The organism is Natrinema sp. CBA1119 (assembly GCF_002572525.1).
In the GTDB taxonomy this organism is placed as follows: domain Archaea; phylum Halobacteriota; class Halobacteria; order Halobacteriales; family Natrialbaceae; genus Natrinema.
Genome location: NZ_PDBS01000001.1, coordinates 3,953,041 through 4,008,460, shown reverse-complemented (window position 1 = coordinate 4,008,460; position 55,420 = coordinate 3,953,041). Strand labels below are relative to the sequence as shown.

53 protein-coding genes and 3 pseudogenes (2 of these 56 running past the window's edge) are annotated in these 55,420 nt (G+C 64.1%); 22 read left to right on the top strand and 34 right to left on the bottom strand.

The annotated features are described in order from the left end of the window. The 7 genes and pseudogenes from CP556_RS19700 to CP556_RS19670 all read right to left on the bottom strand — a co-directional run. Positions 1–1,234: the 5' portion of a BCCT family transporter gene (locus CP556_RS19700; RefSeq protein ID WP_098727162.1), read on the bottom strand. Its footprint begins 356 nt before the window's first position; the window shows 1,234 of its 1,590 coding nt (coding positions 1–1,234); the start codon lies at positions 1,232–1,234; its stop codon lies beyond the left edge, outside the window. After that, entirely contained in the window at positions 1,231–1,518 is a 288-nt protein-coding gene (locus CP556_RS19695) for a hypothetical protein (protein WP_141551717.1), read from the bottom strand. Before CP556_RS19695 ends, CP556_RS19700 begins: the two co-directional genes overlap by 4 nt. A gap of 7 nt (positions 1,519–1,525) precedes the next feature. After that, positions 1,526–3,133 carry a class I adenylate-forming enzyme family protein gene (locus tag CP556_RS19690; protein ID WP_098727160.1) on the bottom strand — a complete coding sequence of 536 codons (1,608 nt, stop codon included), beginning with the start codon at positions 3,131–3,133 and terminating at the stop codon, positions 1,526–1,528. Continuing rightward, the gene (locus tag CP556_RS19685; RefSeq protein WP_098727159.1) at positions 3,130–4,242 is read right to left on the bottom strand and encodes a mandelate racemase/muconate lactonizing enzyme family protein; all 1,113 of its coding nucleotides are present in this window, start codon (positions 4,240–4,242) and stop codon (positions 3,130–3,132) included. Before CP556_RS19685 ends, CP556_RS19690 begins: the two co-directional genes overlap by 4 nt. 10 nt (positions 4,243–4,252) lie before the next feature. Further along, positions 4,253–5,182 (bottom strand): annotated as a pseudogene (locus CP556_RS19680) (1,4-dihydroxy-2-naphthoate polyprenyltransferase); the annotation flags it as partial. A gap of 73 nt (positions 5,183–5,255) precedes the next feature. Then, a complete protein-coding gene (locus CP556_RS19675) occupies positions 5,256–6,479 on the bottom strand; it encodes a DUF7350 domain-containing protein (protein ID WP_098727158.1) in 1,224 nt (407 codons plus the stop codon). Positions 6,480–6,525: 46 nt separating this feature from the next. Continuing rightward, on the bottom strand, positions 6,526–7,419 hold the full coding sequence (locus CP556_RS19670) for a 1,4-dihydroxy-2-naphthoyl-CoA synthase (RefSeq protein WP_098727157.1): 894 nt from the start codon (positions 7,417–7,419) through the stop codon (positions 6,526–6,528). Between the two features lie 302 nt (positions 7,420–7,721). Here CP556_RS19670 and CP556_RS19665 point away from each other — a divergent pair. Together CP556_RS19665 and CP556_RS19660 are read left to right on the top strand one after the other, a co-directional pair. Continuing rightward, positions 7,722–8,971, top strand: a pseudogene (locus CP556_RS19665) (RNA-guided endonuclease InsQ/TnpB family protein). 38 nt (positions 8,972–9,009) lie between these two features. Continuing rightward, positions 9,010–9,993, top strand: coding sequence for a J domain-containing protein (locus tag CP556_RS19660; RefSeq protein WP_098727156.1), 984 nt, complete (start codon positions 9,010–9,012; stop codon positions 9,991–9,993). Between the two features lie 330 nt (positions 9,994–10,323). Here the strand turns inward: CP556_RS19660 and menD are convergent, their stop codons facing one another. The 3 genes from menD to CP556_RS19645 all read right to left on the bottom strand — a co-directional run bounded on the left by menD (position 10,324) and on the right by CP556_RS19645 (position 14,237). Next, positions 10,324–12,192 (bottom strand): 2-succinyl-5-enolpyruvyl-6-hydroxy-3-cyclohexene-1-carboxylic-acid synthase, encoded by a 1,869-nt coding sequence (gene menD, locus CP556_RS19655; protein WP_098727155.1) that lies wholly within the window; start codon positions 12,190–12,192, stop codon positions 10,324–10,326. 11 nt (positions 12,193–12,203) lie between these two features. Beyond that, positions 12,204–13,547, bottom strand: coding sequence for an isochorismate synthase (locus CP556_RS19650; protein WP_098727154.1), 1,344 nt, complete (start codon positions 13,545–13,547; stop codon positions 12,204–12,206). 93 nt (positions 13,548–13,640) lie between these two features. Further along, the gene (locus CP556_RS19645; protein ID WP_098727153.1) at positions 13,641–14,237 is read right to left on the bottom strand and encodes a sulfite oxidase-like oxidoreductase; all 597 of its coding nucleotides are present in this window, start codon (positions 14,235–14,237) and stop codon (positions 13,641–13,643) included. 410 nt (positions 14,238–14,647) lie between these two features. On the opposite strand from CP556_RS19645, the gene CP556_RS19640 reads away from it, so the two are divergent. Together CP556_RS19640 and CP556_RS19635 are read left to right on the top strand one after the other, a co-directional pair. Further along, positions 14,648–14,947 (top strand): hypothetical protein, encoded by a 300-nt coding sequence (locus tag CP556_RS19640; protein WP_098727152.1) that lies wholly within the window; start codon positions 14,648–14,650, stop codon positions 14,945–14,947. A 158-nt stretch (positions 14,948–15,105) separates the two neighbouring features. Then, positions 15,106–15,327, top strand: a complete 222-nt coding sequence (locus CP556_RS19635) for a ribbon-helix-helix domain-containing protein (protein WP_098727151.1) — start codon at positions 15,106–15,108, stop codon at positions 15,325–15,327. Positions 15,328–15,334: 7 nt separating this feature from the next. On the opposite strand, the gene CP556_RS19630 is transcribed toward CP556_RS19635, so the two are convergent. Further along, the gene (locus CP556_RS19630) at positions 15,335–15,517 is read right to left on the bottom strand and encodes a DUF7550 family protein (RefSeq protein WP_098727150.1); all 183 of its coding nucleotides are present in this window, start codon (positions 15,515–15,517) and stop codon (positions 15,335–15,337) included. Between the two features lie 202 nt (positions 15,518–15,719). Between CP556_RS19630 and hisF the strand changes: the two genes are divergently transcribed. After that, the gene (gene hisF / locus CP556_RS19625) at positions 15,720–16,535 is read left to right on the top strand and encodes an imidazole glycerol phosphate synthase subunit HisF (protein ID WP_098727149.1); all 816 of its coding nucleotides are present in this window, start codon (positions 15,720–15,722) and stop codon (positions 16,533–16,535) included. Positions 16,536–16,675: 140 nt separating this feature from the next. Further along, positions 16,676–17,545 carry a hypothetical protein gene (locus tag CP556_RS19620; protein WP_098727148.1) on the top strand — a complete coding sequence of 290 codons (870 nt, stop codon included), beginning with the start codon at positions 16,676–16,678 and terminating at the stop codon, positions 17,543–17,545. A 128-nt stretch (positions 17,546–17,673) separates the two neighbouring features. On the opposite strand, the gene CP556_RS19615 is transcribed toward CP556_RS19620, so the two are convergent. Continuing rightward, positions 17,674–17,958 carry a DNA-directed RNA polymerase subunit L gene (locus tag CP556_RS19615; RefSeq protein ID WP_098727147.1) on the bottom strand — a complete coding sequence of 95 codons (285 nt, stop codon included), beginning with the start codon at positions 17,956–17,958 and terminating at the stop codon, positions 17,674–17,676. 165 nt (positions 17,959–18,123) lie between these two features. Between CP556_RS19615 and CP556_RS19610 the strand changes: the two genes are divergently transcribed. After that, positions 18,124–19,962, top strand: a complete 1,839-nt coding sequence (locus CP556_RS19610; protein ID WP_098727146.1) for a rhomboid family intramembrane serine protease — start codon at positions 18,124–18,126, stop codon at positions 19,960–19,962. A gap of 273 nt (positions 19,963–20,235) precedes the next feature. Here CP556_RS19610 and CP556_RS19605 read toward each other — a convergent pair whose 3' ends face one another. Both CP556_RS19605 and CP556_RS19600 read right to left on the bottom strand, forming a co-directional pair. Then, on the bottom strand, positions 20,236–20,901 hold the full coding sequence (locus CP556_RS19605; RefSeq protein WP_098727145.1) for an METTL5 family protein: 666 nt from the start codon (positions 20,899–20,901) through the stop codon (positions 20,236–20,238). Positions 20,902–20,911: 10 nt separating this feature from the next. Continuing rightward, the gene (locus CP556_RS19600; RefSeq protein WP_098727144.1) at positions 20,912–21,307 is read right to left on the bottom strand and encodes a DUF7961 family protein; all 396 of its coding nucleotides are present in this window, start codon (positions 21,305–21,307) and stop codon (positions 20,912–20,914) included. A 186-nt stretch (positions 21,308–21,493) separates the two neighbouring features. Here CP556_RS19600 and CP556_RS19595 point away from each other — a divergent pair, with 186 nt between their 5' ends. Then, positions 21,494–21,676 carry a hypothetical protein gene (locus CP556_RS19595; RefSeq protein WP_098727143.1) on the top strand — a complete coding sequence of 61 codons (183 nt, stop codon included), beginning with the start codon at positions 21,494–21,496 and terminating at the stop codon, positions 21,674–21,676. Between the two features lie 75 nt (positions 21,677–21,751). On the opposite strand, the gene CP556_RS19590 is transcribed toward CP556_RS19595, so the two are convergent. Both CP556_RS19590 and CP556_RS19585 read right to left on the bottom strand, forming a co-directional pair. Further along, positions 21,752–22,783 carry a disk-shape morphogenesis protein volactin gene (locus tag CP556_RS19590; RefSeq protein ID WP_098727142.1) on the bottom strand — a complete coding sequence of 344 codons (1,032 nt, stop codon included), beginning with the start codon at positions 22,781–22,783 and terminating at the stop codon, positions 21,752–21,754. A gap of 96 nt (positions 22,784–22,879) precedes the next feature. After that, a pseudogene (locus CP556_RS19585) lies at positions 22,880–23,802 on the bottom strand (cell division protein CdpA domain-containing protein). Between the two features lie 294 nt (positions 23,803–24,096). Between CP556_RS19585 and CP556_RS19580 the strand changes: the two are divergent. The 6 genes from CP556_RS19580 (at position 24,097) to CP556_RS19555 (ending at position 30,812) form a co-directional block, all read left to right on the top strand. Next, a complete protein-coding gene (locus tag CP556_RS19580; RefSeq protein WP_098727141.1) occupies positions 24,097–24,687 on the top strand; it encodes a HalX domain-containing protein in 591 nt (196 codons plus the stop codon). A 158-nt stretch (positions 24,688–24,845) separates the two neighbouring features. After that, positions 24,846–25,895: a diphthamide biosynthesis enzyme Dph2 gene (dph2, locus tag CP556_RS19575; protein WP_098727140.1), complete on the top strand. Its 1,050-nt coding sequence runs from the start codon at positions 24,846–24,848 to the stop codon at positions 25,893–25,895. 252 nt (positions 25,896–26,147) lie between these two features. Beyond that, positions 26,148–26,915, top strand: a complete 768-nt coding sequence (locus tag CP556_RS19570; RefSeq protein WP_098727139.1) for a DUF7344 domain-containing protein — start codon at positions 26,148–26,150, stop codon at positions 26,913–26,915. Between the two features lie 115 nt (positions 26,916–27,030). After that, positions 27,031–27,864 carry an MBL fold metallo-hydrolase gene (locus CP556_RS19565; protein WP_098727138.1) on the top strand — a complete coding sequence of 278 codons (834 nt, stop codon included), beginning with the start codon at positions 27,031–27,033 and terminating at the stop codon, positions 27,862–27,864. A 70-nt stretch (positions 27,865–27,934) separates the two neighbouring features. Beyond that, positions 27,935–29,806, top strand: a complete 1,872-nt coding sequence (locus tag CP556_RS19560) for a midas domain-containing protein (protein WP_098727137.1) — start codon at positions 27,935–27,937, stop codon at positions 29,804–29,806. A gap of 79 nt (positions 29,807–29,885) precedes the next feature. After that, positions 29,886–30,812, top strand: coding sequence for a phosphoribosyltransferase HisG-related protein (locus CP556_RS19555; RefSeq protein ID WP_098727136.1), 927 nt, complete (start codon positions 29,886–29,888; stop codon positions 30,810–30,812). Between the two features lie 33 nt (positions 30,813–30,845). Here CP556_RS19555 and CP556_RS19550 read toward each other — a convergent pair whose 3' ends face one another. The 4 genes from CP556_RS19550 to CP556_RS19535 form a co-directional block, all read right to left on the bottom strand. Further along, positions 30,846–32,159 (bottom strand): hydroxyacid-oxoacid transhydrogenase, encoded by a 1,314-nt coding sequence (locus CP556_RS19550; RefSeq protein WP_098727135.1) that lies wholly within the window; start codon positions 32,157–32,159, stop codon positions 30,846–30,848. Continuing rightward, positions 32,156–32,962 carry an N-acyl homoserine lactonase family protein gene (locus CP556_RS19545; protein WP_098727134.1) on the bottom strand — a complete coding sequence of 269 codons (807 nt, stop codon included), beginning with the start codon at positions 32,960–32,962 and terminating at the stop codon, positions 32,156–32,158. Before CP556_RS19545 ends, CP556_RS19550 begins: the two co-directional genes overlap by 4 nt. A 384-nt stretch (positions 32,963–33,346) precedes the next feature. Beyond that, on the bottom strand, positions 33,347–34,393 hold the full coding sequence (locus tag CP556_RS19540) for a tyrosine-type recombinase/integrase (RefSeq protein ID WP_098727133.1): 1,047 nt from the start codon (positions 34,391–34,393) through the stop codon (positions 33,347–33,349). Beyond that, entirely contained in the window at positions 34,383–34,778 is a 396-nt protein-coding gene (locus tag CP556_RS19535) for a DUF5805 domain-containing protein (protein ID WP_098727132.1), read from the bottom strand. Before CP556_RS19535 ends, CP556_RS19540 begins: the two co-directional genes overlap by 11 nt. 1,481 nt (positions 34,779–36,259) lie before the next feature. Between CP556_RS19535 and CP556_RS19530 the strand changes: the two genes are divergently transcribed. Continuing rightward, positions 36,260–37,126, top strand: coding sequence for an SDR family NAD(P)-dependent oxidoreductase (locus CP556_RS19530; protein WP_098727489.1), 867 nt, complete (start codon positions 36,260–36,262; stop codon positions 37,124–37,126). A 281-nt stretch (positions 37,127–37,407) separates the two neighbouring features. Here the strand turns inward: CP556_RS19530 and CP556_RS19525 are convergent, their stop codons facing one another. Beyond that, positions 37,408–39,012, bottom strand: a complete 1,605-nt coding sequence (locus CP556_RS19525) for a PH domain-containing protein (RefSeq protein ID WP_098727131.1) — start codon at positions 39,010–39,012, stop codon at positions 37,408–37,410. After that, entirely contained in the window at positions 39,009–39,497 is a 489-nt protein-coding gene (locus tag CP556_RS19520) for a PH domain-containing protein (RefSeq protein ID WP_098727130.1), read from the bottom strand. Before CP556_RS19520 ends, CP556_RS19525 begins: the two co-directional genes overlap by 4 nt. Positions 39,498–39,635: 138 nt before the next feature. Here CP556_RS19520 and CP556_RS19515 point away from each other — a divergent pair, with 138 nt between their 5' ends. Then, positions 39,636–40,292, top strand: coding sequence for an enoyl-CoA hydratase/isomerase family protein (locus CP556_RS19515; protein ID WP_098727129.1), 657 nt, complete (start codon positions 39,636–39,638; stop codon positions 40,290–40,292). Positions 40,293–40,414: 122 nt separating this feature from the next. Here the strand turns inward: CP556_RS19515 and CP556_RS19510 are convergent, their stop codons facing one another. Continuing rightward, positions 40,415–40,648: an HVO_2901 family zinc finger protein gene (locus tag CP556_RS19510; RefSeq protein WP_098727128.1), complete on the bottom strand. Its 234-nt coding sequence runs from the start codon at positions 40,646–40,648 to the stop codon at positions 40,415–40,417. Between the two features lie 298 nt (positions 40,649–40,946). On the opposite strand from CP556_RS19510, the gene CP556_RS19505 reads away from it, so the two are divergent. Both CP556_RS19505 and CP556_RS19500 read left to right on the top strand, forming a co-directional pair. Next, the gene (locus CP556_RS19505; protein ID WP_098727127.1) at positions 40,947–42,023 is read left to right on the top strand and encodes a CNNM domain-containing protein; all 1,077 of its coding nucleotides are present in this window, start codon (positions 40,947–40,949) and stop codon (positions 42,021–42,023) included. Positions 42,024–42,098: 75 nt separating this feature from the next. Continuing rightward, a complete protein-coding gene (locus tag CP556_RS19500) occupies positions 42,099–42,530 on the top strand; it encodes a universal stress protein (RefSeq protein ID WP_098727126.1) in 432 nt (143 codons plus the stop codon). Positions 42,531–42,588: 58 nt separating this feature from the next. Here the strand turns inward: CP556_RS19500 and CP556_RS19495 are convergent, their stop codons facing one another. The 6 genes from CP556_RS19495 to CP556_RS19470 all read right to left on the bottom strand — a co-directional run bounded on the left by CP556_RS19495 (position 42,589) and on the right by CP556_RS19470 (position 47,594). After that, the gene (locus CP556_RS19495; RefSeq protein ID WP_098727125.1) at positions 42,589–44,004 is read right to left on the bottom strand and encodes a class II fumarate hydratase; all 1,416 of its coding nucleotides are present in this window, start codon (positions 44,002–44,004) and stop codon (positions 42,589–42,591) included. A 20-nt stretch (positions 44,005–44,024) separates the two neighbouring features. After that, a complete protein-coding gene (locus tag CP556_RS19490; RefSeq protein ID WP_098727124.1) occupies positions 44,025–45,632 on the bottom strand; it encodes a PH domain-containing protein in 1,608 nt (535 codons plus the stop codon). Position 45,633: 1 nt separating this feature from the next. Continuing rightward, positions 45,634–46,095: a PH domain-containing protein gene (locus CP556_RS19485; RefSeq protein ID WP_098727123.1), complete on the bottom strand. Its 462-nt coding sequence runs from the start codon at positions 46,093–46,095 to the stop codon at positions 45,634–45,636. An 86-nt stretch (positions 46,096–46,181) separates the two neighbouring features. Beyond that, positions 46,182–46,685, bottom strand: a complete 504-nt coding sequence (locus CP556_RS19480) for a universal stress protein (protein ID WP_098727122.1) — start codon at positions 46,683–46,685, stop codon at positions 46,182–46,184. Between the two features lie 227 nt (positions 46,686–46,912). Beyond that, a complete protein-coding gene (locus tag CP556_RS19475; RefSeq protein ID WP_098727121.1) occupies positions 46,913–47,170 on the bottom strand; it encodes a BolA family protein in 258 nt (85 codons plus the stop codon). 97 nt (positions 47,171–47,267) lie between these two features. Beyond that, positions 47,268–47,594 (bottom strand): NifU family protein, encoded by a 327-nt coding sequence (locus tag CP556_RS19470; RefSeq protein ID WP_098727120.1) that lies wholly within the window; start codon positions 47,592–47,594, stop codon positions 47,268–47,270. Between the two features lie 166 nt (positions 47,595–47,760). Between CP556_RS19470 and CP556_RS19465 the strand changes: the two genes are divergently transcribed. Then, positions 47,761–48,282, top strand: coding sequence for a DUF7523 family protein (locus CP556_RS19465; protein WP_098727119.1), 522 nt, complete (start codon positions 47,761–47,763; stop codon positions 48,280–48,282). 26 nt (positions 48,283–48,308) lie between these two features. Here the strand turns inward: CP556_RS19465 and CP556_RS19460 are convergent, their stop codons facing one another. After that, complete coding sequence (locus tag CP556_RS19460) at positions 48,309–48,707, bottom strand: winged helix-turn-helix domain-containing protein (RefSeq protein ID WP_098727118.1); 399 nt, start codon at positions 48,705–48,707, stop codon at positions 48,309–48,311. 243 nt (positions 48,708–48,950) lie between these two features. On the opposite strand from CP556_RS19460, the gene cysS reads away from it, so the two are divergent. From cysS to CP556_RS19445, 3 genes are all read left to right on the top strand, one after another. Next, positions 48,951–50,468, top strand: coding sequence for a cysteine--tRNA ligase (gene cysS / locus CP556_RS19455; RefSeq protein ID WP_098727117.1), 1,518 nt, complete (start codon positions 48,951–48,953; stop codon positions 50,466–50,468). 74 nt (positions 50,469–50,542) lie between these two features. Beyond that, a complete protein-coding gene (locus tag CP556_RS19450) occupies positions 50,543–51,727 on the top strand; it encodes a PAS domain-containing sensor histidine kinase (RefSeq protein ID WP_098727116.1) in 1,185 nt (394 codons plus the stop codon). A gap of 163 nt (positions 51,728–51,890) precedes the next feature. Beyond that, positions 51,891–52,589, top strand: a complete 699-nt coding sequence (locus CP556_RS19445; RefSeq protein ID WP_098727115.1) for a DUF6517 family protein — start codon at positions 51,891–51,893, stop codon at positions 52,587–52,589. 103 nt (positions 52,590–52,692) lie between these two features. Here the strand turns inward: CP556_RS19445 and CP556_RS19440 are convergent, their stop codons facing one another. The 4 genes from CP556_RS19440 to CP556_RS19425 form a co-directional block, all read right to left on the bottom strand. After that, positions 52,693–53,805 (bottom strand): presenilin family intramembrane aspartyl protease PSH, encoded by a 1,113-nt coding sequence (locus tag CP556_RS19440; protein WP_098727114.1) that lies wholly within the window; start codon positions 53,803–53,805, stop codon positions 52,693–52,695. Between the two features lie 402 nt (positions 53,806–54,207). After that, positions 54,208–54,465 carry an H/ACA ribonucleoprotein complex subunit GAR1 gene (locus CP556_RS19435; RefSeq protein ID WP_098727113.1) on the bottom strand — a complete coding sequence of 86 codons (258 nt, stop codon included), beginning with the start codon at positions 54,463–54,465 and terminating at the stop codon, positions 54,208–54,210. Position 54,466: 1 nt separating this feature from the next. After that, positions 54,467–54,748, bottom strand: a complete 282-nt coding sequence (gene srp19 / locus CP556_RS19430; protein WP_098727112.1) for a signal recognition particle subunit SRP19 — start codon at positions 54,746–54,748, stop codon at positions 54,467–54,469. 113 nt (positions 54,749–54,861) lie between these two features. Beyond that, positions 54,862–55,420, bottom strand: the 3' portion of a protein-coding gene (locus tag CP556_RS19425; protein WP_098727111.1) for a PGF-CTERM-anchored ABC transporter substrate-binding protein. Its footprint extends 545 nt past the window's final position; the window shows 559 of its 1,104 coding nt (coding positions 546–1,104); the start codon falls outside the window, past its right edge; its stop codon occupies positions 54,862–54,864.

Sequence of the window (55,420 nt, the reverse complement as noted above, 5' to 3'; positions counted from 1 at the left end):
GCACCGTGCCGAACGGCGTGATCTCGAGCGCTCTCGCGATGGCTGCGGGATTGCCCGCCGAGGCCATCGCTTCGGCGACCGGTTCCTGATAGCCCGGCGCGAGCACCCAGCCACCGATGAGGCCGTGCTGGATCCACGTGAAGACCGTCGGGACGACGACGAGCACGGCGAACATCTCCCGGATGGTCCGCCCCTTCGAGACGCGGGCGACGAAACTGCCGACGAAGATGCTCCAGGCGGCCCACCAGGCCCACCAGAAGCCGGTCCAGTTGGCCGCCCAGTTGCCCTCGGCTCCCGGCGCGGTGTACAGCGTCAGCCGGAACATATCGCTGAGCCAGACGCCCGTCGCGTCCAGGCTCAGTTCGAGCATGTAGAGCGTCGGTCCGACCACCACGAGCACGGCCATCGCGACGCCGATGAGCACCACCGTCGCTCGAGCCGCGTTGCGGATCCCTTTTCGGAGGCCGAGCCAGACGTCAGCGAGGAAGACGGCGCCGATCAGCGCGAACACCGCGTAGGTCAGGACCGTCGCGTCGAGTCCGAACACGCGGCTGAGGATCGCCGACATCGTCTGTGCGCTGAAGCCGAGCGTCGTCGAGATGCCGCCGATCGTGGCGATGAGCGCCGCCAGATCGACCAGCCAGTAGAGCCCGGGGATGCGATCTTTGTCGACGACACCGGTGAGCATCGAACTGATCTTGTACTCGCCGACGCCGTCCGTGTAGACCACGATCCCGAAGGCGATCGCGACGGGGAGATACCACATCGCCAGCCCCGGGAACACCTCGTGAATGAACATGAAGGCCAGCGCCATCGACTCGACCGACGCGCCCTGGACGGGGGCGGGATCCGGCGGCGGATGCTGGACGATCGACACCGGTTCCGCGACGCCCCAGATGAGAACCGAGGCACCGAACCCGACGGTGAACACCATCGATAGCCACGAAAAGAGGCCGAACTCCGGTTCGGCGTCGGGGCCGCCGATACGGAGCCGACCGTATCGCGAGACTGTGAAGGCGAAGACAGCAATGAGTAGAACGAACCCGAGGAGGATGAACCACCAGCCGAAGTAGGTGAGTATCCATCCCTTCGCACCGGTGAGAACGCTGCTCAGCAGCGACGGCCGGAGAAAGCCGAACCCGCCGAGCGAGAGCATCACGCCCATCGTCACGAAAAAGAGGGCCCGCTCCGCCCGCGACGCGTCCTCGAGGCCGAGAAGTTTCCCCGTGTTCATCGGTCGACCCCCCTGAGAGCGCCGTCAACACTGAGAGTGCTGTCAACACCACAGTTGTTCGACCGCGTGATCTTCGGCCGCGTGATGTCGCTACTCACAATTTTGTGAGCTACCATCAGATGTGTCCCGAATCCCGCGGCTAAATACTGATATACCCTTTGTCTCGAGATCGTCTCCAGAACCGTTACCACACTCGATCGTGCCGTCTCGATACCGGTCTCCTCGACGGAAACGAAGCGCGACTTCGTCACTCGAGCGGTCGGGCATCGCCCGACGACGGCCACCGCCGAATCACGACGACTCGGCCGGGTCGTTGCCGTCCTCGAGCAGCCGATCCCGAACCGCGTCGCGGTCGACGGTTCCCGACGCTGTCCGGGGAAGTTCGTCGGCGAACCCGATCGTCTTCGGTCGCTTGAACCCGGCGAGGCGATCGTCACAGTGAGCGAGCAGCGACCGCTCGAGCCGCCCGTCCGAATCGATCTCGGGGTTGGGAACGACGAGCGCCGCGACCCGTTCGCCCCACTCTTCGTCGGTGAGCCCGACGACTGCGGCGTCGGCGACGCGGGGATGCGATCGAAGCACCGCGACGACCGCCCCGGGATCGACGTTCTCGCCGCCGGTGACGATCCGGTCGCTACGGCGATTGAGGATCCACAGTCGGCCGTCCGCGTCGCGATAGCCGACATCGCCAGTGTGTAATCCGCGCTCGCCGAACGCGGACGCGGTGTTCGCCTCGTCGAGATAGCCCGGCGTCACCGTCGGTCCCGACACGACGAGTTCTCCCTCTTCGTCGGGCCCGACCGTTGTGCCGGTCTCGTCGACGACGGAGACATCGGTGAACAACAGCGGCTGTCCAACGGTTCCGTCGTGCGCGTCGATTTCGGCGGGCGTCGCCGTCGCGATCTGGGAGGCCGTTTCGGTCATCCCGTAGGTCGGATGCACCGGAACGTCAGCCGTCCGGCAGCGCTCGAGCAACTCGCTCGAGGCCGGTGCGCCGCCGAGCAGGACGAATCGCAGGGCGTCGGCCGGTTCCCAGCCGGCCTCGAGTAGGCGCTTGCACATCGTCGGGACAAGCGAGACGCCCGTGATATCGTACTCCTCGAGCACGCGCGCGGTCGATTCCCCGCCGAACTCTCGCTGGATCACGACTGGCGTGCCGTACAGCGCCGACCGGAGGACCGGTGCCAGCCCGCCCATGTGGTACATCGGGAGGCAGCACAGCCACCGATCGCTCGGCAGCACACCGAGTCGGAACGCGGAGGCCGTGGCGCTCGCGACCAGATTGCCGACCGTGAGCTGGACGCCCTTCGGCTCCCCGGACGTCCCGGAGGTGAACATGAGTAGTTGTGTGTCGTCGCGCTCGAGCGGGACCGGCTCGACCGATCGGCCGTCGAGCTCGCGGTCGGTCTCAGCCGCGTCGCTCAGCTCGGACGAGAGCAGCGATCCCGTCCGGTCGTCGGTCGGTTCGTCGACAGAGCGAACGTCGACCGACTCGGTTTCGGCCGCGATCTCGAGCGCCGCGGCTTCGGTGGCCCGCTCGCAGACGACGGCGGTGATATCGGTCCGCTCGGCTTTCCCAATGAGTTCGCCGGTCGTCTCGCGAACGTTGAGCGGGACGACGGTCGTTCCGGTCCGCATCGCGGCGAAAAAGAGGGTCGCGAACTCGGGGCGGGTGTCCATGAGGACGCCGATTCTCTGAGAGTCGCCTCGCTCCGCGTCGCTTCGCTCGAGGACGGTTGACTCGAGGGCTGACGCGGCGCGGTCGACGCGACGATCGAACTCGCGAAAACTCCACGCCGCGTCGGTCTCGATATCGAGCAGCGCCGTCCGCTGTGGCGTCGCGGCCGCGCGGTGGGCGATCGGATCGCGCGTCGGCCAGTCGACTGGGGCCGGAGTCATCGCTCACTCCAGACGTCCGAGACGCCGAGTCCCTTCGCCTGCGGGACGACCGCCGACCCCTTCTCGAGCAACACGGGATCCCGTCCGAGATCCGCCGCGAGCAGTTCGCCGGTCGCGAGCCCGCAGGCCGGCACGTCGGGGATCGCCGCCGCGAGGTGGACCGCGCCCGTCCGCGCGACGACCCCGTCGATCGTCGTCGTTACCAGCGGCGTGATATCGAGTTCGGTCAGCCAGGCCGCGACCTTCCGGGCGACGTCGATTCCGCCGAGTGCCATCGGCTTCAGGACGACGACGTCCGCCGCGTCGGCCTCACAAATCGAGTCGACGCCGTGCTCGAGCAGTCCCTCGTCGAGTGCGATCGAGACGCCGCGACTCATCGCCCGAAGGTCGGCGTGTCCCTCGAGCGCGCCGGCGGGCAGCGGCTGCTCGAGGATCGAAACCCCCAGATCAGCGAATGCGTCGAGCGCCGATTCGGCTTCCTCGTAGGTCCACGCCTCGTTGGCATCGGCCCGCAGTTCGACATTCGGGCCGACGGCGTCGCGAACGCGACGAACGCGCTCGATATCGTCCTCGACGCTTCGGATCCCCACCTTCAGCTTGCAGCAATCGAAGCCGCGATCGACCGCCCGACGTGCTTCGGACACCGTTTCCGCGGGGGAGCCGTCGCCGATCGTCGCGTTGACGGGAACCCGACCCACCATCGGACCTTGGCCGAGATAGCGGTACAGCGGCGTCGACTCGCGCGTCGCCTGCAGGTCCGCGAGCGCGAGCGAGAGCGCGTGTCTTGCCGCGACCTGCCGGTCGACAGTCTCGAGCGCCTCGCTCGGCCCGCCCGTCCGAAGCGCGTCCCAAGCGCGCTCGAGCGCCCGTTCGCAGTCCTCGAGGGACTCGGTCCACCCCTGAAGCGGCGTGGCTTCGCCGTAGCCGACGGCGGGTTCGGGCGGGACTCCACCGCCGGTTCCGTTCGCATCGGTATCGCTGCTCTCGTCGACCAACCGGACGAGAAATCCGTCCCGCGAGTCGATCGTCCCGTCGGCCGTCTTCAACGGCTCGGCGAGGGGGAGCGAGAACGATCGGTACTCGAGGGAAAGATCGCCGATCTGACTCATAGGACCACCAGCCCCCCGCGAAACAGATCGCGTACATCGCGAGCAGTTTGCCGGTCCCCTCGAGTGCCGGATTGAGCGCCTCGCCGTCGGTTCGCGTACAGACGGTTCGGGCGACCATCGCGGCGTAGGGCAGCGTGACGAGCGGGAGCAACACGCCGGGGCCGAAGCCGGCTGCGAGCCAGAACCAGACCGGGACGACGTAGGCGAGCGCGAGCATGGCGACGTACTCGAGGCGGCTCCACCGGTAGCCGAGCCGGACTGCGAGCGTCCGTTTGCCGGTCTCGGCGTCTGTCTCCAGATCGCGGACGTTGTTCACGACGAGGATGGCGGTCGAAATCCCGGCGACGGGCAGGCTCGCCACGACGGCTTCGAGCGGTATCGTTCCGTCGGGGATCGTCGTCGCCAGCGGCTCCGCGAGGACGGCCGCGGCCTGGACGTAGTAGGTCCCGGTCACGGCGACGAGGCCGAAGAAGACGAACACGAAGAGGTCGCCCAGTCCGTGATAGCCCAGCGGGTAGGGGCCGCCGGTGTAGGCCCAGCCACAGAAGACGCTCGCGAGCCCGATCACGAGGATCGGAAGCCCGCCGACGTAGACGAGGTAGGTCCCGGTGAGGATCGCCAGCCCGAACGTCACGACGGTCGCGAGCTTTACCTGCTCGGGCGAGATGAGCCCCGACTGGGTTACGCGGGTGAAGCCCTCGCGATCCTCTGTGTCGGCACCCTTGACCGCGTCGTAGTAGTCGTTGGCGAAATTCGTTCCAATCTGTATCAACGCCGATCCGACGAACGCCATCACTGCCGGCACCAGCGCGAACACCCCCTCGTCGGCTGCCAGCCCCGTCCCCACGATGATCGGGGCCGCAGCCGCGGGCAAGGTCTGGGGGCGGGCCGCCATCAGCCACGCCTTCGTCCGTGATATCTCGACCTCGGCCGAACTCATTAATCGAGTGTCCCACTCGAGAGAGTGTCAACGTTGGCATTGCGAGCCGACCGATGCCCTATCGACAGTGAAATTACGGCTCGGGAACCACCAGCTCGAGTGGCTCCATCTCGACGAACGCGGTCTCGTATCCCTGGTGTCGCGCCGTTTGCGGCGGTGATTCGACCGTGATCGGTACCGAATCGCCCGGTCGCGCGTCCGCGAGGGACACTCCGTAGTGGAACCCGAACTCGCTATCGAGCGTTTGCGTGAACTCGAGCGGCTCCTCGACGGCTGGTTCTCCGTCCCGTTCGACCCCAGCGCGCAGCGACATGTTCGCGAGCGGCACGCGGTTGTACGGCGTCCGCGGCGAGACGAGCAGGTATCGGTCGTCGCCGTCGGCCAGCCGCGAACCGGACTCGAGCAGCGTGGCGACGAACGCCGCATCGCCGCTCATCGGTCCCTCGTCGCCCGAGTCCGTCCCGGGGTCCGCGTCCGTCTCGAGCAACTGGGTTCCGGGGTAGTCGTCGGCGGGCGGCAGCGCGGAGTACGGAATTTCGGAGTGCATTCCCTCCGTTTCTCCGTCGCTATCGTCGGTCATGGGTTCGAGCGCGCCCTGGTCACCCCAGCGCTCTCGCTCGAGGAGGTCGATGCCGTCGACGACCTCCTGGCGGAATGCGTCGTCATAGGTAAATTCGAACGTCGCCGTCTCGGTCTCGCCGAAGCGTCCCGCGAACGCACCGGTTCGCCGCATCGAGACGGGCGGCAGTTCGACCCTGACGGCGTAGGTGCCATCGCTCGGGAGGGAGACGGTGTCCCCGACGTGGAGCCCCATCTCCTGGGAGAGCATCGGCCACAGCGACGATCGTCGCCGCCAGTCGTCCTCGCCGTCGATCGTCACGAGGGGCGTGCCGTCGACGGGAAGCACGCGCTCCGTCGCCGAGTCCCAGACGACGATCATCAGGTGGACCCCGCGGCTGCCGTCGGGTTCGACGAGCTGGCGATCAGTGCCACTGACGAGCCAGAACGGATGGGGATACGTGAGCAACGGTGACAGTGCGTAGTCGCCGGCTCGCACCGGCTCGAGGACCCGCATCGATTTCCGGTGGCCGGGGAGATAGACCGCGTCCGGCGGGTCCTCGATCATCGGAATCGGCGCGGCTCCCGCGGCGTCGTCGCCGTCGCGTTCGGCTTCGGTTTCGCGGTCGTCGCTGCTCTCGTTACCCTCGTCCGTTCCGATACCCGGCGCTGTACAGCCAGCAACGGTGAGCGCAGCCGGGAGGACGGCCGCCCGCCGGAGGTACGTTCGTCGATTCATAGCCGGTTGAATTACTCGAGGAGCGGGCAGACAAGCGCCCGGCCGCTCAGTAGTGCCACGGGTAGTCGTCGAAATCGGGGTCACGACCCTCGACGAAGGCGTCCCGTCCCTCCGCCGCCTCGTCGGTCATGTAGCCCAGCCGCGTGGCCTCGCCCGCGAAGACCTGCTGGCCGACCATTCCGTCGTCGGTCATGTTAAAGGCGTACTTGAGCATCCGCATCGCCGTCGGGCTCTTGGAATTGATGCGCTCGCCCCACTCGAGTGCGGTCGCCTCGAGTTCCTCGTGTGGCACCGCTTCGTTGACCATGCCCATCTCCGCGGCTTCCTCGGCATCGTAGGTCTTCCCGAGGAAGAACACCTCGCGGGCCTTCTTCTGGCCGATCTGTTTGGCGAGGTACGCCGAGCCGAACCCGGCGTCGTAGCTCGCCACGTCGGGGTCGGTCTGGAGGAACTTCGCGTGTTCCTCGCTCGCGAGCGTGAGATCGCAGACGACGTGCAGCGAGTGGCCGCCGCCGACGGCCCACCCCGGGACGACGCAGACGACGACCTTCGGAATGTGGCGGATAAGACGCTGGACCTCGAGGATGTGTAGCCGCCCCTGCTCGGATGCCCGTTCCTCGTCCCCTTCGTACTGATAGCCGTCCTCCCCGCGGATCGTCTGGTCGCCGCCGGAACAGAACGCCCAGCCGCCGTCCTTCGAGGACGGACCGTTGCCGGTCAGGAGGATACAGCCCACGTCCGTCTGGCGCTTGGCGTGATCTAAGGCGTCGTAGAGCTCGTCGACAGTCCCCGGTCGAAAGGCGTTGCGGACGTCGGGTCGGTCGAACGCGATCCGAACCGTTCCGGAGTCGATCGCTCGGTGGTACGTGATGTCCTCGAACTCGTCGTTCAGGTCCGCGACCGACTCCCACTGCTCGGGGTCGAAGAGTTCCGAAACCATTTGCTCGAGTGTGGTGTGCGGGACGTGAAATAGGTTCTCGTCGCGATTCGACCGATTTGATATAGCATCATACAGTTTATCTGGTGGATGCGGACCGAATGTCCGCGCCAGCGAGTGCTGCGGTCACGGCGCGATCACCGTTCGCGAGTGACAGTCATCTAGCCCGAGTGGTTTTTTACCAGAATTGAGGCGAGAATGCCCCTTCCTCAAGGAGCGAGTATTGCGAGCGAGTAGGGAGGGGATGAATCGCCGCACGACAGTACAAGCCATTAAGTGAACACATCTCTAATCAGGGGATAGCGATGGAGTACAGTCACCGCTATCCCGCATACCCGACACAAAAGGTAGCGGCTGGACTGGACTCTCACATCGACATTCATCGCCAAGCGTACAACTACACTCTCTACGAATACGAGAACGTGGACGTTGATGACATCGGTTCCGCGTACAAACACCACTACCGACTCACCGACTGGAAAGACGAATTCCCCGTCTTCGCGGAGGTTAACTCCAAAGCACTGCAACGAACCGTCACTCGGTTCTACCAGAACCTCAACGGACTCTCCGAGCAGAAACAAAACGGGCGCAAGGTCGGGAAGCTCAAGTGGAAGTCACCACAGGAGTTCCAGAGTATGACGTACTCGCAGTCTGGCTTCGAACTCAAAAACACGAGTGGCCGACGCGCGACGCTCTGGCTCTCTAAAATCGGCGACATCCCGATCCGCTACCACCGCGAAATCCCCGACGAAGCCGACATCAAAGAAGTCACGGTCAAGAAAGAGTCAACTAGCGACTGGTTCGTCTCCTTCGGCCTCGAAACCGACGAGGCCGACCTTCCCGAGAAACCCCCGGTTGATTCGCTCGATGCGAGCAACAGCGTCGGCGTTGACCTCGGCATCCAGAACTACATTCACACTAGCGACGGCAAGATCGTGGACTGGATCGACCTCGAAGACGAGTACGACCGCCTCCGCCACGAGCAACGGAAGTTGTCGCGGAAGGAGAAGGGGTCGAACAACTACGAGAAGCAACGCCGAGAAGTGGCGACGGTCAAGCGGCACATCCGTCGAAAGGTGCTGGACTACCAGCACAAAATCACGACGTGGCTCGTCCGCGAGTACGATGCTGTGTTCGTCGAGGACTTGGACGTGAAGGGGATGTTGGAGCAGTCACAGAACGCTCGGAACAAGCAGGACGCGGCGTGGCGTCAGTTCATCACGCTCCTCGAATACAAGGCAGACTTGTACGGCTGTCACGTCGTTCAGGTGGAAGCACCAGGAACGACGAAGGAGTGCGCGAAGTGTAATGTGGAGACGGCGAAACCCATCTGGGTTCGAGAACACTCTTGTCCGTCGTGTGGGCTCGAGTGTGATCGGGACGCGAACGCGGCGATGAACGTCCTCAAGCGCGGCTTTTCTGAACTAGGGCTGGGTGGCCCGAAGACACGCCTGTGGAGACTGCGCTCCCTCCGGACACCCATTCGGTGTCTGCAAAGCGCGTCATCGAAACAGGAAGCCCCACCCTCAACGAAGCCGCACCAGCGGCTGAGTAGGGTGGGGTAGTTCACCCGGCCGCCGAAGCGCTCACGCGATGGGCGAGTCGTACTACGAGGTGCTCGAGGTCGGGTCCGATGCCACTCGAGACGAGATCGAGTCGGCCTACCGAGAGCGCGTCCTCGAGACGCATCCGGATCACTCCGACGACCCCGATGCGGCCGAGCGGTTCCAGCGGGTCACGACAGCGAAGTCGGTGCTCACGGACGGCGCGGAGCGCGCACGCTACGATCGGCTCGGCCACGACGCCTACGTCGGTCTCGCGCGGGGGCCCGCCGGTGGGGAACCCCCGAGCGGCGGCGATCATGCGAACGGGGCAGCCGACTCGAGCGGCACGGACACGGTCGGTTCCGCGACCGACAACGGCGGCGCGACTGCGGCTGGCCGACGGAAATCGGGTCGCTCGAGCGGGGCCAGAACGAACCGGCGGACCCGAAGCGGGACCGACGGCGACGGCGGCGCTCGAGCGGGGACCCATCACGCGCGTCAGCGGAGCAATCGGCAACGCCGACGGAAAAAGCGACGAGCGACGGGCGACTGGCCCTTCGACGGCGACCGATCGCATCCGAACGGGAGTCCGAATTCGGGATCGACGGCGGGTCCCGGGGACGCGGCGGACGCCGACGGCGACGGTGGGAGCGGGTTCCGCTACGCCGTCCACGACTGGGACGGCGCGGTCGATCTCGAGTGGGAGGGGCAACCGATCGATGGAACGACGGCGGTTACGGTGGGATCAATTGCGTTCCTCTACCCGATGCTCGTCGTTGCGAGTCTGACGCCGTTGTTTTCACTGCCGGTGAACGTGACCGTCGCCGCGTGCACGCTCCTGTTGATCGGCTACCTGCTCACGACGCCTCGAGTCGCGATGATAACGTTCGGCGTCTGGAGCGTCCTCTTTCCGGCCGGGATGGTGGGGTTTTCGCTGGTCGATCCGCTCTCCCTTCTCGGCTTGCTGGCGCTCGGATTCGCCTGGGTCCCGTTCGGCTACGCCGTCGCCCTCTGGTGGGCCCTCCGACCCTGAAAACCGATATTGAACTGTACGCGTGAATCTTCCAAATATACTCTGTCAGAGACACGGACGAGATCGATCTTGATTCGGCGATAGGAGAAGCAAGTGTTCTGCTACCGTGGGCACAGGGGATTTCCACACCCTCCCCAGCCGATTCGCTCGTTTCACTCGCTCATCCCTCGCACGGCGTTATACCGCGGCTCACACGGCTCACGGTTCCCTGCGGTCACCGTTCGCGTTCCGAGGCGCTCACTTCGTTCACGCCTCGCCTCCGTTCGCCGCGGCCCAGCGCGCGCCACCGCATGCCGGTTCACTAGTCGAGAACGAGCCTCGAAGTCCAAATCAGTCCGAACTGCCGACAGCATCGTCCTCGAGCGCGCTCGCGACCCCCTCCGTAACTCGTTCTTCGAGCGCGTCGCGTCGCCGGTGGTTCGTTTCGGAATCGAATTCGATGGCGAGGACTTGCGTGCCCGCGGCCTCGAGCGATCGGCGGTAGGCGGCCGCGAAGTCCGCGGGAGCCACGCGCTCGAACTCGAGACCGTACGTTTCCCCGAGCGCGTCGAACTCGAGGCCGTGGGGCGTTTTGAACTGCTGCGTGAAGGGGGGATCGAACTCCTCGATCGGGAGTTTGTGGAAGATACCGCCGCCGTCGTTGTCCAGCAGCACGATCGTCGCGTCCACGTCGCAGCGATCGACGGCGAGCAGCCCGTTCGAATCGTGGTAGAAGGCGAGGTCGCCGGTGACGAGCACGAGCGGGTCGTCGGTCGCGCTGCCGGCCCCGAGCGCCGTGCTCGTGATCCCGTCGATCCCGCTCGCACCGCGGTTGCCGAGCACCGTCAGGTCGGCCGCTCGCGGCCGGCCGAACCGGTCGGCGTCCCGGATCGGCATGCTGTTCGAGACGAACACCGTCGCCGGGTCCGGCGCGTTCGAAAAGACGGCTGCGAGGATCGCGCCCTCGAACGGCTCCGACTCGAGCGCACCCGCCGTGAGCGCCCCGTCTCGGACCTCCCAGTGGCGTCGTTCGGCCGCATCGAACCGGGTGCGCCAGTCGCGGTCGACCGTCGCGCTCGTCGTCGAATCGGTGTGCTCGCCCTCGGCGCGTTCGTTCTCCGCGATCGCCTCGAGCAGCCCGTCGATGACGGCCCCGGGATCGGCCGCCAGCAGGTCCGTCGCGGTGAACGTCGCCTCGCGCCACGCACCTGCGGGATCGATCAGGAACTGCCGGGCGTCGGCATCCCGGAGCCAGTGTCGGAGGGGTTTCGACGTCGGAGAGGCCCCGAACCGGAGGACCGCATCCGGCGACGGCAGTTCGTCGACGTAGGCGTCGTAGCCCCCGTAGATCGAGCGCGATCCCTCGCTGTTCTCCCCGCCCGCCGACCCGACGTGCGGGCCGAACCGAAGCCCCGAGAGCGGATCCGCGAGTATCGGTGCGCCGAGCCGGTCGGCGAGTTCGGTGACGGCTGCGGGCTCGAGGTCGGCGAGAGCCGCCGGATCGGCGGGTCCCGCGACGAACAGCGGCCGGTCGGCCGCCTCGAGCGCATCCAGCAGCCGTCGGTGGTCGTCGTCCGCGAGCGCTCGCGTCCCGCCGGTCGTTTCGACGAACGGCCCGTCCCGTCCCCTTCCGGCCAGCGTCTCGGTGAACGACTCGGGGACGTCACCGGGCACGTCGATCGGCTCGAGAGGCTTTCGGAACGGACAGTTGAGGTGGACCGGCCCGGGCTCGACGCCGCTCGTTTCGGCCAGCGCCCGCGCTGCGGTCGTTCGGAGGCTACGCCCTTTTCGCTCGTCGGCCTCAGGTGCTGGTAGTTCAGCGTCCCAGCGGACCGCGTCGCCGTAGAGTTTGACCTGATCGACGGTCTGATTCGCCCCGCTGTCGCGCAGTTCGGGCGGCCGGTCTGCCGTCAGAACCAGCAGCGGGACGCGGGCCCGATCGGCCTCCATCACCGCGGGGTGGAAGTTCGCCGCGGCCGTCCCGGAGGTACAGACCAGCGCCGTCGGCTCGCCGGTGCGCCGTGCGCGGCCGAGCGCGAAGTAGGCCGCGGCGCGCTCGTCGAGGTGCGAGTAGACGTCGATCTCGGAGTGCTCGGCGACGGCGACCGTCAGCGGCGTCGATCGGCTGCCGGGCGCGAGACAGACGGCCTCGAGGCCGCTCTTTGCGAGTTCGTCGGCGAGGACGCGACCCCAGAGGGTCGCGCGGTTGGGTGCGGTCATTGGATCAGGTACTACTGTAATTCGTCGAGGATCGGCCGGAACTTCAGCTGTACTTCGTCCCACTCGTCGCCGGGATCGCTGTCGGCGACGATTCCGTTCCCCGCGAACAGCGTCACCGTCTCGTCGCTCGCGACGCCGGAGCGAAGCGCCACCGCGAACTCGCCGTCGCCGTCGGCGTCGAACCAGCCGACCGGCGCGGCGTACCAGCCCCGATCGAACGGCTCCGCGTCGCGGATCGTCTCCCAGGCCGCGTCGGGCGGGACGCCGCCGACCGCAGGCGTCGGATGAAGCGCCTCGACGATCTCGAGGACGTGACGATCGCCCTCGAGCGTCGCCTCGATCGGCGTCTGCAGGTGTTGAATGGTCGCCAACCGGCGAATCGTCTGTTCGCGGACGGTGAGATCCCGTGCGAACGGAGCGAGCTGTTCGCGGATCGCGTCGACGACGAGCCCGTGCTCGTGCTGGAACTTCGCGTCGGCCCGCATCCGTTCGACGTGTGTCTCGTCTTCGGCCGGCGTCTCACCTCGGGGGACCGAGCCGGCCAGCGCCTCCGTCTCGACGCGGTCGCCGCGTTTCGAAACGAGTCGTTCCGGCGGTGCACCGAAGAACGTATCGCCGACATCGTGAGCGACCAGAAATCGGTAACAGTTGGGGTACTGGCGTCCCAGCAGCTCGAGCGTCGCGGGAACGTCGATCGGCCCCTCGAGGTCGACCCAAAGGGCCTGCGCGAGGACGACTTTCGCGAGCCGTCCCGCAGCGATTCGTTTGAGAACGGTTTCGACCTGATCGGTCCACTCCGCCGGCGAGGTAGTGCGCCGCGTTCCCGCGACGCCGGGTGGCGAAGCGCTCGGTCGCGTCGTCGACAGCGCCGACAGGCGGTCGTGCCAGCGCTCGAGGCGGTCCTCGGCCTCGTCCGCTCGGCTTCCGACGGCTGTCAACCACGTCCTGTCGTCGGTGCGGGTCACGAGGATCTGCGGAACGACGAACGAGGCCGCGTCGAAGCCGGCCCAGGGGGCAGCCGGCTCGTGGCCGTCGTGAAACGAAAAGCCGCCAATCGCTCGCGGTCGGGCCGCCGCGGGCCCGTCGTGTGTGAGCCGGTCGAACGCTCGGCTCGCCTGCGATCGAATTCGATCGAATCTGTCGGTACCGTCCGCGGTAAACCGAACGGCGACACCTCGACCGACGAGTTCGAGACCGTCGGGATCGGCCCACTGAATGCGTGAGTCTGCGTTTCCGTCAAGGATCGAACTGACGGAAACACTCCCCAGGTCGCGGCTCCGGCTGACGAGTTCGACGGCACCATCCGCCGACTCGGTCTCACCAGCCAGTCGGCCCTCGCCCGACGATCGGTCCATCGACACCACGTCAGGACCGCCCCGCCTTCAGCCTAACTATTTGCAGACCGATCGCGAAACGGGTCCACTTCGAAGGTCTCGCCGGAATCGACGCTAGCTGTACCGCTCTTCCTGCCACGGGTCTGCAGTCTGGGAGTACCCCCGGCGTTCCCAGTACCCCCGCTGGGGTTCCGTGAGAAATTCGACGCCGTCGACCCACTTCGCACCCTTGTAGGCGTACTTGTGAGGCGTGACCACCCGGAGCGGGCCGCCGTGATCCTCGGGGAGCGGTTCGCCGTCGAACGCCCACGTGAACAGGACATCATCGCGCATGCAGTCCTCGAGCGGGAGATCGGTCGTGTAGTCGTCGAGTGCGGAAAACATGACGTGAACCGCGTCGTCGTGAACACCGGCTCGGGCGGCGATGTCGGGGAACGAGACGCCGGTAAACTCGCAGTCGAACTTGCTCCAACCGGTCACGCAGTGAAAGTCCTGCCGTTGCGTGACGGTCGGTAACTCTCGAAACTCGGCCCACGAGAACGTCAGCTCCTCGTCGACTGCACCGGTGACGGTGAACTCCCACGTCTCGGGATCCCAGTTGGGGGTTCCGCTCTTCGAAAGGACGGGAAACGCGGACGTCTCGCGCTGTCCCGGCGGCAGTCGATCGTCGCCAAACTCCTGATAGAGTTTAGTCACATCCGTCGGATTCATACTCGTGCGTACGCCGCGATAGACGTAGATCTGACGCCATCACCTGAGACGGTCTGTTGTCCCTCTCACCTGATTCGGTCTGTTGTACCCGGGTTTCGGTGCACCCGTATGCGGGTCGGGGTGCATCGGAACTGACTGACAACACTCCGACTGAGTGTCGCGTTCGATTCGGCCCGGTCGGTGACTCGGGCTCGAGTCTCTGGAACGAGAGCCCCGGATGAGCAAATCGGATGGACACTGAGATGCGAGTACCGCCGCGACCGAGACGGTCGCCCCAGAGCAATCCCAAATTGGCAAGCGGGGATCGGGACAACAACTGGTCGAAACGATACAGTCACGGGCGCAACTCGGGGGTTTCCGTCGAAACCCTCGCCATCCCTTAGTACGGTCTCGGCGACGGCTATCACTGCATGGCGAGCAAACAACAGCTAACGGAACGGGAACTGTCCGGACAGGAACCAGCGGAGATCGGCCAACAGGCGATGGGTCCCGCAGTCGTCGCGTCGGCCGCGTCGGTCGGCCTCTCGTTGTACTACTTCTTCTTCCGCGGAAAGCGCGAGCTCGGCGCGTTCGTCGGTCTCTGGCCGCCGACGATCCTCGCGTTCGCGAGTTATTTCAATCAGCGGAAGATGAGCCGGCAACTCGAGACGCTGACTCAGCCCGGGACCAAACTGAAGGACGCGTTCGATTCGATGATGGGCAACCGCTAGGGCGACCCGCGACGACGACTCCCGCCTGTACGGCCCCGCGCGACGGCTTCGGCTTTCCTTTCTCGGGGTCTGTCGTTCCGACGAGACGGATCGTGTGCTTCCGATCGATGTGGACTCCCCGTCAAACCTAAATACCCCCTCGCCGAAAGCCGAATCAGATGCCGAAAGTAGAGATCACCATACCGGAGCACCTCGAGATGCAGATCGCCCAGATGGTCGAACGCGGCGAGTTCGTCAATCGCGAGGAGGCGATCGAGGACCTCCTTTCGACGGGCATCAAGGCATACAAGACCAGTGGACCCTCGGACGAAGACGAGGGCGCAGGAACCGGCTTCGAAGACGATGGCATGATGGGCCACGACGACGAGTACGTCTTCTAACGTATATTCAGACCGCGAGCAACGGAATTCCGAAGGCGATCGCTGCGCCGATCAGTGCGATTAGGGCACCGATGAAGACGGCTCGCGACGAGTAGTCGCTCATCGGTGCGGTCGTTCGGTCGGCGTCGAAATCGTGACCGATGTCGGCTCCCGAATCGTCGTCCTCGGGTGGTTCGGTGTCGTCTGCCATACGCGTCCCTTCTCGATTCGATCACTTAAGAACACCTACACCGATCGGCCGCGGTGGGGGCTGGCGACCGGTCGTCTGATCGGAAGTCTGCGGCCGTCGCTCGAGTCCGCGCTCTGGATCGACCGGTCCGAGTCGTGTCATCCCGCGCGATCGATCCAGACCCCTTTACTACCCGGAGTGCGAATCGAGCGGTAGTTACCACATGGTCCTGACCAAGCGAGTCATCCCGTGTATCGACGTGGACCTCGACGACGACGGGAACCCGGCGGTCTACACCGGCGTCAACTTCGAGGATCTGAAATACACCGGCGATCCGGTCGAGATGGCCCGCGCGTACAACCGCGCGGGCGCGGACGAGTTCGTCTTCCTCGACATCACCGCCTCTGCCGAGGGTCGCGAGACGATGCTCGACGTCGTCGAGCGCGTCGCGGACGAGGTCTTCATCCCCCTCACAGTCGGCGGCGGCATCCGAACCACCGAGGATATCAAGGAGACGCTCCGGGCCGGCGCGGACAAGGTCTCGATCACCACCGGCGCGCTCGAGCGGCCCGAACTCATCAACGAGGGCGCGAAGGCGTTCGGAAACCAGTGTATCGTCATCAGCGTCGACGCCAAACGGCGGTTCGACGAGAAGGGCGAGCACTACGTCGAAATCGACGGCGAATCCTGCTGGTTCGAGTGTACGAAGAAGGGCGGCCGCGAGGGGACCGGAATCGACGTCCTCGAGTGGGCTGCAGAGGCCGAATCGCGGGGCGCGGGCGAACTGTTCGTCAATTCGATCGACAAGGACGGGACGAAAGACGGCTACGACCTCCCCCTGACGACGGCCGTCAGCGAAACCGTCGACACGCCGGTCATCGCCTCCTCGGGCTGTGGCGGTCCCGAGGACATGTACGACGTGTTCACCGAGGCCGGTGCGGACGCGGGGCTCGCGGCGTCGATCTTCCACTTCGACGAGTACTCGATCGAGGAGACGAAAGCCTATCTCGACGAGCACGGCGTCCCCGTTCGTCTCTGATCTTCGTCCGTCTCTGAACTCGAGCGACGAACCGTCGCCGCGATCCGCCGTATTCGTTATCCGCTGTATTCACGATCAACCGGATTCGCGACCCGTCGTATTCAATACGTTTATTCCGTCGCGGACCCGCGTTTCGACCAGTGAAATGGCGGTGTACGTGGTGTGGGAAACCGCACGCTGAAAACGACCCTCCCTGTGATGCCTGCGGTCACAACACCTTCGAGAAGGCGGTCGTCCGAGTGGACGACGAAACCCAGAGCGAGACCGAGAGCGATGTCGATACCGATGCGGATTTTGGTTCCGAACTGACGGAATCCGGCACCGTCGACACCGGTCCCGACTACGTCTGGGCCTGTCCCAACTGCGGCCGGGAGCACGTCCGGAACACTCCGCCGTGTTCTCGCTGTGGCAACCCGGACCTCGAGCGGGTCGAGCAGACCTACGAGGGGCTCGAGCGCGATCTGGAAACGCCGAGCTGGTTCGCGGTCGCGAAACCGTATCTGCCGATTCTCGTCGTGATCGGCGTCATCGTCGCGCTGTTCGCGACGGGCGTGATCTCGCCGTCGATACTGCCGGGTATCGGGCCGCCGTCGCCGCCGGACGCACCCGGTGACGGAACCGAAGCCGCCGGGATCGATCTCGAGGCGACGGAGGGAGAGATTCACGATCGGCTCGAAGCCGACCGCGACGAGTCGCGGGCCGTCGACGACGGGCTCGCGGCGTATTCGGAGTATTATAACCGCGCGTACGTGGCGAACGAGTACGGTGACGCGGATCACGAGCCGCCGGAATTGAGCGACTTCAACGCCGACTGCAGTGGCGATCACGTCGTGAGGCAGGTGCCGGGCGTCCTGACGATAGACGACTACGACGACGAGCGGGAACTCGCCGAGGACATCGTCGGAGCCCTCCGCTCGAACGATGACGTCACTCGCACCGGGTACGATGCCGAAGGATTGGATATACACGTCGTCGACGGATCGGTCTACGTGATATATACGACGTGTTAGTCGGCCGGTGTTCGGTCGGCCGACAGTCCGGACCGGCGGCCATCGGACTGCGTGTTCCCGGCGGTCGAGTCGTACTCCGGAGCAACGAGAGACAGAATCGGACGTGATCGAGCCGGATCGAACGGGGGTTATGCGGCCGCTTCGAACGCGTCGCGGAACGACATCGCCTTCTCGCGAACGGTTACCGCTCCTTCCTCGAGCGCCTCGAGCGGATCCGCACCACCCTCGGTTTTGATGGTCAGGATCGGCTCGGTCTGGCCGCCCGACTGTTCGGGGTTGACGTCGTAGGTTGCTGCACTCACGTCGTCGTGCTCGAGCAGTGCGCCCTTGAGCACGTTCATGAAGGTGTGGTCCTCGCCGGCGATCTCGATGGACAGTTCGTTCTCCGTGCTCTCGGTGACCCGCAGTTCCATGGCGGATAGTCCGGTCGTCGGCCGCTTGTACCTTTCGAAGCCGACGCTCGTTGCAGTTCGTGGCGCTATTGCTGCCCTCTCTCCGCCGGGGACGCGGCTCGGACCCGAGGCACGACGACGTTTCTGATGGCAAACCACTATACGGCCCCGTTCGAACCACGGCATATGCGCTTGCTCGCGGCCCTGCTTGCGGTCGTCGTCACCGCGTCGCTGGTCGGGTCGATCGCGGTCGTCAGACGGGTCCACCGGCCGGCGCGGCGCTGGCGGGACGTGGCTCGGGAACGGCTCGTGTACGGCGTTCCGTGGGGTTCGCTCGTCGTCATCGCGTTCGTCGTCGGCGTCTATCTGTTCGTCCAGAGCGGGATCGCGGATTTCGACGATCCCGTGACGATTCCCTTCCGCACGTGGTCGTACTTCTATCCGCTTGGGATGGTGACAGCGGCGTTTTCCCACGCCGGCCCCGGTCACCTCATCGGCAACCTCGCCGGGACGGTCGTCGTCGCGCCACTCGCGGAATATGCCTGGGGACACTATCCGGACGACCGAGAGCCGAAGCGAGCCGACTCGTGGCGCGCGAACCCGCGGATACGGGCGTTCGTGCTCTTTCCACTGGCCGTCGTCGGGGTCGGACTGCTGACGAGCCTATTCGCGCTCGGCCCCGTGATCGGCTTCTCGGGCGTCGTCTTCGCCCTCGCCGGGTTCGCGATCGTCCACTACCCGATCGTGACGATCATCGGAACGCTCGGCGTCCAGAGCGTCGTTCTGCGGCTATATTATGCGCTCCAAGAACCGATCAGTGTCTACACTGCCCAGCCGAGCCCGCCGTCTGCCCCGTCCTGGGCCGGTATCGCCATCCAGGGTCACGCACTCGGGCTCTTTATCGGGTTCGTCCTCGGCATCGTCCTCCTCGAGCGGCGGGGCGTCCGTCCGAATCCGCTTCGACTCTGGCTCGCCGTGTTGCTGTTCGGCTTCTCGAAGCAGCTGTGGGCGATCTACTGGTACGGAGCCGAGAACACCTTCGTGCTGTTCCAGGGGCCGGGCGTTGCCATCGTCTCGGCGCTCGCGCTCGTGGTCACGCTCTCGATGACCGCGTCCGAGCGTCCCCTCATCCCAGCGGAGATTCGGCAGCGACTCGGTCGCTCGGGGGACCGAACTGCGGGAGCCGCCGGTGACGCCGAGTTGTCGCTCGCGCGCTCGCTCGAGCTGGCACGCGGTGGCCGCAGTGGCGGCATCGTCGCGGCTCACGTCGACCGCGTCCGCGAACTCGTCGGCGGAAATCGGCCGAGCCCCGAGTCCGACCGTCTCTCGGATCTGACCCGCAAGGGAGCCGCGTTCCTGACGGTTGTCGGCATCCTCGCGATCGTCGCCGGGATGGCCATCCCCGCGAACTTCCTCGTCGTCGACGAGTCGACTGCGTCCTCGGACGCGGCCGTCCAGATCGAGGATTACACCGTCGAGTACGTCGAGGACGTTCCCAACGGGCTCGTCACCGGGATCGGTATCGAGGCCCTCGAGGACGACGAGGGGCTCGAGTCCAGCGGGGTGATCGTGGCCAGCGACCAGCGCGAGATCTGGCTCGAGGCGGTCAGCGCCCAACGCCTCGCCTTTACCGGCGAGGAGACGGTCGCCGTCGGCGGCCTAGGCTGGCGCGAAGCGGTCCACGTCGAACGCACCGGCTGGGAGCCGGTCGGCAACGACGCCGTCTATCAGGTCTGGCTGTGGGAAGACGGCGCGGACCGACGGCTCGCACACGAATCCAACGCCTCCCGGGCCGAAGCGCAGATCGCCGGCCGAAACGTGACCGTCGGCTCCGACGACGGGACGTTCGTCCTCGCGGTCAACTCGACCGAGACGAATGCCGTCGCGACGACAGCGATCCCCGACGAAAACGAGACGGTGACGGCCGGCGGACTCACCTTCGAACGCAACGACGAGACGATCTACGCGGCCGCCGACGGGACGCGGGTCGCGATCGCGAGTCAGGAGACGTACAACGGCTACTGATCTCCGATTTCTCCCTGAACCACGGAACCACTCTGCGGTGGCGCGCGCTGTCGACTGACCGAAGTGAAAACGAGGGCAGTCGATGACCTGTGCGAGGGATGAGCGAGTGAGCGGAGCGATCGAGCGAATCGGCTGGGGAGGGTGTGGAAATCCCGTGTTGCCAGTGGTAGCTAAACGCTCGAGGCACTGAGAACCGCTCGAGACACCGGTATTACCTGTGATGGTACACTCGAGACTCGTCGCTTCTCAACGCTGATCGAGTAGTTTTACCCGTTACTTCCGGGATGGCCACTCGATGCGAAAGACCTCGGCCTCGAGCGTCTCCTGTGCCGCGGTGTGAAACTCGAACTGTTTCGGAATCGGGAACTCGGCACGGAACGCGTGGGTCACTGACCCGCCCTCGTCGTCGGCGAACGATTCGACGAACGTCTGGCTCCCCTCGTTGTGGATCGTATAGGAGACGGACCCGATCTCGCGGGCCGTCTCGAGGAAATCCCGGTCCGCGTGCCGGTTCCCGCGCTGGGCACCGAAGGGGGGATTCGAGAGCACGGTGGCGTCGGTGAGCGAAAACGGATGGCGGGAGACGTCGCCGCGGAGCCACTCGATCGAATGATTTCGGCTGCCATCACCATCACCGCCACCGCCACCGCCCGCAACCGCCCGCTCGTTCCGCCGAGCGATCTCGAGCGCCCCCGCGTCCAGATCGATCCCCGCGACTCGATCACCGCCGGACAGCGAGGCCGCGATCGCGAGCATCCCCGTTCCCGTGCCGAGATCGACGACCCGGCCCGCGAGATCGCCCTGTAACCCCGCCAGATGGCAGAGATGGGCCGCCAGCTCCGCGGGCGTCAGATACTGTTCCAATCGTGCCGAGGGCTCCGAAAAGTCCTCGATTGACTCGAGTCGACGGGCGAGCGTGCGTCGAGACGGACCGGACATCCCCGACCGTTCAGTCCTCAACCGAAATCGGTCCCTCGAGTTCGAACGCGAGCCCCTCGCGGTCGGCCCGTTCGGCACACGCCGCCAGCGCGGGTCGGACCTTCGCGGGGTCCGCGACGTCGTCGACCGTGACGGTCACGGTTCCGACGCCGAGGAAGGAGCTGGCGCGCACATAGCCTCGGATGCGGTCGACTTCCTCCTGCGTCGCGAGCGAACAGTCCTCGTCGAAACACGCCACAACGGTCAACTCGGCGGGAATCAGCCCGTCCGCAGTCAGTTCGCGCTTGAGGTCGCGGAGGTATTCGGGAGCGGTCGACTCGAGCGCAGTCGCCTCGAGGGCGACGGGAGTGGCGTCGGCCGGCTGACACCGCTCGATCGCGGACTCGGGTGACGATGTCGTACTCATTGCTCGGCCATACATGGCTTGCATACAAAAAGGTTGTTGAATACGTAGTAGTAATACATTCGGCTCGATGTGTCGCCGATTGTGACGCCGTTCTCGAGAGGGGGACGATTCCCTCGCGCGAATTCGAACAGTCAATTTCATGATGGGTTCGAATAGAGTTAAGGACATCCCGGCGAAGTTACAGGTATGGACGAGTGTCCACGGTGTGGGGGAGCCATCGAAGAACTCTCGCTTGGCGACGTGTCGACGATCTCGTGTTCCCAGTGTGGGTTCGCAGACATTCCCGTCGAACACCAGCCGACCGGGGAGGACGTCGAGTCCTGGCGAGACGCGTTCAATCGATTCTACGAGGAGTCGGCCGACACCTGAACGCGAGCCGTCGCTTCGCGGTGCTCGAGGTCGAACGAATACCACCAAAAAATCGCAATCAGCAGCGCCGACGGGTTACTCGTTTGCGGCCGCCGCTTCGGCCTCCTCTGCTTCCTCCTCGTGGTCGATGTCCTCGTCGGAGCGAGCCGCGACGAGGCCACCGCGTGCCACGCTGTACAGCGGTTCGTTCGCGTGCGTGACGCCGCTGATCGAGAACGGAATGTTCGCCTCGTCCAGGTGGTCCTTGAACAGGGCCTCGAAGCCGCTGGGACTCGAGGTGCCGCCGGTGACGACGACGGGGACGTCCAGCCCTTCCTCGACGTCCTCCTCGTCGACTTCCTTCACGATGTTTTCAATGACGTAGTCGAGCAGGTTCTCGTAGTAAATCGAGAGCGCGCCCTCGACGCCGCCGACGTCGGTCGTGAAGTCGAGCTCGAAGTCGTCTTCCTTGATGGAGGTGACCTTGTCGACGGGCGTCCCCGTCGCGCGGGCGGCCTGTTCGTCGACCCAGTCGCCACCGCGGGCGACGGAGAACTTCATGACCGGCACCGCGTAGTATGAGAGACAGACGTTCGTCATCCCGGCACCGAACGAGATACCGAGGCCGGTGAAGTTGTTGTCCGCGAGTTCGCTGTAGATGACGGACATCCCCTCGTTGATCGGTTCGGAGTCGTACCCCATGTCGTCGAGGAATGACTCGATCGTCTTCTGATGGTAGAGCGTCGAGAGGTCGGAGTCGATCGGATCCGCCGGGGACGAGAAGTAGAGCTTCTCGTCCGGATAGGCGGGCTCACCGACGACCTGCTCGATGATGAGCTTCATCATCGGGATCGCGCTCTGTTCGTCGTTCGAGAGGATCCCGTGTTTCATCGGCCGGCGGGTCTCCTTGTTGAAAATGTTCGCGAAGTTGAGCGCGTCGTCGCCGACGACGTAGACCTTGTCGTCTTTGCGAATATGGAGAACTTCGCTTCGCGAGAGCATCTGCTCGGCCATATCCGAGTACTCGATCTCTACGAAGGAGTTACGCTGTTGCACGAAAACCGTGTCGTTCCCATCCTGCTGTGCTGACAGGATGTTCATCGTTCCGACGTCCAGGCCTTTAGCCATGTGTTGGGAAGGCCACTGACGGATTATAAATCTATGTGCGAAACTTTCGGAACTGATACTACGATATAAGACGCTATTTCTTTCCGTAGCCCCGTCTTAATTCCGCTTTACCAGGTTTCGGAAGCGATCGAGCAGATTCGTGAACGGTTTCGTCACCGTCGTGACGGCGCCGTCGTCGTCGGCCGTCGCCAACTCTTCGGCGCGCTGTTGCTCCCGAAGCTCTTTGAGTTTCGCCGTCTGATCGTCGACGGTCGAACTCGAGGTGGTCTCCTTCGTTTCGCCCCCTTTGAGGCCCTTGAGACCGGCGACCTGTGCGTCGACGCCCGTCGATCGGGTGGTCGTGGTGCCGGCGTCTGAATCGATGCTGACATCGTCGAGGGTGTCGCTCGAGAAGTTCAGTCGCTTGTGTTCGGTCTTCTGGACGCCCCCCACGAGAGTTCGACGCCCTCCATCGCGTCGTCGATATCCTGTTGAATCTCCGCGTCGGTTAGCTCGGACTCGTCGTCATCGGTTTCCTCATCGGTCACCACCGCCTCCGCTTGCTGCGCCATATCGAGGTAGTGGGCGATCAGTGCCGCCCCCGTCGAGGCGGTAATGCCGGCGAGGCCGACGGCGTACACTGCGACGATTTGAACGGTGTAGTCGGCACCGTAGCCGTTCCAGTTCTTCGGATAGGCGAAGAGGAAGCCGGCGACCGCGGCGACGGTGATCGCCACGCCGCCGATCGACGCGTACAACATCCGCCGTTCCGACGGAAGGAGCGTAACGATCCCGAGCATTACGACCGGGAGTCCCATCATCGCGAGCGCGTACGCGGGACCTACCCACGAGAAGTAGCCGGCGGATCGTGCCTCGAACGTGTTACCCCAGAGAAAGAGCAACAGCGCGACGACTGCCAGTCCGATGCCGCCCAGAAACAACCCGAATCCGACGTAGACGTCGGTTCGATCTTCCGGTTCACCGATGTATCGACGATAGAGGTCGAAGAGATACCCGTCTGGGACCTGTTCCGCTGCCATTAACCCACTGTTTACACTCCAGTACTATGACTGTTGGGACGGGAAACGAACCGAGAATCGGACCGGAAACGGGCCGAACACACCCGTATTATCCGCGATCGGACCGGTGTAGTCGCTTCGACTGCGCGTCGTCGCCGTCCGACTCGAGACGCGTCTGGTCTCCGTGCGCCCGCTCCTCGATTATCGACGGTCGCGACGAGTTCGACGATTCGATCGCCGCTGAACGTGTTACTGATGCTGAATTAGTCCATAGTTTGATATCGCTCGGGTCACGAAGTACTACCATCTCGAATTATGGTTGGTGATACGAACACCGTCCTCGTCGCGGACGACGATCCGACCGTCGTCGCTCAGGTGCGATCGTGGCTCGACGATCGCTATCGAGTCGAGACGGCGACGACCGGCGACGAGTTGTTGTCGCTTCTCGGGGACGCAGACGCAGTGTTGGTCGACCGCGATCTCCGGACGGCATCCGGAACTGTCGTCGCGGCCGAGATCGAACGTCGAGCGACGGCACAGACCATGGCGATCATCTCGAACGACGAGTGCGGAGCAGCGGTCCACTCGACTGCCGGCGGCTCCCTCGAAAAGCCCCTCGAGCGAGCCGCGCTTCTCGAGACCGTCGACCGACTGCTTCGTCACGCTCGATATGACGATCTCCTGGACGAGTGTTTGACGCTCGCTGCCGAACGCGGCGCACTCGAAAGCCGGGACGATTTCGAGTCGGACGAGGAGTACGAAAGGCTCCAGCGACGGCTCGAGGAGGTGTTCACCGCGTTAGACGAACTGGTGGCAACGTTCGACGGCGACGATTTTCGGGCCGAGTTCGCGACGTGCGAGTTGGGTACGCCGACCGAGCCACACCGTGCGAGCGAGCGTCCCTGATCGGGACTCGAGGAACCGGTCGAAACTCTACCGGACCGATCGAGCGGATCCCAATTTCAGGCGCTGATTCACAAGGGCGCGTTCACCGTTATACCCGCCGAATTCGGACCGCTCGGTACAGCGTGCAGTATATACGTCCGTGGGCGTTAGGACGGCCAATGAGTCAGGAGTCAGAGTATACCGAGGGGGACCTTCGGAACACAGGGATGAGCCTCAAGCACGATCGCGAGTGGGACTACGAACTCGAGGAGATCGTCGAGGCGATCGAGGAGCGCGACGCGAAAAAGGTCGGATTGCAGTTCCCCGAGGGACTGAAGCGACGCGGGCCGGCCGTCGCCGACGACCTCCGTGCACTGGCCGACGACGACGTGACGTTCATGCTCTCGGGACAGCCCTGTTACGGCGCCTGCGATCTCGATACGTATCTGATGAAGCGGACCGACGTCTTCGTCCACTTCGGGCACTCGCCGATGAAGGACACGGACAAGGTGATCTACGTCCCGCTGTTCTCGAACGTCGAAGTCACGCCGATCATGGAGGAATCGCTGGACACTCTCGAGCCCCCCGAGGAGACCGAGGGCGTCGGCCTCGTCACGACGGCCCAGCACATGAACCGCTACGAGGAGATGACCGCGTTTCTCGAGGAGCGCGGCTACGAGGTCCAGAGCCGTCGCGGCGACGAGCGGCTGACCAACGAGGGGCAGGTGCTCGGGTGTAACTACGCGAGCGCGGATGTACCCGCAGAGCAAGTCCTCTACGTCGGTGGCGGCAAGTTCCACCCGCTCGGGCTGGCGATGGAACATCCGGACAAGCACGTCGTCATCGCGGACCCGGTGAACAACGTCGTTACCGTCGCGGATACGGACAAGTTCCTGAAACAGCGCTACGGTGCGGTTCACCGCGCGATGGACGCCGAGAAGTGGGGTGTCATCTTCTGTACCAAGATCGGCCAGGGTCGCTGGGAGATCGCGCAGGATATTATCGACGACAACGACAACGCCTACCTCATCACGATGGACGAGGTCACGCCCGACCGTCTGCAGAACTTCGACATGGACGCGTTCGTCAACACCGGCTGTCCGCGGATCACGACGGACGACGGCCCGCAGTTCCACAAACCGATGCTCACTCCGGGCGAGTACCGGATCGCCGTCGGCGACGAACCGCTCGATAGCCTCTCGTTCGACACGTTCCACGGTACCTGGTAGCGCCACGATAGTCACGGCTTTTTTCGCGCTTCTCACGCTCGCGGCTTCAGCGATCGATACTACTCGATCAGGTACGCCGCGAGTACAACCCGGTGAAAGAGTATGTTCTTCAATTTTACCGGAGTAATCCACTCTGTCCACTCCCCAATAGTATTATATCATTGAATATCATGCTAAAGAATCGTAATAAGTCACTGATTCCAAAGCAGTTTGGAGCAGTTCTTTTGCACGCTAGTCCCCGACGAGTAGTCAATGAGTAACTCAGCTCCGAGCGGATCCACCGCCGCTACTCGCGACGAGCGCTTCGACATCCTCGCTGACGCCTCTCGGCGAGCTGTTCTCGAGATCGTCCGGGAGCGATCGCCCGCGGGAATCGAGAAAGACGATCTTGCGTTCAGGCTCGCGGCAGTAATCTCGGATACCCGGCTCGCTTCGGTCTCCGAGGACGAGCACCAACGGGCGCTCGTCGAGCTGTATCACCGCCTTGTGCCGCAACTCGTGGCTGCCGGCTTCCTCGCGGAGACCGACGACGGATCGGTCGTTCCGGCCGAGCATTCGCCCTTCGACGACCCCCGTCTCGAGCGGATCGTTTCGGGGAACCACGATGCCGATTGGGAGACGCTCGATGCGGTGTTCCGTGCGCTCGCCGACGAACGCCGGCGGACGGTCCTGTCGGTACTGAGCGATCAGTCCCATCCCATCGGGACCGAACCGCTCGCTCGAGATGTCGCGGCTCGCGAAGCCGAAACGACCGACCGGGAGGTTCCCCGGGACCGCATCGACGATGTCGAGGCCTCACTCGTGCACGTCCACCTTCCTCTGCTGGCCGACGCGACGCTCATCGGATACGACGACGAGACGGGCCGCGTCTCGTACGAGGGCCATCCCGCAGTCCGCGCCGAATGGATCCAGTCCACAGATGAAGTCACGACGATCGACGACGCAGCTGCGGACGGCACGGCGACGACGAATACGGATGTCCGCACGCTCGAGGGCTGTCGCCCGGAGTTTTCGCGATAGACAGTGACCAGTCCGTTCGAATCCTCGCTCTTCTCCGAATTCCCTCACGCGCCGTCCTCGTCGGCCGTCAGCGCAGACGACAACACTTACCCAGTCGGTCCTCGCATCCTCGCATATGATTCAGAGCGACTGGGGAGACTGGCTGGTTCGCGACGTCGAGGAGGCGAACCCGACGGGCGTTGCGATCTGGTATCTCGGCTGTAACGGGTTTATCGTCAAAGGCAGCGAGGGAACGACGATCTACATCGATCCGTACCTCGGATTGGGCGATCCGCCGCGGACGGTCCGTATGATCCCCGTGCCGTTCGATCCGGCGGCCGTCGACGAGGCCGATGCGGTCCTCGCGACGCACGAACACACCGATCACGTCCACGGCCCGAGCCAGGCACCAATTCTCGCGAACACCGGTACGACCTTCTACGCGCCCGACGACAGCGTCGCGGTCGCCCACGAGGATGAGTCCTGGACGGACGAGTGGGACGTGACGAACGACCAGCTGATCGAGGTCGCCGAGGGCGAGGCGCTCGAGATCGGCGAATTCACGGTCCACGTCGAGGTTGCGAACGATCCGGACGCGACCCACCCAGTGAGCTACGTGTTCGAACACGACGCTGGGACTTTCTTCCACGGCGGCGACACGAAACCGACCGACGAGTTCGAGCGAGTCGGCGACGAGTACGACATCGACCTCGCGGCGCTCGCGTTCGGCTCCGTCGGGCGGATTCCCGACAAGCAGACCCGCGAGCCAAAGCGAACCCGCTGGTACAACGACGAGAATCAGCTCATCGAATGTGCCGCCGCACTCGAGACCGAACGGCTCCTGCCGAGTCACTGGGACATGTGGAAGGGGCTCACCGCCGATCCGACGGCGCTACACCACCACGCCGCGAGCTTTGACCGTCCCCGGCGACTCGAGGTCGTCGAGATCGGGGACCGGGTCGAGCTGTAGTCCCCATCGCGAATCGGCACCCAGACTGTCCGCACGTTTTATAGTAATGGTATGGTAACGTTGGTCTCATATGAACAGTACCGCCGACACGGACGACACAATCGAGATCAGCGCAGACGGGATCTCCGTCCGGAAGACGTTTACAGCGGACGAGTTTCCGGTTCCCGCGATCCGGTTCGAGATCGAATCGGACCGCGATAACCCGGTCACGTTTCAGCTTTCCGAGGACATTCCCGAATCGTTCCCGATGGACAAAGTCGGATTCCACCCCGACTATCACAGCGACGACTGGACGGCCTATCAGGACAATCACGTCGAATTCACCGGCGCGCTCGAGGCCGGCGACCGGCTCGTGACGGTCTACGGTATCCAACTCGACGACGAGAGCCGGGCTGCTGAGTTCCTCACGGAGCCGTTGGTCGTCGAACTCGATGCCGACGATGACGACGACCGCTCGACCGCCGACGAGGTGGATGATGAGGTCATCAGCAACATCGTGTCCGAGGATCGCAATCAGGCCGTCAAGGACATGATCGCCGGCGACTCGGACACCGTTCCGGGGCTCAAGGACGAGGAGAGCCAGGACGATGTGGCTGTGGCCGACGAGGCTGCTGCCGATCCGGCATCGGATTCGGACCCCGAGACTGACGCGACCGCGGATGCACCGACAGACGAGTCGGCAGCACTCGAGGACGAGTCGGCGGCGCTCGATCTCGATCTTGGAGATGTTGATCCCGATCCGGAGCCGGTAGACATCGAATCGGACGACGAGGACGACGAGACACCGGATATCGATCTCGGCTTCGAGGAAGAAGAGATTCCGGAACCCGCAGACGATGACGGAAGCGAGGCGGAGGATGACGAACTCGGCGTCGACCTCGATCTCGAGGCGGACGACGAACCGGCCGACGAGGGGGACGATGCGGACGAACCCGAGATCGACCTCGATCTCGAGGCCGACGCGGCGACCGACGAATCCAAGGATGACCACGCTACGGAGACCGACGCGCCAATCGAGACGGACGCTGACGAGGCAACCGCCGAGGACGAACCGACCGACAGTGACGCCGAACCGATAGCCGAGGACGAACCGACCGACGGTGACGCCGAACCGATAGCCGAAGGCGAACCGACTACCGAGGACGCCGAACCGATAGCCGCGGACGACTCACTCGAGACGGCTGATACCGAGCCCGAGACGCCAGCCGCGGACGACGAGCTGGCCGCGGACGACGAACCGGCTACTGAAGACGAATCCGACGAGTTAGACGAGACGGCCAGCGAATCCGACGATACTGCCGAACCAACTGCCACAGCCCCGAACGCCGTCCCCGAATTCGACGGGTCGATCGCGGCCCGGCTCGCAGCCGAAATTCGCGACGGGACGGTCGACGACGACGATCTCGAGACGATCCAGTCCGAACTCGATCTCGAGCCCGCTGGCCCGGAGATCGCGAAAGTCGAACACCTCCAGACCCGCGTCGAGGAGGTCACCGCCTACACCGATGCGCTCGAGACGTTCCTCGAGGAGAACGGCACCGGCGCACAGCTCATCGAGGAGCTCCAGACCGATCTCGAGGGGCTCGAGGATGACCTCGCGTCGATGGACGATCGACTCGCCGGGACGGACTCTCGAGTCGACGAACTCGACGACGATATCGCGGATCTCTCCGACTGGAACGCCGATCTCGAGTCGGACATCGGCAGCGTCGCGGACGACGTCGACGAACTCGACGATACCGTCGACGATCTGACGGACGACGTCGAGGAGATCGATACCGATGTCGCCGACCTCGAAGACGGTCTCGAGGGGGCCGAAAGCGAGATCGAACGCGTCGAAGACGACCTCGAGACGGTCGCAGAGGACCTCGAGGACGTGCAGGCGGACGTCACGGACATCCAAGAGTGGCGCGACCAGCTCGGTTCGATGTTCTCGGACTGAGTTCGGACCGCAACGGCATCGGGCCACCACTGTTCTTGAAACACAACTCGTTTATCTATCGCCAGTAGAGAGTCGATCGATGGGCGAGACGATACCGATCGCTGTGCCACGAAAGGGGCGACCGCTCGAGTCGGTGCTCGACCGAATCGCAGGTCGCCTCGATGTCCCCGAACTCGCGGACGGCATCACGTCGACGCTCCGCCACGAGAAGGCGGTTACGAAGGACAGCGTCGATCCCGAAGAGGAGGATGTCTACCATCGTCTCGCCGACTACAGCACCGTCGACGATCCGACCGAACCCGAGTACACGCTGTTGCGGGACGACCGCGCCGGAAAGCCGCGGCGAATCGTCTTCGACAGCGTCACGATCCCGCTCGCGGGTGTCAAGGGCGCACCCGACGACGCGGCGATCCAGCTCGTGGGTCGCGAGGAGCCGTTCCGATCGCTTCGGACCCACGAATTCGCGCTCGGCTTCGATAGCGCCGATCTCGTCCTCGAGGAGGTCGTCGAACTCCGACCGGAGCCGCTCGACCGAATCGCTGACGTAAACGCCCGAATCGATCCCTCTGATACTGACGTCCAGGTCGTCACGGGGCTCGGTGACACCGTTTACCACACACTGTTGGCCACGCCCGACGTCGTCCCGTCCACCGAATCGGTCGATCGGGACTTCCTCGAGACCTACGAGGGGCCGCTCTGTATCGAGCCCAGATACGAACGGCTCGTCCAGGCCGTGCTCGGAACGCGAACGCTCGACGGCGTCGAATTCCGCTACCCCGAGGAGGGCCGCGAGGAGGAGGCGGCCATCGCCGACGCGGGGCTTGGCGTCTACCTGACCGTTACCGGCTCGACCGCACGCGATCACGGCCTCTTGCTCGGCGAGCAACTGTTCCCGAGCGAAACGGTGTTGCTCGAGAACGCGGCGGAGACCACCGAGACGGTCGAGCTCGTTCGATCGCTGCTGGACGGGGCCGACCTCGAGACTGAACTCGCGGTCGGCCGATAAGGTCCGATAGCCGTTCCGTCTTCCTCCAGTCGACTACTCCCAGTTGTGTAGCGAGTCGCGGAAGATTTCCGCGACGTCGTCTTTCGCCACCGGACGCGGGTTACACCGAAGCAGCCGTTGCTGGGTGTCGACCGTCTGCTCGGCCAGCCAGTCGATCTCGTCTTCGGTGACGCCGGCGAGTTCGTGGAGGCCGCTCGGCAGGACGGTCAGATCCCGCTGGAGGGCGACGAACTCCTCGCGGGCGCGATCGGCGGCCGCGCGGGTGCCCAACCCGTCCGTATTCGCGCCGAGCATCTCCGCGATGGCCGCGAAGCGGTCGGGATCGCTTGCGACGTTGTATCCGAGCGTACTCGCCGGCGTGAGGGCGGCGATGGTCTCCCCGTGGTACGTGTGGTACTTGTTCCCCACCGGATACGCCATCGCGTGGCAGAGGCTCGCGCCGGCCGTCAACCCGGCGATCGCACCGTACAGCGCGCCCTTCAACATCGCCTCGCGAGCCTCGAGGTCGTCGCCGTTGTTGACCGCCCGTCGCACGTTGCTCGAGAGGAGGTCGATCGCCTTCTCGCTGAACAGTTCGGTGAACCCGGTTCGGCCGGCATACACCGGGCGATTCGCGGGCTCCTCGGGACGAAGTAGCTCGTCGTATCGATGAGTCGTGTACCCCTCGATGGCGTGACCGAGCGCGTCCATCGCCGTCTTCGCGGTGAGGTCCGGTGGAAGCGACGTGGTCAGCGTCGGATCGAGCACCGCCGCGTCGGCCCGCACGTTGTTGCTCGATATTCCTTCTTTGATGTCTTTCTCGGCGACGGAGAGGATCGCGACCGGCGAGATTTCCGACCCTGTCCCCGCCGTCGTCGGGAGTAAGACGAGAGGCGGGCCCGAATCCGTCAAGTCCTCGCCGGAGCCGGTCGGCTCGGCCACGTAATCGAGGATCTCGCCGCCGTTAGCGACGACCGCGCGCGTCGTCTTCGCGGTGTCGAGACAGCTTCCGCCACCGAGCCCAACGTAGAAGTCGTAGCCGTCTTCGCCCATCTCCTCGCGGACGAACGAGATGCAGTCCTCGACGGCTTCGATCGAGGGTTCGCGTTCCGAGTCGTCGTAGATATCGACGTCGAACCCCCCGTCCTCGACGTGGTCGGCGACTCGCCCCGCGTGGCCGATCTCGGCGAGGGTTTCGTCGGTCACGATCAGTCCGCGCGCGTCCCCGTCGACGCCCAGGTCCGCGAGCTGGAATCCGAGTTCCCTGACCGCGCCGCGGCCGACGCGAATCTGTGGCATCTGGACGTGCCAGACGGTCTCCGGCGTGAGTTCGTGCGGGCTGGCGGAGACCGACCGGTCGTAGCTCACAGCCCCCACCCCGGCTGCATGGCCTCGAACTGTTCGGGATCGTGTCCGTAAACGATCTCTGCGTCGTGACGCCGCTCGAGTTCCTGGATCCGACGGAGGCTGTCGAACCACTCGGTCTTCCCCCAGAGGAGGTTCGCTCCGAGCGGGATCTCTGCCTCGAAGTTGTCGGCCATGTAGACCTGGTCGCCGGTGAACACGATCGTCCCCTCGCCGTCGAGGTGGATCGTCGTCCCGGTGAGTCCGGGGGTGTGCCCCGGGAAGCGGACGAACGCCAGATCCTCGAAGTGTCGCTCGCGGTCCTGATGTAGCACGTGCCAGTTCAGGTCGTGATCGAAGTCCTCGAGGATGTACGCGCCGCTGCCCTCGTCGGTCTTGGCGCTGTAGTAGGCGTACTTGAGTTCCTTCTCGTGGACAAAGACCGGGATGTCCGTCCCGTCGAAGAACTCCAGTCCGCCGGCGTGGTCGAGATGCAGGTGGGTCTGGAAAACGTAATCGATGTCGTCGATTCCGAACCCGGCCTCGTTCAGGTCGTCGTCGAGGCGATGCTCGTGGGCGTCGTAGGGATAAAACGCCTGTAACAACCCTTCGGGCCAGTGCCCCTCGAGCGCGTCGTGATGGGAGCCGGTGTCCCAGAGGATCGTCCCCTCGGGGTGATCGATGACGAGGCTCCAGACCGGGATCTCGCCGTAGTCGATGTCGGGATTCGGCTTGTCGTGCGTGCCGAGCACGTGGCCCTCCATCATGTAGTTCATGTCGACGTCGAGACTGCCGCGATCGAGCACGTGGATGTTAGCGTCTACCATATGACACCACAGGCAAACGCCAACACAACGGCTAATAACGTTTCGGGAGCGTGTATCGCTGGGAGCACCCGTTCGGCGGTTGCGAGAGCCCCCTCTCGACGAAATCAGTCCTTCCAGGGGAATATAACGGAGAGACGACTATCCGAGGCCCCCTGGAGGGGGCGATATTGGTATAGCAGTATGTGATTTATGGGGGCGAAATACAACAGGAGGGTTTAGTATGGTTATAGTAAAAACTTGGCACGAGACGTTTTTCGTGAAACAAAACCGGCGTCAGACGACAATTTCGAACGGTTCAACGCCGAAATGAGCTGAGATCCGAACAGACGCCGACCTGAAACTCGACGAGACGGTCGAAGGGTCGGTCGGACTGCCAGTGCCCGGTCACCGGGTGACGGAGTAAATCGACTCGAGGTAGGTCTCACGGACGCGGTCGCCCCAGTTGTGGGTGTAGGTATCAATCACGTCGCCGGCGACGTCGCCGCGGAGGTACTGGACGATTCCCCGATCACCGGTGCGATCCCGCAGATGCGTGGTGAAGAAGTGCCGAAAGTAGTGTGGCGTGACGTTCTCTCCTGTGCCGCCGCCGGTCCGGTACCAGCCGTACTCACGAGCGTGTTTCTCGACGATATAGCGGACGTCCGACGGTGTTAGCCGTTCGCCCCAGGACGACCCGGTATCGATGAAGAGCGGCCGTGCCGACGAGATCGCGTCGGGGCGGATGGCCAGCCACTCGAGTAACGCCGCTCGAAGCTCGTCGTCCACGGGGACGACCGTCTCCCGCTTTCGCTTGTTCGAGGCCGTCCGTTCCTCGCCGTTGACGGCCGTTCCGCGGGCCGGCTCGGACGAGACGAACACCGACGAGGGTCGCCGTTCGAGGCCGACGCGGGGCTCCCATGCGAGGTCGAGTTCCGGCAGCTCGAGGTGTAGGTCCCGTAGATCGAGATTACAGCACTCGCCGACACGCATCCCCGTCTTGAGGAGGGTGACGATGACGGCCCGCTCGAGGGGATGAGCGATCGTTCCGACGAACGACTGCATTTCGCCCACCGAGATATCGCGTCTCGTCGGGTTCGTATCGATCGATTCGGGCATCTCCTCTATGACGAGCGCCATCGGATTGTCGTCGAAGACACCGACGCGGACCATGTAGTCGTAGAATCGATTGAGATAGGACGCATACGACGCGATTGTGCTGTCTTCGAACTCGTCGCGTAGCGAGTGAATCCAGGCCATACACTCCCGACGCTGGGCGTTCCCGACCGCTTCGACGTCGAAGCGATCGGAGAGAAACGTCTCGAACCGGCGAAGCACCCGCTCGTAGGCCTCGAGCGTCCGTTCGCTCTTGCCGTGATAGCGCTGGTCGTCGAGGAAGTACGCGATCGGTTCCGTCACATCTGCCGGCGCGTCGCCGGTGGGTTCAGTCGCCATCGCCACCACCGTCGACGGTCGTGTACCCCCCGTGGCGTCCGCTGTATCGAATCCGATTGTTCGATTGCAGTTCCTCGAGCGTCTCGTCCAGTCGCGACTCGATGTCGTTGGAGACCGCCTCGAGCAGTTCGTCCCACGAATACGTGTCAGCAGAGAGGAGTTTGAGGATCTGCGTTTCGAGGGCGTTACCCCCAGGGTCTGGGTCCGGAGAATCGGGTTCCGCAGAGCCGGTTTCGAACCCTTTTCGTCCCGCCTGAACCATCGTTCGGACGAACTCGCTCTGACTCATATCGAGATCGTCGGCGTGGGATTGCCACTCCGATTTTTGGTAGGCTGGGACGTAGGTCTTGACAGATTTTCGAGAAGTATCTCCTGAATCGCTCATACGTCATCCATCAAACGCGATGATCTTCAATCTACCCATTATTCGAGCTAAGTATATTTATCTCAGCTAGCAGGGCTAATCAAACGCGGAATGCAGTCCTATTATCGAAGATAAGTAACTACAGTGGTGATACGAGATCAGATATTGATTTTTGATGTGTGGCCCTATACTTTGAGATACAGAGACAATGAGCAGCTGGGTGGCCGAGACGCTTCCATCGCTCGTGGCGTCAAATCGTCGAGTGCTGACCGGCGAATGGAGTCGATTTTACGTACGTATCGCGATTCGTTCGGCGACTATCGATCGGAAATGCAGTCCCGAATCGAACCTGCTCCAGCGACAACGCACTGGTCTCGTAGACGCCGCTCGCATTCGGCCGGATCTCGGTCTTTCTCTCTCCGGCGATAGCCTGTTACTGCGCACAGAATGATCGACTCGGCAGCGCGCTTCGGTTCCGAACGAGTCTACATCCGGTCGTCCAGTCGTGCCTCTCCGAGAGTTAGAACGTCGCGATCACGAATTCACTCGAGTCGGTACCCCTTTCGCGCATCTCCAGGAAAGAGGGGACCTTCTCAGTTTGCGGTGGACGCCAGTACCATCGTATGAGGGTCAAGCGAGTCATCCGACCGTTTCCAGAGGCGGAGTCAGCTCGGACTGGTCGCTTCGACGCGCTCTCTCAGCGAGACTTTCTCGGTCACGGCCACTGAGTTGCAAGTTCAGCGTTGAACGATGACTGTTCTCCAGTCGACGCTGTGTCGAACCTCGGTATCGGCGTCGTCGACGAGCGATTTCACCGGTTCAGACCGGACACCGTAGACATCGATACGCAAGCCGTTCCGGACATCGACTATACTACCGACTGCAACGGTCACACACCGTTCCCATTCACATACCGATCACACAGCCGTCGTGCGAACGGGAAGTGACGTTCGGTGGCTGCTATGGTTCTGCCACTCTTTGTTGTCTGTCAGTGAGACTGCGGTACTCCTATGCTCGAGTCGATTCCGATCCGTCTGTCGTGTCTCTCTCGGAGCCCTCTCAGTCAGACAGGGGAAATACCGTATGCGACTCGAGTCGGCTCATGACGGCGTGAACGGCGTTTAATCGGCTGGTAGCCTTGTACGAACGTAAGTGCGATAGCTCCTCACGGGACGCTGTGGGTCCCGAATTCGATACGTGTACTCGTTCGGCCAAGCGATCTCTTGTCCAGCAAAATTGTCGCACTGATGTACTTTCCGGAGTCGTGCACTGTCCGCTCTCAAACCCATAAATCACATACCGCTATACTGATTGGGTGGGCGCTGGCAACCTACAAGTTCGGGACACGCACCCAATTCATCTGACGTCGGACGGGGCGCACCGATTCCCGGCAGTGCTCTCCAGCATCCGGTAGTGAGAGCAATTCAGCCGGTCGGTTGCGCTAGGAATACCTCGGCGGTAGTTATTCCCCGTTGGTCTCCATCCGAATCGATATGGCAGACATGACCGTCGAGGAGGCGATGGAAACGTACGGACCGTCCAAACTCACTCGCGACGATCTGCTGGTACTCGAGGACCCACAGTATACCGCCGAGAACGTCGCGATTGTGACGGGGGCCGGCTCCGGTATCGGACAGGCCACTGCGCTGGCCTTCACCGCGAACGACCTGACCGTCGTCGCGACGGACCGCGACGAGGACGGCCTCGCCGAGACGCAGAGCCAGGCCGAAGACCTGTCCCTGCCGGGCGAACTCGTCACGGTCGTCGGCGACCTGACTGACGACGCCGATCTCGAGCGGATCGTCGACGAAGCGGCCGAACAGGGCAACGTCCGGTATCTGGCCAACATCGCCGGGATTCAGACGGTCGCACCGATCGAATCGTTCCCCCTCGAGCAGTACGACCTGATGCACGACGTCATGCAGCGGGCACCGATGGTGCTCACGAAACACTGTCTCCCTCATTTCCGCGACAACGAGGACGGCACGGGCGTCGTCGCGAACATGTGCTCGGTCCACGGCCACATCGTGACGCAGGACAAGGTCGCGTACAACACGACGAAGTTCGGGCTCCGGGGGCTGACCCAGTCGATTGCCGCCGAGGGCGAGGGGGACGTACGAGCGTTCACCGTCAGCACCGCCTACGTCAAGACGGCGCTCGTCGCGAAACAGCTCCCCGAGACGGCCGATCGGCGCGACATGACCGTCGACGAGGTCGTCGAGAACGTGATGTTAGAACACACTCGTGTCAAAGAGATGATGGAGCCCTCCGAGGTCGCCAACCTGTTCGTGATGGGCTGTTCACACCACAGTACGCATCTCAACGGCGGAGACATGACCCACGAGGGCGGGATGAGCCTGACCTACTAATCCCCGGATGGCGAGCTCCGGGACGACGTGTGTCGGTACCAGCCCAAGAGCGCACAGATCGCGCCGCCAAGCGTTCCCGAGAAGCCGATGAGTTCGTATTCCGGGCGCGCGATTTCCGGTAACAGCCGCTGGAGCGCCCCCGCAGTAAAGGCCGTGTGCTCCCACCACCCTGACAGGCGATCGCAACTTTCGTGTGCACGTCGCTTATTCCATGGCCGTTTCGGAGTCGGTCATGTACTACTCCTCTCGAGCCGTCGGCAGTCGTTGCGCCCCTGTGGCCGTCACCGCTCGTCGTCGCGGTCTACCGACGCGTCCTCGTCCGCCGACTCGTCGTCGCTCGCCTCCCGAAACCACCGCCCGACCGTCCGCTGGCGCTGGCGCGCCCGGAGACGGTCCTGTAATCGCTCCTCGATGATGGCCTGTAGCTCGAGGCCGCGATCCGTATCCACGTCGTGGGCCGTCGCTGCCCGGCCGAAGAAGGAGGCGGAACTCGCGGTGTCAGCAGTCACGCTGGCGAGACGGCGGCGACGCTGGAAGATCGTCGCCTCGTGAAGGACGGCCTGCACCCGATAGTAGGGGACGATCTTCGTCGTTCGCCGCCAGAACCCCGCCCGCGTGAGGAAGTACCGGTCGCCGACGCAGTAGCCCCGATTCGACCACTTCAGGTGGGCGGCGAACGGAGCGAGCACGGCGAGGACGGCGAGGACGTACCACTGGCGAACGACCGCGGTATACCGTGCCACTGCGTACGCGCTGCCGACGATCGCAGCCACGACGAGTAGATACCGGACCGCATACCGTTCTCGAGCGCGACGCGGCGGCGACTCGAGATCCACCGGGCCGAACGGTTCGATCGCGCGTGCGAGCGCGACCACGCGGTCGGCGTCGGCGAGCGGAATCGCAGATTCCGTCCCGCGGGAGCCGGATTGACCGGGCGCGTACCCGGCCGTCTCGACGCCCAGGGCAGCGTAGCCGAACCACCGGAAGGGGATCGACTCCGAGATGGTCAGCGTCTGGACCTTATCGAGGGGGATCGTCCCGCTGTAGCGCTGGAGGAGCCCCCGTTCATAGTAGAGTTCGTCGTCGACGCGAGTGAGCCGGAAGCCGTAGTACCGGGTGAACGTGAGGATTGCGCTGACGATCCAGGCGGCGAGCACGAAGAGCAAGAGCCCCCAGGCGAGGAGGAATATTCCCGTCGCCGGTCCCGGAAGCCCGGCGATTCGGTCGGTCGGGAGCAACGTTTCCGGATCGAATCCGCTGGCGAATGAGAGCGCGATACCGCCCAGGACGCTGGCCCCCGGATCGATGGTGAAGACGCTCAAGATTGCGAGTTCGCGGGGTTCGATCTCGAACAGGATCTCTTCGTCCGCCGACGGCTCCACAGCGGAATCGGCCGCGTCTACCTCGTCCTCGAGTGCCTCATCGTCGTCCCCTTCGGTCCGCTCGGGGCTCGCGCCACCCCGTAGTTGCCGTCTGAGGTGCCGGGCTTCCGACTCGTCGACGTACTGGAGGCTGACTTCGGTTTCGCCGCCGCCGGCGGTTTCGATGTGGACGGCCGCGATCCCGAGAAGTCGTTCGATCACGTTCTGTCTGATATCGACGTTCTGGACCCGACCAAGGGGGAGTTCGCGGTCCCGACGCGAGATCACTCCGGAGGTAACATCGAACGTGTCCGCAGTGAGTTCGTACCGAAATCGCTGGTAGTAGGCGAACTCGTAGACGATTCCCGTAACGACCCCGAACAGGACGAGACCGAACACCGAGAGCAGATTCATCCCGTTACCGCCGGGCGAGACGATGACGCCGACGACGAAGAAGACGAAGCCGGTGTTGAGGCTCCTCGAGAGCGATCGGACGGCGACTGACGCCGGATGGAGTTTCTTCATACGGCGTCTTCACCCGCGCTCTCGATCGCGAGCCGGCGCAGCGACTCCTGTAGTTCCTCTGCCCGTGCCGGCGTCAGACCGGGGATCGCGACGTCGGAACTCCTCGAGCCGGCCGTGTATACCACCACCGTCGCGAGGCCGACGGTTCGCTCGAGCGGCGAGCGTCTGGAGTCGACGTGCTGGACCCGGACGTAGGGGACGACCGTCTTGGTTCGCGTGAAGACGCCGCGTTCGATGTAGAGGTCGTCGTCCCGAAGGTCGAATCGCCAGACGCCGTATCGCAGCCAGGCCACGCCGATCCGCAGGACGGCGAGCGCGAGGGCGATCGCGACGGCAGCCGGGACGAGTGCCGCGGGCGCGTCGGTCCAGAGGTCGGTGCGGGAAATAGCGATCGTCGCGCCGACGATGATCCCGCCGAAAATCGCGGCTCGAACGATCGCGAGAGCGAGCCAGACGCCCCGCACTCGCGGAGTGAGCCGTTCCATACGTATCGTCACGGAACAATCGTGATTAAAGGGTGGGAAAGCGGCGGCGGTTCGCACGCCGTGAGAGTCCGACGGGTTCGGGTCGCGTTCAGTTCGATTACCCCCGAATTTATGCGGAGTTGACGGGTGGTAATCGGCATGGCAACGCCCGACCTCGTCGCGGTGGATCGATCCGATGGGATCGCTACCGTCCGATTGAATCGTCCGGACAAACTCAACGCCGTCACCCTCGAGCTCCTTTCGGAGCTACGTGACGCTCTCGTCGAGTTGCCGGAGGAGGCGGTGGACGGGCTCATCATCGCCGGCAACGGCCCGGCAACCTGTGCCGGAATGGACAGGGAGATCGTCGCCGACGAGGAGTATGACGAGAAGTACGCGGACGAGATCAATGACCTGAACGACGAGATCTACGGCTTCCTCACCTCGCGTCCGTATCCGACGGCCGTGGCGGCCCACGGGGCACTCGTCGGTATCGGGTTCATCCTCTCGCTGCGCTGTGACTTCCTCGTCCTCGGCGAGGAGACGACGCTGTCCCTGCCGGAAGTGCAGTTCGGGATCGCCGCGACGCACACGATCGCACCGCTCGAGCGGATCGTCGGAACCAGAGCCACGAAAGAAATCGCTCTCACCGGCGATGCGATCGATCCCGACCGAGCCCGCGAACTGGGGCTGGCGAACAGGGTCGTTGCCGAGGACGACGTCGAAGATGCCGCCCGCGAACTCGTCGGCGGGATCGCCGAACACGAGTCGACCGTCGTCCGTGAACTGAAATCGGCCACGTACGTTCCCGAGTAAGCTGACGCATCAAACGGGTTTCGACGGTAGAGTCGCGAACCCGTGAACCACCGTTTTCACCGATCGCTCGAGAGCGAAAGTGAGAGCGAGTCTACTGTGGCTGCGAGAAGCGGATCGCGAGCTCAGTGGGTCGTCGTCCGGACGTCCTCGACGCGATAGAGATCCTCCTGGAGCCCGTCGCCGTCACAGTCCTCGTTCGGACACTCGTAGTGCCAACCGTCCTGCGTCGCCGTTCCCTCTCGGAACCGCTCCCCGCATACCTGACAGAAGAGTTGTGCCTTTTTGCACGTATCTCGATGCAACTCGAGGGCGAGCTCGGTCTGGAACGACTGGTTGCAGTTGCGACAGGTGTGCATATTTCGTCAGACGTGAGCATCAGCTAAAACTGCTTGGTTATTTTATTGCGCCGCATTCCGAGATGATTCGGCGTCACTGTCCCGATTTACTGCACACCGATCAGGAATAAAGAACGGATAGAATTCGTTTTTACTCGTGTTCGAGTATTCAGAGCGCTGGTAGATGTCCACACCCGTGTCCCATGTGAACGTATAACTTCAAACTATGTTCGCTCTCTGGTAGATCAGTCGCGAATCCGGGTTTCGTTCGGTTCGGTCTCGCTACTAATTTGTGTGCGGCGATTAAACGACATCCGTAATGGATCCACTCGTCATTGCCGGTCGATTGATCGCGGGCGTGTTGCTGATCCTGGCGAACGCCTTCTTCGTGGCTATCGAGTTCGCACTGACGCGCGCACGGCAGTTCACCGAAGAGGAGTTCGTCGGCGGGAACCCCAAACTCGAGCGGGCGTGGGAGATGACGGACGACCTCGAGCTGTATCTCACCACGTGCCAGGTGGGGATTACGGCCTCGAGCATCGCCGTCGGGATCGTGGCCGAACCCGCGTTGGCGGCCATCTTCGAGCCGGTGTTCGCGAATACGGCGCTGGCTTCGATCGGGAGCGGTGCGATCCTCGCCTTCCTGATCATCAACCTCGTTCACCTGACCCACGGGGAGCAGACGCCGACGTATCTCGGCGTCGAGCGGTCGCGGTTGGTCTGTCGGTACGGTGCCGCGCCGCTGTACTGGTTCCACTGGATCATTTCGCCGGTCATCACGCTCGGCGACGGCGTCGCGAAACTGACCCTCAAACTCTTCGGGGTCGAGATGACCGGTGCGTGGCTCGAGACCGAAGAGGACGTCATCGAGTCCCGCGCGGACCTCCGAAATCGGCTCGGTTCGGTCCTCGATGAGGGAGAACTCTCCGAGGAACGGCGCGAGGAGGTGATGAACGCGTTCCAGATCGGTGAGAAACCGATCCGCGAAGTGATGGTGTCCCCCGAGGAGATCGTTTCGCTGTCGATTGAGGACACCACCGAGGAAAACTTCCGGAAGATGGAGGAGCGACCGCAGACGCGGTATCCGCTCGTCGGCGAGGAGCTGACTGACTTCCGCGGAATCGTCTACACGCCGGTTTTCGTCCGGCATCGGCAGGAGCTGGCCGACGGAACCATCGACTTCGAGGAACTCGCGGCCCCGCCGATGACGCTCTCCCCCGACGTGGACGTTAGCGACGCGGTCGACCAGTTTCAGGCCGAGAATCAGGAGATTGCGCTGGTTATCGAGGATGGGGAGGTCGTCGGACTGGTGACCGTGACCGACCTGCTCGAGGCGGTGATGGGCGATATCGAGGACCCGCTCGACGAGGGGCGAATCGATCCGATCGACCGCTGACTGAGCGTCGACGGTCGGGACGGGCCAGCCAGTGCGCGTGTCCAGCTTTTCCGTCTCCCGACGGAATCGGGACCCGTGTACGACGATATTTTGGTCCCGACCGACGGGAGCGATTCGAGCACGGCGGCGGTCGAGCAGGCCGTCGCGATAGCCGAGGGGGAACCGACGACGGTCCATTTTCTCCACGTCGTTGACGTGGGGACGGAGATGTCCGCATCCGCGTCGGGCAACATCGCATCTCAACTCACGGAGACGCTCGAGGAAAAGGCCGAATCGGCCCTCGACGACGCGGTAAGCCGGGCCGAGGCCGCCGGCGTCGACTACGAGAAAACCACGCGCGAGGGAGATCCCCACGAGGTGATCGAGGAGTACAGTACCGAACACGACGTCGACCTCATCGTCATGGGGGCCAGTGGTCAATCGGGGTTAAAAGAACGGCTCCTCGGGAGCACGACCGATCGCGTGGTGCGTACGGTCGAGACGTCGGTGTTGATCGCGCGACCCTGAACGCCGAGCGAGTCGAAAATATACCGAACGGACGGCTGACCGGTCCGACCGGTCCGACTCAGTCGTCCTGTCCGAGAATACCGCGCTCGGTCATCTTTCGGGGGTCGAGCACCTCGTCAGCCTCTGCTTCGGTGAGATACCCCTTTTCGAGGACGACTTCGCGAACTGTTTTGTCCTCCTTGAGCGCGGTCTTGGCGACCTCGCTGGCCTTGTCGTAGCCGATGTGGACGTTGAGCGAAGTCGCCATCGCCATCGACTGCTCGACTCGCGACTCGCAGTACTCCTCGTTGGCCTCGAGCTTGCGGACGAACCGTTCGCCGAACACCTGACTCGCGTTCGAGATGAGCTCCGCGGACTCGAGGAAGTTGTGCGCCAGGACGGGCTTGTAGAGATTGAGGTCGATCTGGCCCTCCGCCGCGCCGGCGGAGACGGCGGCGTCGTTGCCGACGACCTGCTTGTGGACCTGGTTGACGGCCTCGGCAACGACCGGGTTGATCTTGCCGGGCATGATCGAGGAGCCGGGCTGGTTCTCGGGCTGTTCGATCTCGCCGAGTCCGTTCCGCGGACCCGAAGCCAGCAGTCGCAGGTCGTTAGCGATCTTGTTCAACGAGCCCGCGACCGTTCGCAGCGCGCCGTGAGCCTCGCTCATCGCGTCGTGGGCGGCCTGGGCCTCGAAGTGGTTGTCGGCCTCGCGGAACTGGACGCCGGTCTCTTTCGTGATGTACTCGGCCGCGCGGCCGGGGAACTCCTCGTGAGTGTTCAGCCCCGTGCCGGTTGCTGTGCCGCCGAGCGCGAGTTCGCCGAGGTGATCGCGAACGCTATCAACGCGCGCCAACCCCTTCGCGACCTGCGTCCGGTAGCCGCCGAACTCCTGGCCCAGCGTAACCGGCGTCGCGTCCTGCAGGTGGGTTCGTCCCGTCTTGACCACGTTGTCGAACTCCTCCTCTTTCTCCTCGAGCGCTTCGCGGAGGGTGTCCAGTGCCGGGATGACGTCTTTCTCGACGGCCTCGAGGGAGGCGACGTGCATCGCGGTCGGAATGACGTCGTTACTCGACTGGCCGTAGTTGACGTGGTCGTTAGGGTGGACGACGCGGTCGCCGATCTCGCTGCCCATGAGTTCGGCGGCGCGGTTGGCGATGACCTCGTTTGCGTTCATATTAGAAGAGGTCCCGGAGCCGGTCTGGAAGATATCGACCGGGAACTGGTCGTCGTGTTCGCCAGCGATGACCTCGTCGGCGGCCTCGATGATCGCCTCGGCGATGTCGTCATCGACCAGGCCGAGGTCGCGGTTGGCCTGTGCGGCGGCCTTCTTGACGACGCCGAGCCCGCGGACGAATCGGCGACTGAACGTGATCCCCGAGATGGGGAAGTTCCCGATGGCGCGCTGGGTCTGGGCACCCCAGTAGGCGTCCGCGGGTACCTGCATCTCGCCGAGGCTGTCCTCCTCGATTCGGTAGTCGTCTCCGTCTGCCATATGCGGAGGGTCGGGGTCGGTCAGGTAAAATCCACCGAAAGCCCGATATCGTCCTCGCGAGCGCGCTCGCGCAGGGCCGACTGGAGCCGTTCTCGACCGGTGCCGTGGATCTCGCGGGCCGTCTCGAGGGCGATATCGTCGATCGTCGGCGACCCCCACGCGAAGGTGCGCGAACTGGCGGTGTCGACGGCCAGCGACGCCAGTCCGAGCCGCCGCTGGAAGATCGATCGGCGCGTCGAGACCGTCTGAATGCGGTAGTAGGGAACGACGGTCGTCCGGCGCTTCCAGAAGCCGCTTCGGATCACGAGGTGGTCCTCGCCGACGAAGTAGCCCAGATTGACGTACTTCAGGTGGGCCGCGGGTGGCACTGCGGCGAAGACGACCGCGGCGAGATACCACCGCTCGAGGCTGGTGACCTGCGCGAGACCGAACGCCGCGGTAACGACGGCAGCCGCGACGATGGCGTACCGGACGAGATAGCGCCGACGAGCCAGCGTCGGTGGGCTTCGAAATCGCGGCGATTCGACGCCGGTGAGATTCTCGGCGAACCGATAGACGCGATCGGTCTCGGCCAGGGGAACGGCCGACTGGCTGCCGCTACTGCTGTCTGGGCCGTAGCCCGCGGTTTCGACCCAGAGGCCGGCGTAGCCGACCAGTCGCTGGAGCGGGTTCTCAGTGACGGTGACCGACTGGACCTTCTCGACGGGGATCGAGCCGCTGTAGCGCTGGATGAGCCCGCGCTCGTAGACGAAATCGTCCCCGGCCCGCCCGAGTCGGAACCCGTAGTAGTTCGCGGCCGTGTAGATCGCGCTGGCGACGTAGGTGGCGACCGACCACTGGATGAGAGAGATCCCGATCAACACGAGGAGGGGTCCCATGCCGGCACCGTCGAGCGTCTCCGGGCCCCCGAACGGGCGAGCGATGTCAAGAACGAACGCCGGGACGAGGCCCGAACCGGAACTGGCACCACCGAAGAAGAACAGTATCGCGATCGGGAAGACCGCTGCGCCCCACCGGAACGAGGTCAGCGCGTAGAGCAGGAGTTCGCGGACCTCGAGGTCGAACAGAAGGGTCGGTTTCCCCTCGTCTCGAGAGCGCGTTTGCTGTCCCTGCTCGCCGACATCGGTAGCCGAATCGTCGCCGTCGGCCGGGGCCGCGCGCTCGTCGGTGTCCGCTTCGGCGTCCGTCTCGGCCGTCAGTCGACGGATTTCGGCCCGAAGGCGCTCGGCCTCGCCCTCGCTGACGTAGTTCAGCGTCGCCTCGGTCTCGCCGCCGCCGGCGGTCTCGATCGAGACGACGGCGAGTCCGAGAACGCGATGGAAGATGCTCTGAGACACGTCGACGTTCTGGATACGGCGGTACGGGATTTCTCGAGATCGGCGGGAGAAGACGCCCGAGGTGACGTCGAACGTGCTCGGCGTCGCTTCGTAGGCGAACCGATAGTAGTACGCGATCCCGTAGCCGATGCCGGCGACGAGGCCGATCGGGGCCAGCCAGAACACCCAGCCGATGTCGACGGAATCGGAGATGCTCGAGAGCACCATCACAACGAAAAACGGCATCGAGAGCCCGGTAACGCCACGCTGGAGGGCGAGCGTCACCGCACTGAGCGGATGCAAGCGATTCATGTCAGACGGCGTCCTCGGCTTCGCTCTCGACGGCCAGTTCGCGGAGGGTGTCCTGCAGACGCCGCGCGCGATCGGGGGTCAGTCCCGGGATCCGTACGTCCGCGTTCCGGGAGCCGGCCGTATAGACCACGACGCTCGAGAGGCCGAGCACCCGCTCGACGGGGCCGAACTGGGTGTCGACGTGCTGGACGCGGACGAAGGGGACGGCCGTCTCGACGAACGTGATGACGCCGCGCTCGAGGTAGAGGGCGTCGTCTTGCAGCTCGAACCGCCAGAGCTGATACAGGCGGAGCGCGTAGACGGTTCCCAGGACGAGTCCGATCGCGACGACGCCGGCGATTGCCGCCAGCGGAACGCTGAACTGCCACTGATCGAGGCCGAAGAGGATCCCGCCGAGGACGATCGCGGCGATCGCCCCGCGGGCGATCCAGAGCAACCTGATGCGGGGGTGGAGGGATTCCATACGTATAACGTGTCAGGACTGGTGGATAAATCTACGGTTCCGAGCGGACGCAGATCGAGAAGAAACCCGGTCGACAGTGGTGGCAGTCAGTTCTCACCGGGGACCGTGAGCACGGGCACGGGCGCCGATCGGCGGACCCGTTCGGTGACGCTCGTCGAGGAGATGTATCGACGGAGACCGGTTCGAGTCGGTTCGCCCAGAACGATGAGATCGATATCGTTGTGGCTCGCGTAGCGAACGATCTCACCGCTTGGATCACCGTACCGAAGCCGTTTCTCGACCGAAACGTCGGTTTCGGTGGCCGCGTCGCCGATCGCATCCAGGGCCGCTTCGGCGCTCGCCTCGCGTCTCTCGACGACCATGTCCCACCGGTCGACCGACGCGTTCATTCGAACGACCGACAGCGCGTCGACTCGCGCGTCGTGACGGAGCGCTTCCGAGACTGCGACCGAACCGACCGCATCGTCCGTCTCGCCGTCGACCGCGACCAAGACGCGATCAAATCTCCCCGTCTCGTTCGGAAGCGCGTCTGCGACGTTCTGGCCGCCGGCCGCGGTCGATTCGGTCGTCTTTCTCGACTTCGATGACATTACGTCATGGTATCGGGCAGAGCGATAAATATTTGTCCAGAAAAGTATGCATAGCGTCTCACGGTTTCGTTCCTCGCGTCCGAATACGGACAGTGAATCGGATTCACGGTGTGAAACGAGCATCCGAACGCGCGAGCACGTCCCAGGTGTTTGGCGGAGGGTCCGGATGCTGTCGAACAACGCCGGCTATCGGGGTGCAACGGCGACCGCGGTGAACGGACGTCCCGCTATTCGGCCTCGAGATCCGCGTACTCCTCGGGGGTGTACGTCGATAGCTCGAGGGCGTGGATGTCGGTCGTCATGTGGTCGCCGAGCGCGTCGTACACCTGCTGATGTTGCTGGACGAGGGGCAGGCCATCGAAGACGGGGGAGACGACCGTCGCGGCGAGGTGGTCTTCGTCGTGTTCGTCACGCGCGTGGGAGACCGTCGCCTCACAATCCTCGAGATTCGATTCGATGAGTTCCTCGACGGCAGCTGGATTCATAGTGGGAGGAAAACGCGCTCGAGGCAAAAGCGCCCCGGTCGCGGCCAGTGGGGTGACGGAGTCGCGGGTTCGAAGGCGACGGGCCGCTCGCCCGGACTCAGAAGGGGGTATCGGGCGGGACGTCGCGGCCCGAGGAGCCCTGCTCGGCCAGTCCGTCGAGCCCGGTACTCACGGAGACGTGATCGATGTCGTCTATTTCGGCCGGGAGGCGCTGCTGAATCGCCTGAGTCGTCATCGGGCTGACCCCACAGCCGCTACACGCGCCGCTGAGATTGATCGAGACGCGGCGCTCGTCCAGGTCGACGTCGGTGATCGATGAATCGCCACCGTGCATCTCGATCTGGGGGAAGTTCCGGCGGAGGAACAGCGATACGTCTTCGCGAACGGTGTCCTCGGGGGACTGCTCCGGCTCGGACTCGCTCATACGTAGACCAAGCAACTGGAGAGATATATACTGTCGGGCGAACCGGTTCACGGTTGCGTCCTCGAGCCGGTACGACTGTCTTCGAGCCGGCCGAACCGAGAGTGCGCCGGCCCGCGCGGGCCGAGATGACGGCGACTTTATACCGACTCGAGACGCCGTCTCCGATATGTCACTGGCAGCCGAGACGCGCCGGGCGGTCGACCGCCACCCGTTTCTCCGGACCGCCCTGCGAGCCGGCGTCGTCAACTACACCGCCGCCGCCCGTTATCTCGATATCGATGGCGAGATCGACGCTATTGCGACTGCGCTCCGGCGGTACGCCGAGGAGTTGCCGACCTACGAGACCGAGTCACGAGACGTGCGGGTCCGAATGGAAAGCGGGATCGGGCCGCTCGAGGGCGGGGACGAACGCGGGACCTCGACCGCTGGAGACGACGCACTCGTCACCGTCGGCGGGACGGCCTTCGGTCCCTGCGGCGGCGACAGAACCGCTATCGTCGCGACCGGCGACGTGGACACGGCCGCACTCGCGGCGATGCTGGCGCGACTCTCGCTCGAGGACATTTCGCCGAGTGCGGCGGCCGTTTCCGGCGGCACGATGGTCGTCGTGGTCGCCCGGCTCGAGGGAGCCAATGCGCTGCGAGCGGTCGAAGCGGCGCTCGACAGCGTGGGCGTTCGGACGGAGTGAGAGACGGACGAAATGGACGAGCGAAATCAGGGTTCGCTACTGTCGTACGCCTCGCTGAAATCCCACTCGCGACGGAGGAGTGCTTCGACGCCGTGCTCAAGGAGGGCGTCACCGAGGATCGTCGCCCTGTAGTACGTGTAGAGCCCGTCGCTGTCCCGTTCCGCTCGGACGCGCTTCTCGATGAGCCCGACGTCTCGGAGTTTATTGAGATGGTAGTGGAGCGTGCTATCGTCGATCTCCAGTACCGAATCGAGCTCCGTCGGTGTCAACTCGTCCGCGTGAGAGAGACGGTAGACGATCTCGAATCGGGTTCGATTCCCGATCGCGGCCTGCATCTCGAGGTACTCCTCGAGGGAGAGGACGCTCTGCTCCGGCAGTAGGTCGTCCGGGTCGCTATCAGTTATCCGACTGTTTCCCGTCCCCATTGTGTCAGATGCTACTCGCGTTCATCCCTTAACCTTTGTTCGGCCAGTATCCGCTGAAAACACGCTTCTTCATATACTATCGGCGAGCGCTCCGAACGTAATCCGGATCAGGACGATGAATCGCAGACGGTTTTGCGGCCAGTAGTATCCATCCGAACGTCTCGTCAACTCGTCGTGTCGCGGATGAACGTGTACCCAGATGCCATCACACGCTTTAACTTTCGTCCGGGGGAAGTGAGCCTAATGACCCTGCACGTGACGAACACGTTGACGGGCGAAAAAGAGCCGTTCGAGCCACGGGATCCCGAGAACGTCCTCCTCTACTACTGTGGCCTGACGGTCTCGGATCCGCCACACCTGGGCCACGCTCGCTCGTGGGTCCATGTCGACGTCATGCACCGCTGGCTCGAGCATCTCTCCTACGACGTGCGTCACGTCGAGAACTTCACCGACGTCAACGAGAAGATCGTCGCCCGCGTCGGCGAGGACGAACTGGGCGAGAGCGAGGCCGACGTCGCCGAGACCTACATTCAGCGGACGATCGACGACATGCGCTCGCTGAACCTCCTGCGGGCGGAGGTCTACCCCCGCGTCTCCGAGCACGTCCCCGAGATCATCGACCTCGTCGAGACACTGATAGAGAAGGGCTACGCCTACGAGTCCAACGGTTCGGTCTACTTCGACGTGAGCAGCTTCGACGAGTACGGCAAACTTTCGAATCAGGAGCTCGGCGAGATCGAGTCTCAGGGCGATCCCGACGAGCGTACCGAGAAGCGCAATCCGGCGGACTTCGCGCTCTGGAAGGCCGGCGGCGTCGATCCCGACGCGGTCGCGGAGCACCGCCACGAAGGTGTCGGCCACAGCGGAGATCCACCCACGGGGCTGACCTGGGACTCGCCGTGGAGCGAGGGCCGTCCCGGCTGGCACATCGAGTGCTCGGCGATGAGCATGACCCACCTCGACGAGACGCTGGATATCCACGTCGGCGGTCGCGATCTGGTCTTCCCCCACCACGAAAACGAGATCACCCAGTCCGAAGCCGCGACGGGCCAGCAGTTCGCGAACTACTGGCTCCACTGCGAACTGTTCCAGATGGACGAGGAGAAGATGTCCTCGAGTCTGGGTAATTTCGTCACGGTCGAGGAAGCGATCGATCGTTGGGGGACGAACGTCATGCGGACGTTCCTGACCGCCGGCTCGTACAACAGCAAACAGCTCTACTCCGACGAGACGATCGCCGAGGCCGAGGAGCGATGGGACCAACTCGAGCGGGCCTACGAGGCGGCCGTCGAGGTACTCGACTCCCCGGCGGCGAGTTCGAAAGTCGACGACGAGTCCTTGCGCGACGAGGTCGACGGCGCGCGCGAGTCGTTCGCGACGGCGATGAACGACGACTTCAATACCCGAGAAGCGCAGTCCGCGCTGCTGTCGGTCGCGACGGCGATCAACCGGCATCTCGAGGACACGAACGACGAGAGCGATCGGAAAACCGACGGCTACGATTACCGCGGACTCCGGCAGGCCGTCGAGACTCTCGAGGAACTCGGCGGCGTCCTCGGACTCTCCTTTACGGGCGATACGACGGGCGCTGCTGCACTCGCCGGCGACGTGGTAAACCTCGTTCTCAGCGTGCGCGAGCGAGAGCGCGAGGCCGGCAACTACGAGCGCGCCGACGAATTGCGCGACGAACTCGAGGCCCTCGGCGTCGAAGTCCAGGACACCGACGAGGGGGCGACGTACCGGCTGCCGTCGAGCAAGTGAGGGTCGCCGATTCTCCGGTCGTGACCGCTCGATGGCCGATTCTCTCAAGTAGCCGTTTTGCTTACTAGGTGACGATGGCCGATCACAGTTCGTTCGTCACCGCGGGGTTCGACGCCCTGCCGGCGAACGTCGCGATTCTCGACGCAGAGGGGGTAATCGTCTACACGAACGCTTCGTGGGAGGCGTTCGGGGAGACGGAGGGATTGCCCGAGACAACGGGCGGGGTCGGGACCAACTATCTCGAGGTCTGTGACGCTGCGAATGACGATGCCGATGCGACGCAGGCGGCACGGGGAATACGGGCGGTCGCGACCGGCGACCGCGGCGAGTTCTCGCTCGAGTATCCCTGTCACTCACCGGAACGCGAGCGCTGGTTTACGATGCAGGCCACGGCGTACGAGCACGGCGACGAGCGGTTCGTCCTCGTCATGCACGTCGATATCACCGAACGGCGTCGGCTCGAGCAGCGAACTCGCGAGCAGGCGGATCGCATGGAGGGGTTCGCGAAACTCCTTTCTCACGATCTGCGAAACCCGTTGTCAGTCGCCCTGGCGCAGGCGGAAACCCTCGAACTGGACGACGACATCGATCTCGGTTGCGGGGACGGCGACCGCAGTCCGTTGCGCTCGTCGCTCGAGCGAATGGAGTCGATCATCGACGACGCGCTGGCGCTCGTGACGATCGAGGACGTCGAGGAGACCGAGGTACTCTCGCTCGAGACGGCGGTCGAGACCGCGTGGGCGCACGTCAGTACTGGATCTGCGACAGTATCGGTCGCCGATGACGTCGAGTTTCGCGCGAACCCCGATCTCGTGAGTCATCTGTTCGAAAACCTGTTTCGCAACAGCGTCGAGCACGGCACCACAGGCAGTCGGTCGAAGGCCGACGATACGATCGAACGCGGTGGCGACGCCGTCGCGATCGAGGTCGGCGTGCTCGAGGCAGTCACCGAGACGTCTACCGACGCGCCCGCCGAGCCGAGAGCGGGGGGAGCGTCACTCGAGCGGTCGACCGCGGACGGAACGGATGAACGAGTCGCTATCGATGGGTTCTACATCGAAGACGATGGACCTGGAATTCCGCCCGAACACCGCGAAAAGGTGTTCAGGTCGGGGTTCTCCCCCGATGGCGGGTCCGGTCTCGGTCTCGCAATCGTTCGCGATGTCGCCGACGCGCACGGTTGGTCGGTCACCGCCGAGACGAGTCGGGACGGCGGCGCAAGATTCGAGATTCGGAACGTCTCGACGGTCGACCGATAGTCGCCACCGGGCGCCGATGTCACTGCTCGAACGGCCGTTTCACGGTCGAATGTTCCGGTTCGGTCGGTCGTCTATCGTTGCCGGTTGGGCGAATTGTCGAACAGTAATCAGGGAGTGAAGATCGCCGCGGCGTTTATTTCTTCGAGTCTGGTCGGAGACTCACATGAATCGACGGCTGTTTCTCGGCGCGCTCACGGCGGGCGGCGTCGGCGCGGTGGCCGGCTGTCTCGGCGGCTTCGCCGACGATATGACGATGGTTTCGGCGGCACCCGCACGCGTTTCAGACGAGGCAGCCGCCGAGGCCGGCTACGAGTATCAGGGAACGATAAAACGCGTCGAGACACAGCAGGTGGGCGGCGAGGATGTCGAACTGACGAGCTACAATAGCGTCTACGATCGGGCGATCGAGCTCCCGGCCGAGCGCTTCGGAGACCAACCGGTGCGGGCGGGGGCGTTCAGCGTGCTCGCAGCGCCACACGTCACCGCGGGTGGCGAGGAGTTCAACCCCGTCGGTGGGCCGTCGACAGTGGAACTCGCCGAACGCGTGCAACGTCGCTACGACGGCCTGTCGATCGACCGGGCCGTCGGGGGCCGCGCGCTCGAGGCGCTCGGCGAGCGGTTCCCCGTCGAATCCGTCGAGGGAACTGCGACGTTGAACGGGGAGTACGACCTCGACATCGCCCTGGACAGCATCCGGGACGAACACGAGGACGACCACCTCGTCGTCGTGGCGATCTACCCCACCGGGGCCGTCCGCGATAGAGAGTCGGAGCGAACGCGGATCGACACGCTGGTTCGAGGACTCGAGCAGTACGACGATCTCGAGGTCGATATCGTCGAGGCCGAGGGAGCGGACGGGTGACGGCGATGGAGAGCGACGGTCATACGGACTGCTGTAAGTCATTTCCGGTGCGACCGCGAATACGGCCTGCGGTCGCACCGGTACATCGTTACAGCAGACCGTATCAGAACCCGATCGCCGTCGCGAGTGAGAGTCCGCTCGCGAGCGCACCGAGCAGGTAGCCGCCGATCGCGCCGCCGTTGAGCAGCGGCAATCCGGCGTGGGGGCGCCCCTCGAGGACCATGTACATGAGCACGAGCAGGCCGGAAATCGTCCCCACCATCGCACCGAGCGCCGGCAGGTTCAGTGCGATTCCGGGAACCGAGAGCGTCCCAGCCTCGAGGAAGTACGCCGCGCTGGCGACGAGAATCGATGGGATAACGGCGTCGCCGAGACCGATGAACAGGGCGTCGCGCTCGAGGGCATCGGCGTCAGTCTCGGCATCGGTTTCGGTATCGCGTTCGTCGGCATCGGTGTCCGAACTGCCGGCGGCGGCTCCGCCGTCTCGCTGGCCGCCGTCGGCGGCGCTCCCGTCGGCGGTGCTCTCGTCGGGAGCGCTCTCGTCAGCGGTGCTCTCGTTGGGATCGCGATCGTCCTCGAGCACGTCGTCAGTGCTTCCGGCCTCGAGATAGGAGTAGGAGAGGGTCATGGGGATAACGAGCACGACGGGGATCTTGAGGTCCATGACGCCGTCGGCGAGGTCGAGCATGTGTTCGGTGCCGTAGACGCTGATCGCGTCGTAGATCGCGAGCACCGAAAGCAGGAGTAACGCGGGCAGCAGGCCGAAACTGATCCCGAACAGGGCGGCGGCGCCGGCGCCCATCACCACCCCCGCACTGTCGATGACGTACCACTCGGGATACCACAGCAAGGCCGCGCCGACGGCCAGTGAGGCGATAATCGCGAGGGCGTTTGCGACCCCGTCGGAGACGAACGTCCCGACGATAGCCGGCACGAGTTCGGCGAAGACGTACCACGAAATCATCACGCTGACGCCGACGAGCAAGAGCCTGATGAGCCAGTCGAGATCGTACCTGAACGCGGCGAGCATGAGGCCAGTTGCGACGAGCATGACCCCGAAGTAGAGGACGCTGTTCGTCGGATTCTGTGGATCCTCGACGGCCTGTCGGCCCGATTCCTGAAACGGCTCGACCAGCGCCAGCGCACCGAGCTGGACGCCGAGAAAGAGCAGTACCGTCGTACCGACGGCGGCGAGGATCCGTGTCCGGTCGTTCATGTCGCGGCGTTTGCACCCCGCTCCTATCGTCTTTTCCACTTCGAGCGTTCGTATATCGCATCTCGAGGGGAGTGTCTCGTGTGCCGCGTTCGTGGGTTATGCACCGTACGCCGTGCGTATCGAACGGTGTGGGTGATGGTATCTGAGTGGCGAAAGCGTCCTGCTATCGCGGCAACAGGGAATCGCCACGCCCTCCCCAGCCGATTCACTCGCTCCCTTCGGTCACTCGTTCATCCCTCGCGCAATGTCGTCAGCCGCCCTCACTCCCGTTCGGTCGGCTTCAAGCGCGCGCCACCGCATGCCAGTCGAGTCCCTGGAGTGACACGTCGATCCCCCAGTGTACGGTCTGTTGAAAATCAAACCGAAGCGGAAATCGAGGGGGGGGGGGGGTAACCGCTGACGCTATCGCGCGTACAGCGTCGATCCAATCAGCGACGGCAGGTGAACGCCGTCGTCCGGCGTCACCGCCAGATACGGCCTCGAGACGGGGCCGAAGACGTCGACGACGCGGCCGACCCCCTCGAGGTCGTCGTCGAGGACCATCGTGCCGATTTCGTCGCGGAACTCGTCGGGCGTGTCGCTGCCGGCGTCGTCCGCCTCGTCCGCTCGGAGGACGGCCAGTCCCTGCGCGGTCCGGACGACTGCGCCTACTCGGCGCATGTCAGTCGCGCATCGCGACGACGTACGCCGCGACGGCTTGGACGAGGTCGTTCTTCGTCGAGTCGTCGGCCCCGCGAACGACGACCCGGCCCCGGTCGGCCCAGTGCTCCCGGGAGTAGGACTTGTCCCGCTCGATCGTGGCGTCGTACCCGATCTGCTGGACGGACTTCGCGATCTCGTCGACCGTCGGTTCCTCGACCGCCAGATCCTCGGACACGCGCCGTCCCTCGGCCCTCGAGAGGTTCGCATCGAGATAAGCGGGCCAGATGACGTTCTCGACCATGCCATAGTCTGTGTAGCCCGGCGAGTAAACCCTTTTCAAAACGATACGTCGAACGCCGACAACGATACGAACAGTGAGAACGGTGAAAACAGGAGCAACGAGAGGTCTGCGACCTATCGTCGCCGCGCGACGAATCCGGCGGTAGCCAGGAGGGCGACGAGCGCGACGGGAACACCGAATCCGGGGATAGCGCTGTCGTCACTCTGGTCTTCGTCCGTATCGTTGCCGCTCCCGTTACCGGGTTCGCCGGAGGCCTCGAGTTCGGCTTCGATCTCGGCGTACACTTCGGGGTGGACCTGCTCGATGATCGTTTCGATCGCGTAGACGACGTTCGGGCCGGGTTGGCTCATCGCGTTATCGTCGACCGCGACGACGTTGCCCTCGGTGATGGCTGTCGTCTCCTCGAGACTGTCCGCCGACGGCGGTTCCGCCGTTCGGTCGGGGTAGACGATCCACTCGGGATCCTCGTCGACGACGACTTCCGCGTTCATCTGGCCCCAGCCGGTTTGACCGACGGACGCGGCCAGGTTGGTCAGACCGGCAGTAGTCATCACCTCGTGTTGGAACGTCTCCGTCCCGTGCGTGTCCCCGTTCTCGCCGCCGTCGTAGTACGCGAGCGGTTCGGACTCGTTCTCGAGGGCGTCCTCGTAAATTTCGAGTCGCTCGTCCATC

What these genes read in the sequence shown, in the direction of transcription:
- CP556_RS19480 (WP_098727122.1), bottom strand. Translation starts at nt 46,685, where the DNA reads ATGTCATCGAAGTCGAGAAAGACGACCGAATCGACCGCGGCCGGCGGC.
- CP556_RS19675 (WP_098727158.1), bottom strand. Translation starts at nt 6,479, where the DNA reads ATGAATCGACGAACGTACCTCCGGCGGGCGGCCGTCCTCCCGGCTGCG.
- CP556_RS19460 (WP_098727118.1), bottom strand. Translation starts at nt 48,707, where the DNA reads ATGGGGACGGGAAACAGTCGGATAACTGATAGCGACCCGGACGACCTA.
- hisF (WP_098727149.1), top strand. Translation starts at nt 15,720, where the DNA reads ATGGTCCTGACCAAGCGAGTCATCCCGTGTATCGACGTGGACCTCGAC.
- CP556_RS19630 (WP_098727150.1), bottom strand. Translation starts at nt 15,517, where the DNA reads ATGGCAGACGACACCGAACCACCCGAGGACGACGATTCGGGAGCCGAC.
- CP556_RS19545 (WP_098727134.1), bottom strand. Translation starts at nt 32,962, where the DNA reads ATGGTAGACGCTAACATCCACGTGCTCGATCGCGGCAGTCTCGACGTC.
- CP556_RS19650 (WP_098727154.1), bottom strand. Translation starts at nt 13,547, where the DNA reads ATGGACCGATCGTCGGGCGAGGGCCGACTGGCTGGTGAGACCGAGTCG.
- CP556_RS19515 (WP_098727129.1), top strand. Translation starts at nt 39,636, where the DNA reads ATGGCAACGCCCGACCTCGTCGCGGTGGATCGATCCGATGGGATCGCT.
- CP556_RS19435 (WP_098727113.1), bottom strand. Translation starts at nt 54,465, where the DNA reads ATGCGCCGAGTAGGCGCAGTCGTCCGGACCGCGCAGGGACTGGCCGTC.
- CP556_RS19470 (WP_098727120.1), bottom strand. Translation starts at nt 47,594, where the DNA reads ATGAGCGAGTCCGAGCCGGAGCAGTCCCCCGAGGACACCGTTCGCGAA.
- CP556_RS19475 (WP_098727121.1), bottom strand. Translation starts at nt 47,170, where the DNA reads ATGAATCCAGCTGCCGTCGAGGAACTCATCGAATCGAATCTCGAGGAT.
- CP556_RS19685 (WP_098727159.1), bottom strand. Translation starts at nt 4,242, where the DNA reads ATGAGTCAGATCGGCGATCTTTCCCTCGAGTACCGATCGTTCTCGCTC.
- CP556_RS19465 (WP_098727119.1), top strand. Translation starts at nt 47,761, where the DNA reads ATGTCACTGGCAGCCGAGACGCGCCGGGCGGTCGACCGCCACCCGTTT.
- CP556_RS19560 (WP_098727137.1), top strand. Translation starts at nt 27,935, where the DNA reads ATGAACAGTACCGCCGACACGGACGACACAATCGAGATCAGCGCAGAC.
- CP556_RS19660 (WP_098727156.1), top strand. Translation starts at nt 9,010, where the DNA reads ATGGGCGAGTCGTACTACGAGGTGCTCGAGGTCGGGTCCGATGCCACT.
- CP556_RS19495 (WP_098727125.1), bottom strand. Translation starts at nt 44,004, where the DNA reads ATGGCAGACGGAGACGACTACCGAATCGAGGAGGACAGCCTCGGCGAG.
- CP556_RS19490 (WP_098727124.1), bottom strand. Translation starts at nt 45,632, where the DNA reads ATGAATCGCTTGCATCCGCTCAGTGCGGTGACGCTCGCCCTCCAGCGT.
- CP556_RS19440 (WP_098727114.1), bottom strand. Translation starts at nt 53,805, where the DNA reads ATGAACGACCGGACACGGATCCTCGCCGCCGTCGGTACGACGGTACTG.
- CP556_RS19670 (WP_098727157.1), bottom strand. Translation starts at nt 7,419, where the DNA reads ATGGTTTCGGAACTCTTCGACCCCGAGCAGTGGGAGTCGGTCGCGGAC.
- CP556_RS19645 (WP_098727153.1), bottom strand. Translation starts at nt 14,237, where the DNA reads ATGAATCCGACGGATGTGACTAAACTCTATCAGGAGTTTGGCGACGAT.
- CP556_RS19555 (WP_098727136.1), top strand. Translation starts at nt 29,886, where the DNA reads ATGGGCGAGACGATACCGATCGCTGTGCCACGAAAGGGGCGACCGCTC.
- CP556_RS19520 (WP_098727130.1), bottom strand. Translation starts at nt 39,497, where the DNA reads ATGGAACGGCTCACTCCGCGAGTGCGGGGCGTCTGGCTCGCTCTCGCG.
- CP556_RS19565 (WP_098727138.1), top strand. Translation starts at nt 27,031, where the DNA reads ATGATTCAGAGCGACTGGGGAGACTGGCTGGTTCGCGACGTCGAGGAG.
- CP556_RS19505 (WP_098727127.1), top strand. Translation starts at nt 40,947, where the DNA reads ATGGATCCACTCGTCATTGCCGGTCGATTGATCGCGGGCGTGTTGCTG.
- CP556_RS19450 (WP_098727116.1), top strand. Translation starts at nt 50,543, where the DNA reads ATGGCCGATCACAGTTCGTTCGTCACCGCGGGGTTCGACGCCCTGCCG.
- CP556_RS19605 (WP_098727145.1), bottom strand. Translation starts at nt 20,901, where the DNA reads ATGTCCGGTCCGTCTCGACGCACGCTCGCCCGTCGACTCGAGTCAATC.
- CP556_RS19615 (WP_098727147.1), bottom strand. Translation starts at nt 17,958, where the DNA reads ATGGAACTGCGGGTCACCGAGAGCACGGAGAACGAACTGTCCATCGAG.
- CP556_RS19610 (WP_098727146.1), top strand. Translation starts at nt 18,124, where the DNA reads ATGCGCTTGCTCGCGGCCCTGCTTGCGGTCGTCGTCACCGCGTCGCTG.
- CP556_RS19640 (WP_098727152.1), top strand. Translation starts at nt 14,648, where the DNA reads ATGGCGAGCAAACAACAGCTAACGGAACGGGAACTGTCCGGACAGGAA.
- CP556_RS19690 (WP_098727160.1), bottom strand. Translation starts at nt 3,133, where the DNA reads ATGACTCCGGCCCCAGTCGACTGGCCGACGCGCGATCCGATCGCCCAC.
- CP556_RS19535 (WP_098727132.1), bottom strand. Translation starts at nt 34,778, where the DNA reads ATGAGCGATTCAGGAGATACTTCTCGAAAATCTGTCAAGACCTACGTC.
- CP556_RS19600 (WP_098727144.1), bottom strand. Translation starts at nt 21,307, where the DNA reads ATGAGTACGACATCGTCACCCGAGTCCGCGATCGAGCGGTGTCAGCCG.
- dph2 (WP_098727140.1), top strand. Translation starts at nt 24,846, where the DNA reads ATGAGTCAGGAGTCAGAGTATACCGAGGGGGACCTTCGGAACACAGGG.
- menD (WP_098727155.1), bottom strand. Translation starts at nt 12,192, where the DNA reads ATGACCGCACCCAACCGCGCGACCCTCTGGGGTCGCGTCCTCGCCGAC.
- srp19 (WP_098727112.1), bottom strand. Translation starts at nt 54,748, where the DNA reads ATGGTCGAGAACGTCATCTGGCCCGCTTATCTCGATGCGAACCTCTCG.
- CP556_RS19570 (WP_098727139.1), top strand. Translation starts at nt 26,148, where the DNA reads ATGAGTAACTCAGCTCCGAGCGGATCCACCGCCGCTACTCGCGACGAG.
- CP556_RS19580 (WP_098727141.1), top strand. Translation starts at nt 24,097, where the DNA reads ATGGTTGGTGATACGAACACCGTCCTCGTCGCGGACGACGATCCGACC.
- CP556_RS19530 (WP_098727489.1), top strand. Translation starts at nt 36,260, where the DNA reads ATGACCGTCGAGGAGGCGATGGAAACGTACGGACCGTCCAAACTCACT.
- CP556_RS19590 (WP_098727142.1), bottom strand. Translation starts at nt 22,783, where the DNA reads ATGGCTAAAGGCCTGGACGTCGGAACGATGAACATCCTGTCAGCACAG.
- CP556_RS19540 (WP_098727133.1), bottom strand. Translation starts at nt 34,393, where the DNA reads ATGGCGACTGAACCCACCGGCGACGCGCCGGCAGATGTGACGGAACCG.
- CP556_RS19445 (WP_098727115.1), top strand. Translation starts at nt 51,891, where the DNA reads ATGAATCGACGGCTGTTTCTCGGCGCGCTCACGGCGGGCGGCGTCGGC.
- CP556_RS19525 (WP_098727131.1), bottom strand. Translation starts at nt 39,012, where the DNA reads ATGAAGAAACTCCATCCGGCGTCAGTCGCCGTCCGATCGCTCTCGAGG.
- cysS (WP_098727117.1), top strand. Translation starts at nt 48,951, where the DNA reads ATGACCCTGCACGTGACGAACACGTTGACGGGCGAAAAAGAGCCGTTC.
- CP556_RS19635 (WP_098727151.1), top strand. Translation starts at nt 15,106, where the DNA reads ATGCCGAAAGTAGAGATCACCATACCGGAGCACCTCGAGATGCAGATC.
- CP556_RS19510 (WP_098727128.1), bottom strand. Translation starts at nt 40,648, where the DNA reads ATGCACACCTGTCGCAACTGCAACCAGTCGTTCCAGACCGAGCTCGCC.
- CP556_RS19485 (WP_098727123.1), bottom strand. Translation starts at nt 46,095, where the DNA reads ATGGAATCCCTCCACCCCCGCATCAGGTTGCTCTGGATCGCCCGCGGG.
- CP556_RS19595 (WP_098727143.1), top strand. Translation starts at nt 21,494, where the DNA reads ATGGACGAGTGTCCACGGTGTGGGGGAGCCATCGAAGAACTCTCGCTT.